Origin of the sequence: Sphingobacterium phlebotomi (assembly GCF_008180195.1) — a bacterium.
Taxonomy (GTDB): domain Bacteria; phylum Bacteroidota; class Bacteroidia; order Sphingobacteriales; family Sphingobacteriaceae; genus Sphingobacterium; species Sphingobacterium phlebotomi.
Window position 1 is genome coordinate 576,715 of the sequence record NZ_VTAV01000001.1, and the last position, 57,671, is coordinate 634,385.

General features: G+C 41.7%; 52 protein-coding genes and 1 pseudogene (2 of these 53 only partly in view). 26 read left to right on the plus strand and 27 right to left on the minus strand.

Features of this window, described 5'->3' with window-relative positions; translation table 11 throughout:
* A protein-coding gene (locus tag FXV77_RS02000) for a PD-(D/E)XK nuclease family protein (protein ID WP_148917542.1) crosses the window boundary here: on the minus strand, window positions 1-495 show its start. Its footprint begins 2,382 nt before the window's first position; the window shows 495 of its 2,877 coding nt (coding positions 1-495); the start codon lies at window positions 493-495; its stop codon lies beyond the left edge, outside the window.
* Window positions 492-3,875: a UvrD-helicase domain-containing protein gene (locus tag FXV77_RS02005; protein ID WP_148917543.1), complete on the minus strand. Its 3,384-nt coding sequence runs from the start codon at window positions 3,873-3,875 to the stop codon at window positions 492-494. Before FXV77_RS02005 ends, FXV77_RS02000 begins: the two co-directional genes overlap by 4 nt.
* 178 nt (window positions 3,876-4,053) lie before the next feature.
* On the opposite strand from FXV77_RS02005, the gene FXV77_RS02010 reads away from it, so the two are divergent.
* Window positions 4,054-5,061: a hypothetical protein gene (locus FXV77_RS02010; protein ID WP_148917544.1), complete on the plus strand. Its 1,008-nt coding sequence runs from the start codon at window positions 4,054-4,056 to the stop codon at window positions 5,059-5,061.
* A gap of 117 nt (window positions 5,062-5,178) precedes the next feature.
* Window positions 5,179-5,751 carry a 30S ribosomal protein S16 gene (locus tag FXV77_RS02015; RefSeq protein WP_148917545.1) on the plus strand — a complete coding sequence of 191 codons (573 nt, stop codon included), beginning with the start codon at window positions 5,179-5,181 and terminating at the stop codon, window positions 5,749-5,751.
* A gap of 210 nt (window positions 5,752-5,961) precedes the next feature.
* Here the strand turns inward: FXV77_RS02015 and FXV77_RS02020 are convergent, their stop codons facing one another.
* Window positions 5,962-6,144 carry a hypothetical protein gene (locus FXV77_RS02020; protein WP_148917546.1) on the minus strand — a complete coding sequence of 61 codons (183 nt, stop codon included), beginning with the start codon at window positions 6,142-6,144 and terminating at the stop codon, window positions 5,962-5,964.
* Between the two features lie 26 nt (window positions 6,145-6,170).
* On the opposite strand from FXV77_RS02020, the gene rimM reads away from it, so the two are divergent.
* Window positions 6,171-6,698, plus strand: a complete 528-nt coding sequence (gene rimM / locus FXV77_RS02025; protein ID WP_148917547.1) for a ribosome maturation factor RimM — start codon at window positions 6,171-6,173, stop codon at window positions 6,696-6,698.
* Between the two features lie 69 nt (window positions 6,699-6,767).
* Window positions 6,768-7,724 (plus strand): methylenetetrahydrofolate reductase [NAD(P)H], encoded by a 957-nt coding sequence (metF, locus tag FXV77_RS02030; protein ID WP_148917548.1) that lies wholly within the window; start codon window positions 6,768-6,770, stop codon window positions 7,722-7,724.
* Window positions 7,725-7,898: 174 nt separating this feature from the next.
* Here the strand turns inward: metF and FXV77_RS02035 are convergent, their stop codons facing one another.
* The gene (locus FXV77_RS02035) at window positions 7,899-9,569 is read right to left on the minus strand and encodes a glutamine--tRNA ligase/YqeY domain fusion protein (RefSeq protein WP_148917549.1); all 1,671 of its coding nucleotides are present in this window, start codon (window positions 9,567-9,569) and stop codon (window positions 7,899-7,901) included.
* Between the two features lie 396 nt (window positions 9,570-9,965).
* Between FXV77_RS02035 and FXV77_RS02040 the strand changes: the two genes are divergently transcribed.
* Window positions 9,966-11,243: an FAD-dependent oxidoreductase gene (locus tag FXV77_RS02040; protein WP_148917550.1), complete on the plus strand. Its 1,278-nt coding sequence runs from the start codon at window positions 9,966-9,968 to the stop codon at window positions 11,241-11,243.
* A gap of 433 nt (window positions 11,244-11,676) precedes the next feature.
* Here the strand turns inward: FXV77_RS02040 and FXV77_RS02045 are convergent, their stop codons facing one another.
* The 16 genes from FXV77_RS02045 to FXV77_RS02120 all read right to left on the minus strand — a co-directional run bounded on the left by FXV77_RS02045 (window position 11,677) and on the right by FXV77_RS02120 (window position 26,338).
* Window positions 11,677-12,723: a TerC family protein gene (locus tag FXV77_RS02045; RefSeq protein WP_148917551.1), complete on the minus strand. Its 1,047-nt coding sequence runs from the start codon at window positions 12,721-12,723 to the stop codon at window positions 11,677-11,679.
* Between the two features lie 12 nt (window positions 12,724-12,735).
* Window positions 12,736-13,707, minus strand: a complete 972-nt coding sequence (locus FXV77_RS02050) for a polyprenyl synthetase family protein (protein WP_148917552.1) — start codon at window positions 13,705-13,707, stop codon at window positions 12,736-12,738.
* Between the two features lie 64 nt (window positions 13,708-13,771).
* Window positions 13,772-14,335, minus strand: a complete 564-nt coding sequence (locus FXV77_RS02055; RefSeq protein ID WP_148917553.1) for a DUF3109 family protein — start codon at window positions 14,333-14,335, stop codon at window positions 13,772-13,774.
* 5 nt (window positions 14,336-14,340) lie between these two features.
* Window positions 14,341-15,129 (minus strand): DUF3108 domain-containing protein, encoded by a 789-nt coding sequence (locus FXV77_RS02060; RefSeq protein ID WP_148917554.1) that lies wholly within the window; start codon window positions 15,127-15,129, stop codon window positions 14,341-14,343.
* Between the two features lie 30 nt (window positions 15,130-15,159).
* On the minus strand, window positions 15,160-15,675 hold the full coding sequence (locus tag FXV77_RS02065) for a DUF2480 family protein (RefSeq protein WP_148917555.1): 516 nt from the start codon (window positions 15,673-15,675) through the stop codon (window positions 15,160-15,162).
* Window positions 15,676-15,736: 61 nt separating this feature from the next.
* Complete coding sequence (locus tag FXV77_RS02070; RefSeq protein WP_148917556.1) at window positions 15,737-17,845, minus strand: peptidylprolyl isomerase; 2,109 nt, start codon at window positions 17,843-17,845, stop codon at window positions 15,737-15,739.
* 104 nt (window positions 17,846-17,949) lie between these two features.
* Window positions 17,950-18,552, minus strand: coding sequence for an LPS export ABC transporter periplasmic protein LptC (gene lptC, locus FXV77_RS02075; RefSeq protein WP_148917557.1), 603 nt, complete (start codon window positions 18,550-18,552; stop codon window positions 17,950-17,952).
* Between the two features lie 2 nt (window positions 18,553-18,554).
* Window positions 18,555-19,877 carry a porin family protein gene (locus FXV77_RS02080; RefSeq protein ID WP_148917558.1) on the minus strand — a complete coding sequence of 441 codons (1,323 nt, stop codon included), beginning with the start codon at window positions 19,875-19,877 and terminating at the stop codon, window positions 18,555-18,557.
* Window positions 19,878-19,969: 92 nt separating this feature from the next.
* Window positions 19,970-20,953: a DUF6427 family protein gene (locus FXV77_RS02085; RefSeq protein ID WP_148917559.1), complete on the minus strand. Its 984-nt coding sequence runs from the start codon at window positions 20,951-20,953 to the stop codon at window positions 19,970-19,972.
* Between the two features lie 6 nt (window positions 20,954-20,959).
* Window positions 20,960-21,157, minus strand: a complete 198-nt coding sequence (locus tag FXV77_RS02090) for a CcmD family protein (protein WP_187443976.1) — start codon at window positions 21,155-21,157, stop codon at window positions 20,960-20,962.
* Window positions 21,158-21,174: 17 nt separating this feature from the next.
* A complete protein-coding gene (ccsA, locus tag FXV77_RS02095; protein ID WP_148917560.1) occupies window positions 21,175-21,840 on the minus strand; it encodes a cytochrome c biogenesis protein in 666 nt (221 codons plus the stop codon).
* 55 nt (window positions 21,841-21,895) lie between these two features.
* Window positions 21,896-22,555 carry a heme exporter protein CcmB gene (locus FXV77_RS02100; RefSeq protein ID WP_148917561.1) on the minus strand — a complete coding sequence of 220 codons (660 nt, stop codon included), beginning with the start codon at window positions 22,553-22,555 and terminating at the stop codon, window positions 21,896-21,898.
* A 58-nt stretch (window positions 22,556-22,613) separates the two neighbouring features.
* On the minus strand, window positions 22,614-22,988 hold the full coding sequence (locus FXV77_RS02105; protein WP_148917562.1) for a hypothetical protein: 375 nt from the start codon (window positions 22,986-22,988) through the stop codon (window positions 22,614-22,616).
* A gap of 118 nt (window positions 22,989-23,106) precedes the next feature.
* Window positions 23,107-24,948, minus strand: coding sequence for an ABC transporter ATP-binding protein (locus tag FXV77_RS02110; protein ID WP_148917563.1), 1,842 nt, complete (start codon window positions 24,946-24,948; stop codon window positions 23,107-23,109).
* 54 nt (window positions 24,949-25,002) lie between these two features.
* Complete coding sequence (locus FXV77_RS02115) at window positions 25,003-25,503, minus strand: hypothetical protein (RefSeq protein WP_148917564.1); 501 nt, start codon at window positions 25,501-25,503, stop codon at window positions 25,003-25,005.
* Window positions 25,504-25,552: 49 nt separating this feature from the next.
* Window positions 25,553-26,338, minus strand: coding sequence for an SAM hydrolase/SAM-dependent halogenase family protein (locus tag FXV77_RS02120; protein WP_148917565.1), 786 nt, complete (start codon window positions 26,336-26,338; stop codon window positions 25,553-25,555).
* Between the two features lie 272 nt (window positions 26,339-26,610).
* On the opposite strand from FXV77_RS02120, the gene FXV77_RS02125 reads away from it, so the two are divergent.
* The 11 genes from FXV77_RS02125 to FXV77_RS02175 all read left to right on the plus strand — a co-directional run bounded on the left by FXV77_RS02125 (window position 26,611) and on the right by FXV77_RS02175 (window position 35,889).
* Window positions 26,611-27,573, plus strand: a complete 963-nt coding sequence (locus FXV77_RS02125) for a PhoH family protein (protein ID WP_148917566.1) — start codon at window positions 26,611-26,613, stop codon at window positions 27,571-27,573.
* Window positions 27,574-27,584: 11 nt separating this feature from the next.
* On the plus strand, window positions 27,585-28,532 hold the full coding sequence (locus FXV77_RS02130; protein WP_148917567.1) for a phosphoribosylaminoimidazolesuccinocarboxamide synthase: 948 nt from the start codon (window positions 27,585-27,587) through the stop codon (window positions 28,530-28,532).
* A 9-nt stretch (window positions 28,533-28,541) separates the two neighbouring features.
* The gene (locus tag FXV77_RS02135) at window positions 28,542-28,928 is read left to right on the plus strand and encodes an STAS domain-containing protein (protein WP_148917568.1); all 387 of its coding nucleotides are present in this window, start codon (window positions 28,542-28,544) and stop codon (window positions 28,926-28,928) included.
* Window positions 28,915-29,829 (plus strand): ribonuclease Z, encoded by a 915-nt coding sequence (locus FXV77_RS02140; RefSeq protein WP_148917569.1) that lies wholly within the window; start codon window positions 28,915-28,917, stop codon window positions 29,827-29,829. Before FXV77_RS02135 ends, FXV77_RS02140 begins: the two co-directional genes overlap by 14 nt.
* Window positions 29,830-29,965: 136 nt before the next feature.
* Window positions 29,966-31,030 (plus strand): histidinol-phosphate transaminase, encoded by a 1,065-nt coding sequence (gene hisC / locus FXV77_RS02145; RefSeq protein ID WP_148917570.1) that lies wholly within the window; start codon window positions 29,966-29,968, stop codon window positions 31,028-31,030.
* Between the two features lie 14 nt (window positions 31,031-31,044).
* Entirely contained in the window at window positions 31,045-32,172 is a 1,128-nt protein-coding gene (gene hisB / locus FXV77_RS02150) for a bifunctional histidinol-phosphatase/imidazoleglycerol-phosphate dehydratase HisB (protein WP_187443977.1), read from the plus strand.
* Between the two features lie 9 nt (window positions 32,173-32,181).
* Window positions 32,182-32,772, plus strand: a complete 591-nt coding sequence (gene hisH, locus FXV77_RS02155; RefSeq protein WP_148917571.1) for an imidazole glycerol phosphate synthase subunit HisH — start codon at window positions 32,182-32,184, stop codon at window positions 32,770-32,772.
* Window positions 32,773-32,849: 77 nt separating this feature from the next.
* Window positions 32,850-33,602, plus strand: a complete 753-nt coding sequence (locus FXV77_RS02160; protein WP_148917572.1) for a 1-(5-phosphoribosyl)-5-[(5-phosphoribosylamino)methylideneamino]imidazole-4-carboxamide isomerase — start codon at window positions 32,850-32,852, stop codon at window positions 33,600-33,602.
* A 1-nt stretch (window position 33,603) separates the two neighbouring features.
* A complete protein-coding gene (gene hisF, locus FXV77_RS02165; protein ID WP_148917573.1) occupies window positions 33,604-34,356 on the plus strand; it encodes an imidazole glycerol phosphate synthase subunit HisF in 753 nt (250 codons plus the stop codon).
* Window positions 34,357-34,374: 18 nt separating this feature from the next.
* Window positions 34,375-34,959 carry a bifunctional phosphoribosyl-AMP cyclohydrolase/phosphoribosyl-ATP diphosphatase HisIE gene (gene hisIE / locus FXV77_RS02170; RefSeq protein ID WP_148917574.1) on the plus strand — a complete coding sequence of 195 codons (585 nt, stop codon included), beginning with the start codon at window positions 34,375-34,377 and terminating at the stop codon, window positions 34,957-34,959.
* Window positions 34,960-34,971: 12 nt separating this feature from the next.
* A complete protein-coding gene (locus tag FXV77_RS02175; protein ID WP_148917575.1) occupies window positions 34,972-35,889 on the plus strand; it encodes a WD40 repeat domain-containing protein in 918 nt (305 codons plus the stop codon).
* 5 nt (window positions 35,890-35,894) lie between these two features.
* On the opposite strand, the gene ruvA is transcribed toward FXV77_RS02175, so the two are convergent.
* The 3 genes from ruvA to dacB all read right to left on the minus strand — a co-directional run bounded on the left by ruvA (window position 35,895) and on the right by dacB (window position 40,269).
* On the minus strand, window positions 35,895-36,479 hold the full coding sequence (gene ruvA, locus FXV77_RS02180) for a Holliday junction branch migration protein RuvA (protein ID WP_148917576.1): 585 nt from the start codon (window positions 36,477-36,479) through the stop codon (window positions 35,895-35,897).
* 2 nt (window positions 36,480-36,481) lie between these two features.
* Window positions 36,482-38,758, minus strand: coding sequence for an NADP-dependent malic enzyme (locus FXV77_RS02185; RefSeq protein ID WP_148917577.1), 2,277 nt, complete (start codon window positions 38,756-38,758; stop codon window positions 36,482-36,484).
* A gap of 86 nt (window positions 38,759-38,844) precedes the next feature.
* A complete protein-coding gene (dacB, locus tag FXV77_RS02190) occupies window positions 38,845-40,269 on the minus strand; it encodes a D-alanyl-D-alanine carboxypeptidase/D-alanyl-D-alanine endopeptidase (RefSeq protein ID WP_148917578.1) in 1,425 nt (474 codons plus the stop codon).
* 77 nt (window positions 40,270-40,346) lie between these two features.
* Between dacB and FXV77_RS02195 the strand changes: the two genes are divergently transcribed.
* The 6 genes from FXV77_RS02195 (at window position 40,347) to FXV77_RS21990 (ending at window position 45,807) form a co-directional block, all read left to right on the plus strand.
* Window positions 40,347-42,122, plus strand: a complete 1,776-nt coding sequence (locus FXV77_RS02195) for an aminopeptidase P family protein (protein ID WP_148917579.1) — start codon at window positions 40,347-40,349, stop codon at window positions 42,120-42,122.
* A gap of 1,121 nt (window positions 42,123-43,243) precedes the next feature.
* Window positions 43,244-43,909, plus strand: a complete 666-nt coding sequence (locus FXV77_RS02200; RefSeq protein WP_148917580.1) for a hypothetical protein — start codon at window positions 43,244-43,246, stop codon at window positions 43,907-43,909.
* Entirely contained in the window at window positions 43,875-44,594 is a 720-nt protein-coding gene (locus tag FXV77_RS02205) for a hypothetical protein (RefSeq protein WP_148917581.1), read from the plus strand. The genes FXV77_RS02200 and FXV77_RS02205 overlap by 35 nt, the downstream gene beginning before the upstream one ends.
* An 84-nt stretch (window positions 44,595-44,678) precedes the next feature.
* Entirely contained in the window at window positions 44,679-44,879 is a 201-nt protein-coding gene (locus tag FXV77_RS02210) for a hypothetical protein (RefSeq protein WP_148917582.1), read from the plus strand.
* A 27-nt stretch (window positions 44,880-44,906) separates the two neighbouring features.
* Window positions 44,907-45,326, plus strand: a complete 420-nt coding sequence (locus tag FXV77_RS02215) for a hypothetical protein (RefSeq protein WP_148917583.1) — start codon at window positions 44,907-44,909, stop codon at window positions 45,324-45,326.
* Between the two features lie 304 nt (window positions 45,327-45,630).
* Window positions 45,631-45,807 (plus strand): hypothetical protein, encoded by a 177-nt coding sequence (locus tag FXV77_RS21990; RefSeq protein ID WP_187443978.1) that lies wholly within the window; start codon window positions 45,631-45,633, stop codon window positions 45,805-45,807.
* A 61-nt stretch (window positions 45,808-45,868) separates the two neighbouring features.
* On the opposite strand, the gene bla is transcribed toward FXV77_RS21990, so the two are convergent.
* Together bla and FXV77_RS22650 are read right to left on the minus strand one after the other, a co-directional pair.
* Window positions 45,869-46,579, minus strand: coding sequence for a BlaB/IND/MUS family subclass B1 metallo-beta-lactamase (gene bla / locus FXV77_RS22645; RefSeq protein WP_187443999.1), 711 nt, complete (start codon window positions 46,577-46,579; stop codon window positions 45,869-45,871).
* A gap of 723 nt (window positions 46,580-47,302) precedes the next feature.
* Window positions 47,303-48,403 (minus strand): annotated as a pseudogene (locus FXV77_RS22650) (alpha-L-fucosidase); the annotation flags it as partial.
* A 182-nt stretch (window positions 48,404-48,585) separates the two neighbouring features.
* Between FXV77_RS22650 and FXV77_RS02225 the strand changes: the two are divergent.
* From FXV77_RS02225 to FXV77_RS02240, 4 genes are all read left to right on the plus strand, one after another.
* Entirely contained in the window at window positions 48,586-50,871 is a 2,286-nt protein-coding gene (locus FXV77_RS02225) for a GH92 family glycosyl hydrolase (protein WP_148917584.1), read from the plus strand.
* A gap of 26 nt (window positions 50,872-50,897) precedes the next feature.
* Window positions 50,898-53,267, plus strand: coding sequence for a glycoside hydrolase family 3 N-terminal domain-containing protein (locus FXV77_RS02230; protein WP_148917585.1), 2,370 nt, complete (start codon window positions 50,898-50,900; stop codon window positions 53,265-53,267).
* 86 nt (window positions 53,268-53,353) lie between these two features.
* On the plus strand, window positions 53,354-54,361 hold the full coding sequence (locus tag FXV77_RS02235; RefSeq protein WP_187443979.1) for a carbohydrate-binding family 9-like protein: 1,008 nt from the start codon (window positions 53,354-53,356) through the stop codon (window positions 54,359-54,361).
* Window positions 54,354-55,427 carry a family 10 glycosylhydrolase gene (locus FXV77_RS02240; RefSeq protein ID WP_148917587.1) on the plus strand — a complete coding sequence of 358 codons (1,074 nt, stop codon included), beginning with the start codon at window positions 54,354-54,356 and terminating at the stop codon, window positions 55,425-55,427. The genes FXV77_RS02235 and FXV77_RS02240 overlap by 8 nt, the downstream gene beginning before the upstream one ends.
* A gap of 70 nt (window positions 55,428-55,497) precedes the next feature.
* Here the strand turns inward: FXV77_RS02240 and FXV77_RS02245 are convergent, their stop codons facing one another.
* Together FXV77_RS02245 and FXV77_RS02250 are read right to left on the minus strand one after the other, a co-directional pair.
* Complete coding sequence (locus FXV77_RS02245) at window positions 55,498-57,387, minus strand: SusD/RagB family nutrient-binding outer membrane lipoprotein (RefSeq protein WP_148917588.1); 1,890 nt, start codon at window positions 57,385-57,387, stop codon at window positions 55,498-55,500.
* Between the two features lie 10 nt (window positions 57,388-57,397).
* Window positions 57,398-57,671: the final stretch of a SusC/RagA family TonB-linked outer membrane protein gene (locus tag FXV77_RS02250; RefSeq protein ID WP_148917589.1), read on the minus strand. It continues 2,825 nt past the right edge of the window; 274 of the gene's 3,099 nt are visible here — the last part of the coding sequence; its start codon lies beyond the right edge, outside the window — the gene reads right to left on this strand; the stop codon is at window positions 57,398-57,400.

Here is a 57,671-nt window from a genome sequence, read left to right on the forward strand (position 1 = left end):
TTGTAGGCCGTTGTGACCAGCCATACTAAAAGATTGCCAGAACTGACGGATGAAATGCTGTTGCTCAGCTGTGAAATGCTGAAAGGTTAGGTCAATTTTAGTCGTATCGTAGAGCTCCATGTATATGTGGTCGATATCCACGAGCTCGTAATCCAATTGCCCAAAATCGCTTAAGATAATTTCAGCTATCGGATAAAATTCTTCCAGTGTTTCCGGTTCGGAACCTTCTGCTATCAACAATTCGTTATGCAGTTGGAAAAGGTAGAAAAATTGGGTGAGTTGTGACGCTTCCGTTGCATCGGTAGCTTGTTTAAGAAATTCCTGTATGGTAAAAAATTGTGGAGACCATATCGCTTTACCATATACGTCTGCCAAGTGTTTTTTTAAATAGGTAATCGGACGCTTATTGTTGAATATGATGGCGATATCCGCCAATTCATTTCCAAAACGATGGTGAATATCTTCTGCAACAGTATGTAAGAAAGGTTTGTTCATTTCACTTCAACTAATTCATTTATCTTGGCGTAATAAAGATACCCTTTCACGTTTGTATATCCGAGATTACGCAATGCTTTTTTGTAACTATCAACCTGCCACTGATGGTCGGCGTAGTCGCCTTTTGTAAATTTGAAGTCGAGCACTATAGTTTCTTCATCATTGGTAAAAACCTTATCCGGCCGGATGGTTTCCCCATTTTCTAGAATGATGCTCGCCTCGTTCCAGACTTTGTAATTGCCGGTTAGCCATTGATGGATATCGGGGTGATGCCATATCTCTCGGATCTCTTGTAAAATAAAAGGGCGATCTTCTGTAGTAAGAATACCGTTTTCGATATAATCATCGACCAGTTTGTCTATCTCCTGTTCTTGGGTAATCTCCGACATGATTTCGTGTGCAAGAATGCCATATTGGGCAGCTTTTTCCAACATCAAAATGTTGTTAATGCTTCGTTTGTTGGATTTGTCGAAGGCGTTTTGCAATTCGGATGAAATGGGATAAGACGACAAGCTAATATGGCGGTGTAGAATTTTTGTGTCGACTGCTGTTGGTTCTTCTTGTTTTTGTTTTGAAGATTCGAAAATAGGGTAATCGGCTAGCAGACGGTTTTCGTGAAACGGAAATGGTGAATTTTTGTCAGATAAAGCCTGATAGAGCAAGTCGCTGATGTATTCATTTTTGATGTCGAGCCCAAGTATTTCACCTGTTTTCTTATCTATATTTTCCTTGAATGAGGGAGCCGACACATACAGATGCTGCACGGCTCTGGTGGTAGCGACATAAAATGTGTTCAGTGCATCCATATAATTGAATAACATTTCTTCAAAATATTGCTTGTAGAAAATAGACTTCCCAATAGTGCTACTGTATTTTATAGGTATTTTACCTAAGGTTTGAAAAGGCGAGTCTGTCGTGTCAATCCAAAAATCGCCATTGGTCATACCGTCTAAATCCCAAGAGCAAAAAGGAAGCATAACAACGTCATATGCAAGTCCTTTTGATTTATGTATCGTAGTCACTTCGACGGCATCGACTTTTCCGTTTGCCGGTAAAGCAACGTTGCAACCGTCTTCTTCCCAGTATTGTAGAAATTGAGTAATACCGCGTTCACCAGTGGCGGAGAAATTGGAGACCATGTCCTTGAATGCCAATATATAAGGGATGTGGATGTTATGTGTTTCATGGAGCCCATATATTTCGATCAACTGTTCAACAAGGTGTATAAGCGGTGATTGCTGTAATTTCGGCCATTGCACTGGTAACTCGGCAGGCAGAATAGCGTTGATATCGTGGAGATTATTGTCTTTGAACCGCAACCAATAGTCGGTATCGAAGGTTTGCTGCCTACTTATCATCTGATAAAGATAAGCCATTTTTGCCCGGTGGATGACATGTTTATCTGTTGTATACACCAATGCTTTAAGCGTTTCAATGAGCAATAGGATAGCATCATTGGCAGACAAATATAAGGCATCGCCAGAGATGACATCGAAGGTTAGCCCACTACTGTTTTTGTAAAGCATCAGTGTTTCAATAACTTGACGTGCTTGGGCATTGCTTCTGACCAGTATACCGATTTGCTTAGGCTTGTATCGACCCGTGGAAATCCAGGAATGGATTTTATCGCAGAGGAGTTCTAAAGCATCCTCCATAACCTGGTTTCGCCGATAGCGTCCGTCCTGCACAGATAGATATTGGATTTCTATCGAACCAATTTTGTTGGGATCATTTTGCCGATGAAGTGGAATCTGCTGTGTACTATTTTGATAAGCTTTAACCAACATGCCAGCGTTTCCAGAAGCCGTCCACCAATGTTGCCCTTCCTCATCCAGGCTCGCTATCACTTTCTCGTTGAGGACTTCCTGTAGTTTTTCGGGAATAGTACCAAATAGGTAATTGTTTAATTCAATGATATTTGGATAGCTTCGGAAATTAGTTTCTAAAGAACCATTCGCTATAAAATCGGGTCGTTGCTGGTCAGACAAATGAAAAACCTGTGCTATTTGATCCTCTACCTGTTGCAGCAGGATTCGCCAATCACCATTACGCCAACGGTAGATACTCTGTTTTACGTCGCCGACGATGAGGTGTTCGTTGACTTTTCGTTTGGCGTTTCCAAGAGCATTGATTAATAGCGGGCTATAATTTTTCCATTGAATGCGCGAAGTATCTTGAAATTCATCAAACAGGAAATAGTTGTACCGGTTGCCAATTTTTTCCCAGATGAAGGTTGGGTCATTATGTTCATCTAAACCCAACCTATTCAACAATATCTGTGCATCCGAAATAAGCTGTGCGCCGTTTTCCTTTCGCCATTGGCTCAGCAAATCGCTCATTTCCTTCAACAACCGGAGATAATACAGATTGTTGTGTACGGCTTGGTAGCCGATATAAGTCGGAAAAAGACGATAAAGTTCTGCAAATTGCTGAAGAAGAGGTTGCAATGCCTGTTTGATATCGTAACGTACGCTTTTATCAGTAGCGGTATAGGCATCTTCATCGTCTAGCAAGATTAGAAAACGATCAAAGGTCTTTTGTAGGTCAGTCGCTGATTCCTTATGAATTTTGTCGCTAACTTTGCTGGCAGCGATCAGCTTATTACGGGATTTCCCTTTGAGTTCATCGGCTGTGACACCCAATGAGCGAAAAGTTGTAGTAAACGTTTGGATGGTCTGTGCCAAGGTATCGAGGAAAAATGTTGTTTTCTCCTGAACGTCCTTATTCAACAGGGTAAATATAGCATCGGTATTGGCTGCCGCCAAATAAGCATTGAATTCTTGAAAATTCTCAGTGAAAATTAAGCCAGCAAGACTGAGGAGCTGCTGCCGATAGTTCCAGTTTTCGTTATTGGCTATTTTCTGTTCAGCATATTCGATAATCCACTCCAGCAAATCCGGACGTTCGTCCAATAACTGGTTAAGCATAACGGATAAATCCTGTTTTACTTTCGCCGTATTCATTTCTATTTTATAAGCTGCATCGAGATTGAGCTCATAAGTGAAACTACGGATTACCTTTTGCGAAAAGCCGTCGATGGTACTAACGGTGAAACGACTGTAATCATGTAAGATTTTGCGGTATACACGATGTGCTTTTTGTTGCAATTGCGAATCATCCCATTCTGGAAATCGTTCAAGCAAAAGGTGTCCGAAATCGACTATTTTTTGACTTGTATCAGCTGTCGCTAACCCTTGCAGAACGGTGAGTATCCGTTCCTTCATTTCTGCTGTGGCTTTGTTGGTAAATGTCACTGCAAGAATCTCCCGGTAGCTATTTTCATTGGATAGCAATAACGTAAGATAATGCAGGGTTAGGCTAAAGGTCTTCCCAGATCCGGCGGAAGCTTTCAATATTTTTAAAGGGGCGACAGGGTTCATGTTACAAAGTAAGGAGTAAAAATGAAAAAGGCAAATGAATTTATATCGGATCTGGAAGCAATTATTAAGAGAGAAGCGTCTATGGAAATTTTTTATGTAAGAATAAAATGAAGATTTATAACTATTTATAAGTTCGTTTCTTATATTTGTGAGTATCAACTACTAGTTAATTGAAATTGTGAAAAAAATATGCTACATATTGTTGGTCTGCGGATTATTTGCATCCTGCAAATCGGATGAGCTAGAACAACTTTTGTTTGATAGGGTTTCGAGTATCCAGGTAGCTATACAGCGGGGAAGTATGGGGTCTTTGGCGCCCGGTTTGCCAGCTGAAGTGGCAATCGGAACCTATCCATTTGAATACGATGCATTGGGTCGTGTAGTAAAGGTAGGTTACAAAACTTTTTATTACGGTCCGGATGGCAAAGTAGCTTATTCCAAAGAGGGAGAGATAAATCCGAACGACAATTATTATTTTGAACGATTGAGTTATCATTGGGATGGACAGGGTAGATTGAAAGAGGTGTATGTAGATAGTTTGTTCCAGAGATACCTGAACTATGACCATCAACCCATTTCTGACGAACTTGCTTATCAAGAAAGTGATTTAGAGGGTGTCTTGTTGGCGACGTTTAGTTATGAGGGGGATAATCGTAGACCATCCACCATTAAATATCGTAAAATGAATCGAACGCTGCCGTCCCTAACTGTTGCGTTGGGAGAAGAAGAGGAAGTCAGCTATATATATGAGGGCGAAAATGTTGTGTCCGTTCAGCTTGACGGATATTTGAAACAGAATCGGATCGGATTAGATGTTCCCGTAGGTCTACTTCCTTACAAAATGGAAGCAGTTTATACCTATTTAAGTAATCCACACCATTTATCGAAAATATATACACAATTGGGTTTTCATCCCTATAATCTGACCGAAGTAGTAAGCGCCAATTGTATTGCCAGAAGTCAGGTAAATATTGAAATAGAGGGAGGAGAAGATATAGAAGATAGATGGACGCCACCGAAAGGAGGGGATATCCATTGGACGGATTTAGATACTGACTGGGAAGCACCTTTGTTTTCTTTCGGAAAAACGAATTATAGTTACCGCTTCAATGTATTAGATCTGCCTACAGAAATTGTTGAGGAAGGTGACGGCACGATGCAACGCACGGTAATTACCTACGAATAATCTTTAAGAAGCTGATCTTTAGATAAATTTTAATTTCTCCTTTTTAGTTTTTATCTTTGCGTCCCCTCTTGCGCGAAGCACGGGGGATATGTTGAATACATAAACAATTAAAAGAGAATGGCAACTAAAATCAGATTGCAAAGACACGGTAAAAAAGGAAAGCCTTTTTACCACGTAGTAGTAGCAGATTCACGTGCTCCACGTGATGGTAAATTCATTGAGCGTTTAGGTTCTTACAACCCGAACACAAACCCGGCATCTATCGTTTTGGATTTCGACAGAGCATTGTACTGGATGAACGTGGGTGCACAACCTACAGACACAGCTCGTGCTATCCTTTCTTACAAAGGTGTTCTTTACAAAAAACACTTAGAAGGTGGTGTGAAAAAAGGTGCTTTTGATGAAGCCCAGTTAGAGGAGAAGTTCGCTAAGTGGTTAGAAGAAAAAGACGCGAAAATTGAAGGTAAGAAAACAGGTTTAGTTCAATCGAAAGAAGATGCTAAAAAGGCTGCTCTTGCTGCTGAAGCAAAGAAAAATGCAGAAAAAGCTGCCGCTCTTGCTGCGAAAAATGCACCAGTTGCAGAAGAAACTGAAGCTGTAGAAGGCGAAGAAGCAGAGGCAGAGGCACCTGCTGAGACTCCAGAAGCTACAGCGGAAGATGCTGCAAAAACAGAAGAAACTGAAGGATAGATCTTATTCATACAGATTCAAGAAAGCCGAGTTTATAAAAATTCGGCTTTTCTTATGTTCTTTTTTATCTTAAAAAAGAACCAAAAAAGTCGTCGCTTCGGATGTTTGAGAGGGATGGATAGTACTAAGGGTGAATTTGTACATACCTTAAACATCCGGATGCGACATTGGTGGTTAAGGGGGGAAGGTGCATTGCGTAAATGAATACCATCATTGACTGATTTTGGTTGCGCGGGCTAAGACGGCCTTATATTGTTTTGCAGCCATTTTTGTGAAGGCTATTCCGTTAAAAACAGAATGCTGTCTGAGCGAAGCGAGTTCCATTCTGTTTAGGAATAGATAAGGAAAAATAGCAAAACCATATTCAGCCTTGATTTTTTGTTTCTTTTTCATCAAGGAAAAAGAAAAAGATTAATATTATGAACATCGACGAGACATTTTATATCGGTTATATTACTAAAACCCGCGGATTAAAGGGGGAAATGCAATTGTTTTTTGAATTTGAAGATTATATTGAACTGGATTTCGATGTACTCTTCTTGGAGATAGACAAAAAACTGGTGCCTTATTTTATAGATAGTATGAAGTTGCAGAAGAATAGTACCGCATACCTAAACCTGGAAGATATTGACCATGTAGATAAAGCACAGGTGCTTTTAAAAAAGAAAGTTTACCTTCCCAAAGATAAAATGCCCGAAAGAGATCCGGACGATTTTCGCTATACAGATCTAGTGGGTTTTCTTGTTGTTGATGAACTTGAAGGCGAAATTGGTGAGATAATCGATGTGCAGGAATTTCCACAACAATTTATTGCTACCGTTGATTTTGCAGGGAAGGAATTGATGTTCCCTTTGAGTGAAGACCTTATTTTGGGAATTGATGAGGAAGAACAGGTGATAGAAGTGGAATTACCCGAAGGCTTAATTGATGTATATCGGGAGTCGTAAATCTCGATTTAAAAAAGGACTTTCATAACTCCTATAACTTCCATATCTTTCGTAACTTTTAGATAAAAAATGAAGATTGTAGACCATATAAAAAACGCGAACGGAAAAACGTTGTTTTCATTCGAGCTATTACCTCCCGCAAAAGGACAGGGTATCCAGAGTATTTTTAAGACCATGGATGAACTGATGGAATTTAAACCACCATTTATTGACGTGACTTATCACCGGGAAGATTATTTGTATAAACAACACGTTAGCGGGTTGTTGGAGCGTGTAGCGTATCGAAAAAGACCGGGTACCGTCGCTATCTGTGCGGCTATTATGAACAAATATAAAGTGGATGCCGTCCCTCATTTGATTTGTGGTGGATTTACTAAAGAAGAGACGGAAAATGCACTTATCGATTTAAATTTTCTGGGTATTGATAATGTGCTCGTGCTTCGCGGTGACGCGAGAAAAGGTGACCCTGATTTTGTCCCTACACCCGGCGGACATGCTTATGCAACGGACTTGCTACAGCAAGTTGTTGATATGAACAAGGGGAAATATTTGCATGAAGATATCGAAAGTTCTGCAAAAACCGATTTCTGTATAGGTGTAGCGGGTTATCCGGAGAAGCATTTTGAGTCTCCTAATTTCAATACGGACTTCAAGTGGTTAAAGAAGAAAGTGGAAATGGGAGCGGAGTTTATTGTGACGCAAATGTTTTTCAATGTTGAGAAGTATAAGGAATTTGTCACGAAATGTAGAGACAACGGGATTCATGTACCTATTATTCCGGGACTCAAGCCGTTGACTACCAAAAGGCAATTGATTACATTGCCTAAGATTTTCCATTTGGATATTCCGGAGGAACTAAGCGATGCAGTAGAAGATTGTAAGACAAATGCGGATGTACGTCAAGTAGGAGAGGAATGGCTCGTGGAGCAATGTAAAGAACTGATCAAATTTGGTGCTCCTGTCTTGCATTTCTACACCATGAGTAACCCAGGACCGACCAAGAAAATTGTGGAGCGGTTGGTGTAGTAACAGGCCTTTGGTTTGTTAAAATTGTTAATATACACGTCTTGACAGCCTTTATACGTAGTTTTAATAGACTAACAAAGTGTGTTTATGAAAAGCTACGATAAAATAAACAATCTATCTGGATAGATATATAAAGTAAAAAAAGGATAAAAAAAGAGGCATTTGCCTCTTTTTTTATCCTTTTTTTACTTCTTTAGCCCAGCTATCCTTTAAAGTAACTGTGCGGTTAAACACCAGACGTTCTTCGGTAGACTTCGTATCCAGCGTGAAATAACCCAGTCTGATAAACTGATAGCCTTTGCCAGCTTCCACTGTTGCTAAATCGGGTTCGATATAGGTTTTGTTGATAATTTGTAAGCTATCTGGGTTAATAGATGCTTTGAAATCTTCTGCAGCGGCAGGATTCTCCTCATTAAATAAACGGTCGTAAAGCCGAACTTCTGCCTCTTTGGCATGCGCCACCGATACCCAATGAATCGTTCCCTTTACCTTTAAGCCTGATGTGTCTTCACCCGATTTTGAATTGGGGACATACGTACAGTGTACTTCTGTTACATGACCATTCTCATCTTTAACAAAATCATGGCATTGCACGATGTAGGCATGTTTTAAGCGTACAGAAAGACCGGGGCCTAATCGGAAAAACTTCTTCGGTGGTTCTTCCATAAAGTCATCTCTTTCAATCCAAAGCTCTTTGGAAAATGGGATGATACGGGAACCTTCTCCCCCCTCTACTTCCGGATTGTTTTCTCCAATTAATTCCTCTGTTTGTCCATCTGGGTAATTGGTGATAACAAGCTTGATTGGATTCAGTACCGCCATTCGTCGCCAAGCGGAAGCATTAAGATCTTCCCGGATACAGAACTCCAATAAACCAACGTCAATCATATTTTCCCGCTTTTGCACACCGATTCGCTCGCAGAAATTACGGATAGATGCGGATGTATAACCACGACGTCTTAAACCTGAAATAGTTGGCATACGAGGATCGTCCCAGCTTTCTACAAATTTCTCGTTTACCAATTGCAATAATTTACGTTTGCTCATCACCGTATAGGTCATATTCAAACGCGCAAATTCGTATTGTTTGGATGGGAATATCTCCAGTTTCTCAATAAGCCAATCATACAACGGGCGATGTGGAATAAACTCTAACGTACAAATAGAATGTGTGATTTTTTCAATAGAATCTGATTGACCGTGTGCAAAATCATACATCGGGTAAATACACCATTTGTCACCCGTGCGGTGATGATGAGCATGTTTTATGCGATATAATAAGGGGTCACGTAGGTGCATGTTTGGACTTGCCAAATCGATCTTTGCACGGAGCACCTTTTCACCGTCTTTATATTTACCCTCTCGCATTTCTTGAAAAAGCTTTAGATTCTCCTCGATACTACGATCGCGATAAGGTGTAGGCACACCGGGTTCCGTAGGCGTACCTTTCGAAGCGGCAATTTGCTCGGAAGTACTGTCGTCTACGTAAGCTAGTCCTTTCTTTATTAAATCAACGGCGTATGTATACAAGGTCTCAAAATAGTCGGAAGTATATAATTCTTCCGCCCATTGAAAACCTAGCCACTGGATATCCTTTTTGATGCTGTCCACATACTCCGTATCTTCGGTCACGGGGTTGGTGTCATCAAAACGTAGGTTGGTTTTTCCATTGTACTTTTCTGCAAGAGCAAAATTGAGGCAAATGGATTTTGCATGACCGATATGGAGATAACCATTTGGTTCTGGCGGAAAACGTGTCAAAATACGCCCGTCATGTGTGCCTTTGCGGAGATTCTCTTCGATAATTTCCTCAATGAAATTCAGTGGTTTTTCTTCGTTTAACATAACTACAAAGTTACTTTTTTTTGTCTTCTTTTTCCCGTAAAAAGAAGCAAAACCTCGTCGCTTCGAATGTTTTATATTAAGGGTAGTACTAAGGATGAGTTTGTACAGTTGTAAAACATCCGGATGCGACATTAGAAGGCTAAGGAGAGGGTGGTGCAATGCGTAAATAAAAGCGGTCAATAATAAACAGCGGTTACGTGGACTAAGTCGGCCTCGCATTGTTCCGCGGCCAGCTTTGCGCAGCATATTCCGTTAAAAACAGAATGCTGTTTGACCGAAGGGAGTTCCATTCTGTTTAGGAATAGACAAGTAAAGATAGCGGAACCTTGCAAGCCTAGATCTTTTGCTTCTTTTCCATCAATGGGAAAAGAAGAAGAAAATTCTGTATTTTCGAATATGAAATATATAATAAGCAATATTTTTCTTTTTCTATTCATTATTGTACAGCCTTGTTTAGGCCAAAAAGCAAAGAAACCCCAGGTTATCGTATATGGATCTGATCTCTTGGCGTTTTCGGCCGCGGTACAGAGCGCTAAATCGAGTGTTCCGACAATATGGGTGGTGGAGGGCGAGCAGCTAATTCCCGAATTTTCCAGTGGACAGGTGCATATCGAGAGCATGCCACACATGGACGGAGGGGTTTGGATGGAAATCTTGATGGAAATGGCGCTTGCAAAATCTCGGGATGATTCACTAGCGACAGTTGTCAAACAGGAAATGAATCCTCGGCTATTTCAGAATGCAGTAGAGAAAGTATTGCGGAAGCTACCGCAATTAACGATCATGAAAGGAGAAGATGTGCTGTCTATCAAACAAAGAAAGCGAGATTGGGAGGTGCAAGTATCCAGTAAGAACAAGTATGTCGTCAGGTGTGTGGTGGATGCATCCCAGAAACAAAAACTAGCTGGTTTAGTGAATATATCGTGGGATAACAATATTGAACCGATGCAACCACTTCGTGCATTGTCCCCGGCGCAAGTGCGTACGTTGGTGGCGGTAGGACAAATCGGTAACAACCTGTATGGTACACAATTGAAGAATATTTTAGTAGGAGAAAAACAGGGTTTTTTCAATTTTAGCGGTGTAGCAGAATTATGGAATGAAGATATGACATTAAGCCCTTTCCGTGCAGCAGTAGGACAAGCCGTCGGGGCAACAGCGGCTTATTTAGCGTTTTTCAAAACTTCTGCTGATCAGGTGGATATCCGAAAATTGCAAACGGAATTAATGACATACAACGCCCGTATTTTGCCCTATCAAGATATTGCGATTAACGACGTACACTTTTATGCTTTGCAACGCTTTGGATTAGCAAGTGTATTGCCAAATCTTCATAAAGAGGAAGGTTTTCATTTCCAAAAAGATGAACGCGTCAGTTTCGAAGAAGTAGAACCCATTTTTGACCGATTATACTCTCGAAGCCAGTTGTGGTTTTTAGACAACAAGGGTGACTTTTTTCAATGGAAAGATTTTCTGTCACTGATTAAATTTGTAGGACTTCGCGGCGATGATATAAACCAGCAGATAGAGAAAGAATGGTCTGGAAAACTTGGATTCAAAGGAAATTTTGACAAAGAGGCGTTCGTTAACCGTTATCAATTTGCCGCAATTTTGGATAGATTTGCAAACCCATATGTAAAAGCGGTCAATCAACAAGGAGATTTTATTAATTAAATTTCATTGTTCTTTTTTTAGAAAAAGAACTAAAAAATCGTCGCTTCAAATCTTTGAGGAAGGGGATAGTACTAAGGATGGGTTTCTACAACCTCAAAAATTTGGATGCGACCTTTTGATGTTAATGTGGGACATTACACTACCTGTATACTGTATCAAAAACCAGTATAGCAGCTTCTAAGTAGAATTTGAGATTAGCGAAGACGAACCATCCGTAAGTAAAGCGGTCAATCATTGATTGGCGCTGATGCGGGTTATAACGGCATAGCATTGTTCCGCGGCAAGCTTTACGCAGGATATTCCGTTAAAAACAGAATGCTGTTTGACCGAAGGGAGTTTCATTCTGTTTAGGAATAGACAAGTAAAGATAGTGGAACCTTGCAAGCCTTGACTTTTTGTTTCTTTTTCGTCAAGGAAAAAGAAATTAAAGAAACTAAACCTTTTCTTTTTTCGGAAACATCAAGGAAGCCACGATACTAATCGCCAAAATAGATATAATGATAATCAAGGAGTGAACTGTTTGGAACCCTAATTCTTCCAGCCAGCTATGCAGCAGCATTTTTGCTCCGATGAAAATCAATAGAAATGCCAAACCGACTTTTAGGTAATGGAATTTGTCAATGATGTTCACTAAAAGAAAAAACATAGAGCGTAATCCCAGAACAGCAAAGATATTGGAGAAAAACACAATATAAGGATCTTTTGTTACAGAAAAGATAGCGGGGATAGAATCCACAGCAAAAATCAAATCGGTAAATTCGATGACCAATAATACTAAAAACAAAGGCGTCATGTACCTTACCCCGTTTTCTATGTGGAAAAAACGGCCGCCATCCATACGGGAAGTTACTTTAAAGTACTTGGACATGAATTTTACGACAGGATGATTTTGAGGGTCAACTTCCTCTTCCTTATTTCGGTTGAGGTACATCATAATTCCTGTATACACCAAAAAGGCACCGAAAACGTAGAGTATCCAGCCAAACTTAGCAATTAGGGCGGCCCCTACGAAAATGAAGATACAACGCAGTATAATCGCACCGATAATTCCCCATACCAGTACCTTATGATAGTACTTCTCCGGGATACCAAAAGACGAAAATAGAAGGACCATTACAAAGATGTTATCTACCGATAAAGCATATTCTACAACATAGCCAGTAAGATATTCTAAACTTAAAGTTTTGTTGTATAGCTGAATACTGGCTGCCAAATCGTTTTCATTGACACGAATATTATGATAGTGCTTCGCGATGATCTCTTGCAGCCGGGCAAAATCATGGACATTGTGTAGTTCATTCCCCCAGATGTACAGTATTAAACCGAATGCCAGGGCAAAGAAAACCCAGACAGCACTCATGATGGCGGCCGCTTTGAATGATACCGGCTTGTCGCTCTTGGAAAATAATCCCAAGTCAATGGCGAGCATGAGGACAATGAATACGATAAACCCTCCAAAAAATAACAGTTCGTGGCTCATATGATGTAAATTCTATTTATTTCTTTCTGTTGTAAACCGGACTAATTGTTCCAATGCAACTTTATAAGTATTATCGGGGAATGCTGTTAATATATCAAAGGCTTCCTGTTGGTACTGCAACATCTTTTCTCTTGCATAGTCCATACCTCCGCTACTCCGTACAAAAGTAATAACTTCGGCGACCTTATCTTTGTTTTCACTATGATTTTTTACCAAGTTGATAATACGCCTCTTCTCCGCACGCTTTGTATTTTTAAGGGCATAGATGAGGGGTAAGGTCATCTTTTTTTCTTTGATATCATTCCCTACAGGTTTTCCGACATCGTCTAATCCGAAGTCAAAAAGGTCATCTTTTATTTGAAAGGCGATTCCAACTTTCTCACCAAATAGGTGTAGACGCTCGATGGTGTCTTGTGGAGCCTTTGCAGAAGAAGCACCACAGGCACAACAAGCGGCAATGAGAGACGCTGTTTTCTTGCGGATAACTTCAAAATATACTTCCTCCTTAATATCAAGTTTGCGGGCTTTTTCGATTTGGAGCAACTCGCCCTCACTCATCTCTTCTACTGCATCGGACATAACCTTTAATAGGTTAAGTTCATTGTGCTCAACAGAAAGTGACATACCTTTCGAAAGTAGAAAGTCGCCCAGTAATACCGCTATTTTGTTCTTCCACAAAGCATTCACCGAGAAGAATCCGCGACGCTCATTCGCATTGTCCACCACGTCGTCATGTATTAAGGATGCCGTATGCAATAATTCTACCAATGAAGCTGCCCTATAGCTGGAATCGTTGATGTTCCCGCACAATCCAGCCGAAAGAAAAACAAACATAGGGCGCATCTGTTTTCCTTTTTGTTTCAAGATATATTGTGTAATGCGGTTTAACAAAGGTACAGAGCTATGCATCGATTCTTTAAACCGGCTTTCAAATTCTTTTAGCTCTTGTGCTATCGGGTTTTGTATATCTTTTAATTTCAGCATGAAAAATGGCTAAATAACCATGGGTTTTAAAGCAGTTAAAATTGCAATAAATATAGTAAATAGATTATAAAGCGTCGATAGCTAATTCTAATTCTTTATACCATTCTTCACCATATTCGCGAATAAGGGGTTCCTTGACAAATTTGTATACCGGAATCCCCAGTTCTTTGCCAAATGTGCAAGCATCACTACAAATATGCCAACGATCGTAATGTAAAACGTCAAACGCTGGATAACGTGTTGTGCGGATTGGGTAGAGGTGGCAGGAAATAGGTTTCTTCCAATCTACTTCACCTTGTTCATATGCTTTTTCAATCGCACACTTCGTGATACCGTTGTCCCAAGTTACATAAGCACATTCTTTATTGCCATCTACACAAGTTGTTGTTAAATCACCATCCATATCAATGACGTGTGTGCCTTGCTCTTCGATAGCTTGAATGCCCTTTTCAGTCATATAGGGTTTAACTTTCGGGTAGATTTCCCGAAGAATCTCCGTTTCTTTTTCATTTAAAGGTGCTCCAGCGTCGCCTTCCACGCAGCAGATACCCTTGCATTTGTTTAGATTACAAACAAAGTCATTCTTGATGATATCCTCATGCACCAATACGTTGCCTACTTCAATCATGTCGTTTATTTTGAATAACTAACGCGCTTTCCAAGCGTGTGTTTTAAGCCCTTTGCACTGATCAATTCCATGGTCACGGTGCCCACCAAAATCTCTACTTGCGCTTTTACGGGAATACGATTACCGTCATTGGTGACCCATAGGAAAAGTTGACTATCTTTTCTGAATATCCTACCTGGAGTAATCTCTGGACTGAATTTAATACATTCGAGCTCTCCCAACGATGTTTTGATCTTTTCGATACCGATGTATTTGATGCCCAATTGAGCGACTTCATCGTTTAAGAAATAGGTTAGCTTAAACGAATCTCCTTTTTTGAGAGAAGACAGATCCAGGTTACGCGAAAAATAATAGGCGGATAGTAAATCGAAAAATTGCGATGTAGGGCTGGTGAATGTACCTTTCTTTCCCGAAACCTTTTTATTCCGATGATCGAAAGTAGCATATTCCTCACGGGTATAGCTTCCCTCATGTATATCTTCGATATAGAGATACGGAAGATATGTATCGCCATCAATATAGGAATCGTACTTATTCCTTACTTTATAAACCGCGAATATTCCAGAGGTCTGACCAAAAGCCGACAGATGGAAAGCATTAGGATTGCTAAAACGCAACTTCGAATTTTCTACTTTTAAGGTACCCGTTGCAACAGATAAGATACCATACTTTAACTTATATGTCAAGTTCTCACCTGCTTGGTATGTAGGCTGTGGTAAATAGGGTAAAGTCTGTCCGATAGCCAAACCCATGCTGCAAATGAATAACGCGATAACCGTATAAATCTTCTTCATATAGAGTGGACAAAAATAGTCGCTAATAGTTTAACTTTTGCGCTTATATACGGGCACTGTGGAGCAGGGTTCGCCATACATGATACTCTTGACGACTTTGCTTAAACCGAGTGTGAATTTAATAAACGCGGATTCTGGAACATAAACGTCTCCACATCCTTTCACGACCACACGTTCATCCTGATAGGTGCTAAAATCAATCTGATCTAATGCCTGATTAAATAAATTGTCCAATACTGTTTCTTTATCCCCAAAATGTACAGATAGTGCATAGGGTTCAAGTTTATTGGTGAGGAGCATATATGCCCAAGTAGGAACGATGGCATCTGTTGAGCAGATAATACCAATATGCTTATTCTGGTATTGGCTCCAATCATGTTCCTTGATAAATGCTCGAAAATCTTTTTCCTTTAGTATAAGGCCGTGAAATAAATTATCCTTGATGTCATACACGACAATTTCTTCATTTGGAGCATAATGCGCTAAATCAATGGTAATTAGACCACTTTGGGCAACTTTATTAACGATATTTTCTTGAATGTCCATACGATATCAAAACAAAAAGCCGGACATATTATTGTCCGGCTATAAAGTTACTTATTATATCCTAATAGAATCTAATGCGATTGTCATGAATATCGGCTTTGTGTTGGAGGGCCTGATAAATGGCTCCCCAAGAACGTTGCGCTTTGGCCGTTTGCATTTGTTGCTTTTGATTGTTTATATCGCTGGCTACAAGTTCAGCGGGATTAACAAAACCCGTCACTTGTACGGCATAAACACCTTGTTCGCCCTTTACTGCTTTAGACAGCTTGTTTGGTTGCAAACCAAACGCTGCCCCCACAACCGCTGGTTCCATCGCAATGCCTGGAAGCACTGGGTTTGCCATAACGATATTTTCGATATCGACCGCTGTTTTTTCTAATTTTTGTGCCACTTGGTCTATCGAAGAAGCACCATTCAATGCATTGTTTAGCTTTTCTGTCAGCATTCTTGCTTTAACTTCATTGCGTACGCGCGCTTCAATTTGCGGTTTCACTGCCTCCAATGAAAGTGTGCCTTTAGGCTGTACCGCGACTACACGTGCTACAACAAAATGATCTTCGGTATCAAATACCCGTTCTGAAACTTCTCCTTTTTTAGCTTCAAAGGCCCAACGAATAAGGTCTCTAGGAACCTCAACACCATTGAAAGTATTGTCCATTGGTACCACGCGCTCCGCTTTATGTACGGTAGTACTATGTTTATTCGCTACTTCTGCAAAGTTTTTGTTATTCATATCACCAAAGAAGCTATTTGCCTTAGCATAGGCGGCATCTGTGGTGGCTTTACCACTGTTGATAACCTTGTCTACAATAGCCGCTTTAACAATTTTCGAATTGCCAATTTGCTTTTCGATTCGGATAATGTGTGTACCAAAACGGCTATTAACGATAACGACATCGCCAACCTTACCAGAAAATACAGCTTCGTCAAATTCTGGAACCATTTGCCCACGAGGGAAAGTACCTAAATCACCCCCATTTATTTTGCTGCCTTCGTCCATACTGAATTGTACAGCGAGTGCAGAGAAGCTATCTCCTTGTTGAACCAATCTTTTGATAGAATCTGCTTTCGCCTGTGCTTTATCTACCCCACCTTCTGCTGTTGTATTTAATAAAATATGCGAAGCTTTTACGGAATCCGGACTGAATTTAGCATCTATAACCTTTGCAACCTCAAATCTGTCTTGAGACAAGAACGGTCCCACTGTCGTGCCGACAGGCGCATTAAAAATTACAGAATCTAACGCTGGACTTACTTGTCCTTTACGGAGATAAGTAAAGGGATATTTTGTATCGGAATTAACTGTAGCAAATAACGAATCTGTCGTAGAATTTACGAGCTCTGATTTCAATTGCTCAATAACGGACTTTGTGGCTGCGGTATCGTTAGCAGTAGGTCTGGCATCAAACAACACGTACTCTATTGTCCGTGTTTCCTCTTGATTATCGAATGCGTTTTTATGTGCATCATAGTATGCTTTGTAATCCGCATCAGTTAATTTGATTTCAGCATCTTTCACCGAAGAATAATCAAGCATCAAATATTTAAAGTTGGCCAGTTTATTACGTTGGTTATACTCTTCTTGAGCTTCTAATGACGTAACATATACACTATTGGTCAATAGATTTGAATATTTTTCGTTCAACCGTTCGTTACGGATGTTTTCTAAAAGCATTTCCCATTGTTGACGCATTTCTGGTGTCCCCTGACTGTTGATTTGCGAAAGGAATGTATTCAACTGTGTTTTATCGAATATACCTGTTTCCGGGTTGGTGAATGCCTGAACAATTTGAGGAGAAGGATTGGAGCCGGATACCAAGCTATTGAGCTCATCCCTTCCAACAGAAAGACCTATTTTTTCAATCTCCTGTTTCAAAAGCTCTTGTGAGATAAATTGATTCCAAACTTGCTGTACCGCATAATTACGCATTTGAGGAGATGATGTTCCACCCATTTGCTGTTGATACATTGCTGTGGTTTGATCAACCTGTGCGTTAAATACTTGATAGTCGAGGGATTCCCCATTAACACTACCCACTTGATTTTGATTTTTCATCCAAAAAGGAGTTCCATAGCTGATGATATCTCCTAATAAAAATGCAATAATTGCTAAACCAATGACGGTTACTACCAGCCCTGCTCGGTTCCGCAAATAGCTCATTAATCCCATATCTATATACTCTGTTTATTCAGTTACTTAATTGACCTATATTAAAAACAAGGCGCAAGATACAACTTTTATGAAAAAAAAGATAAAAAAATGTGCGAGACATCTTAATTACCGAAAGAAGGGAATTGTTGGGTGTCTGACGGAATATAGAAACCAGTCATATTTTGCCCATCAATTTTTTTGAAATCTGTGTCTGAAATGAAAGAAGTAGCTTGAAAACTGCCGCGACCATCTTTCATGTCAAACGTGATAGGGACGGTATTATAATATATCTGCTTTTTTTCATCGTAAAACAATTCTTCTGTTTTGATGATGGAGCCGTTTGCCATGGTAATCACTACATTTTTACGAAACTCCGTTAATCCTTCCTCTATTTTTTGTACGGCATATTCCGATCGTATGCGTTGTGATTCTTGGCTTTCTTCATCAAAGAAACGAATCAATACACCCTTTTGAAACTCATACATAGCGATGCTATCTGGATATTCCCGCAGTTCGGGAGCTGTCAGTTCAGCTTTTACTTTCGCAGAATCACTATAGATTACCGTAACGTCTTTAGAAATGTTTACGTTCTCCTCTTGCTGTATATTCGCAATCTTCTCCACATCGCGTAGGTCGTTCTCACAAGCCATAAATAAAATCGTCCCTAACAACACATATAGGGGTAAGGACAGTTTTTTATAACTATGATGGATATGGAAACGCATCGTTAATCTAAACTTCGGCGAATGAACCAAGAGTCGTTAATCGTGAAACCAAAATTGATATTAATGTACCGTTCCCGTACCAGATTGTTGTTGAGCGAACCTTGTTGCCCAAGTTCAGCGGAGATATTGATTTGAGAGAAAGTACGTCCGAAATTTGTCTCCGGTAGAGGTAATCCTATTCCTACACTAATAGCCATGTCGTTAATCCTTTGATTTCGGTACACAACCGGCGTTTGGTTATAACGGAATCCCAAGCGGTAATCCACCTGGTTCCAATAACGTACCGAAGTAGGATCGGGTTTGATTTGGCCGCCGATGGCAAAACCGTAGCTTTTTTCCAATTTATTCTGACCCTCTTGTACTTCAAACTTTGACCAATCCGCATAATTAAAGTCAGCTCCTACCAACCAGTTATATCCTTTTGATAAGGTAAAACCAACGTTGTGTTTTAAAGGAAGCTGGATTTTTCTGGTAGCGAAAGTTCCGGTGCTAATCGTATCTAGTGGCGGTGCAATATAATCTTCGTCAAAATTGTTTTCTGAAATCGTGATGAATCTGCTTGGTTTCGCGTTGATCTTATTATTTAAAGTTCCGGTGTAACCCAATGTTAGATTATATTTCCTGCTGATAGACTTGCTGTATTGAAGACCGTAATCCACCGTTAACCCACGTATGTTGCGTGTCTCCTTTAGTTCCGCCGGATAGGCAGAGAGATCACTTAAAAACTTGACTTGGGTAATGTCGTAAAGATTTCCAAAGAGAAAACCGGCATTTGCACCTATGCTTAACCCTTTAACGGGTGATACACCGTAGCCTATATAGGCCTTGTTTATCCCGCCCTCTCCAAATATCTGCTTTTCGTAAACTAAATCGTCGATAGATTCCACATTTTTTGATGAATATCCGACATCCGAAAAGGGAAGTAATCCAAAGGAAAATCCACCGTATTTTTGTAGCGGTATCCCAATAGCAATGTGTCCGAAAGCAAAATCGGCGGTATGATCACTCAAATTATCTCTTGATAACTGCGTGAAATTACCATACATACCCGCTTCTAGCACCGTACGATTTAGTCCTGAATAGGATGCGGGGTTGGCAATGTTCAACGTAGGAAGCCCCGTGAGGTACCGCACACCAGTGGAGATACCGCCCATAGCACGTGTTTGTGGTAATAAGTCGTTTCGCATTTGTCCCAAGCCAAATTGTGAATAAGGAGAGTGGGAGGTGGATCTTTGTGCGTATCCTTGTTGGATGCCAAATAAACTTAATCCAAACAATAATTGCAGCGCTATTTTGGTAAACCTTCCTGTTGAATGTATGTACATGGTCAAAATTTGCTACAAAACTATCTAATTTTTAACTATTCCGTTAGTTCTATTTGTTAAAAAAGGTTAATCGATTGATGCATAGGTGTTTGTTAAACAAACTGGAAATAGATAATGGCGGCTACAATAGTAAGATACAGTGTCTCGTATACCCATTTTGACTTTGAATTGGTGAAATAGAACGCAAGGTAAATGGCAATCGGCGGTGCGCAGAGTAAAAAATGGTTAATAGTAATATGACTGTTGAGATAAAAGGATCCCAAAGTTAATAATACCATGAAAAACAGCAGCTGAAAAGATTTACGTAAATGGACGACGCTCCTAAAGAAATGCTCCTTCAATACCACCAGAAAAAATAATAAAGTGATTGCCACTGGAATGATAACGAGATAGTCGTACATATTAAGGGATAACTCGGATGGGAAAGCGTAACCAAGTGGTTTAAAAATAGCGAAGAATTCTTCCAACCGTCCTGTCCAATAATAAATGACACCTAATAGGAAATATATGGTTGAAAAGCCTAATAACGGCGTTGCCCATTCTCTCCAGTTAAAAGGGCGAAAGATCAACAGACTTATCCACAAGAGCATCATCATCACCATAAACGGAAAATAAATCAGGCTTCCAATGGCAACAATCATCCCTAAATCAAACATTAAGCCTTTTATATCATGTTGTTTATAGATGTTAAACAGTTTGCCAAGCATCCATATGGCAATAAAATTACAGATCACCGGAGGGGAAAGAACCAAAAATGGCGTGAACAAACTAACCAGCGTCATATACATTAATGCCGTGGTAAAATTGGGCTTGCCAAGGAGGTTAAAATCGTTCACTATCCGGTTTAAGAAAAATGCTTGTAGCAGCGTAAGGATCAACGTAATCATTACGTTCTCTCCGGAAGAAAGACCAGAGCCTATGCGTATTCCTATAAGGTTATTAATCGCAGGCTCAAACAAGATGGGGGTAATGCGATCCGGAAGACCAAGGAAGATACCTAAACATAGAACCAAACCGATAGCCGATACCAAAACAATATTGACTGGCGTAAATTTTCGATGTTGGTTAATGATCATGCCTGATTACTTCTCTAATTTTTTGATACGCCTATCCAGCATAAATAAGAATACGCCCAAAACGATAAAGATGGTTAATAACACAAGTACCACGACGTATATCTTTCCGGAGCTACGAAGGTCTGCGGCCATTTCAATTTGATTTTGGGCAAAGGTATAATTACTTGTTATAAAAAGCAGTAAAATTGCAATTATCTTTTTCATGATGATGATCTGTGAGGTTAATCGATGAGGTTTCTTTTGTTTTCCAGAAGGCGCACACGATAACGCAAAGTGCATATCCAAACGCCTATGAGTATCCACCCGATGATCGCCATATAAAATACAGGTCGCATTTGATTATTCATATCGAGGTCACCGAATGTTCCGTTGCCGCCACTTCCGGGGTGCAACGAATCTGTCATTTTGGGCATAATGTACATGAGTACGATCATGATGGGAAATGCAAAAATATTATAAATAGCAGATATTTTGGCCCTTTTCTGTTCTTCTTCCAATGCGTTTCGCAGAACGAGATAAGCCAGATACATCAGCGTGGCAATCGCCGAACCATTTGTTTTGGCATCGTTAGGCCAAGCCATTCCCCAAGTGATATTAGCCCATTGCATGCCCGTGAGCAAGCCGATAATACAGAAAACAATGCCAGTGTTGACCGCCTCAACGGCAATTAAATCGTCGTTAACACGACCACTATTCAGATAGCGTATGCTGTAAACAACGGAAATAAAATAGAGAGCGAACATGGCAGACCACATGGGTACATGGAAATACACATTGCGGATAGTTTCATGTAAGAGGAATAAAGCGGGAACTGGACCGAGGAGACCTACCACAATACTCGCGGCTACCATCACCAGTCCTAAAATTTTCCACCAAGATTTTTTCATGATTCGAAAAAATTATCAAAATATGATCCGCCAGCTGGTGGATCGGTTAAAAGAATTAATCACGCCAAAGATAAGGAAATAACAATAAAGAAATGGTAATCGTAATTACATTAATTGCCAACAAGACGAGTATTTCATTGGTGCTTTCACCTCTTGGAATCCCGGTTAACGCATTTTGAGATAGCGTGATTAAGACAATGAGTAGAGGAATGATAACCGGGAAGCTCAAGACAGCCATAAGGGTGCTATTGTTGCCCGCTTTGGCGCTGATGCCAGATACCATCGTGAATACCGAAGCAAAGCTAATGCTTCCTAAAAAAACGGCTGTAGTATATAAAAAGGGATCGCCCACAGGATTGCTGAACGTTACACTATAGGCGATGTAAGCAATTACTGACAAGAGAATCATCACGAGTGTGTTATAGATTATCTTGGATAAGATGATAGCTTGCGGGCTTACTAACGTATAATAATAAAGCTGTCGGCTTTGGTTCTCTTGAACGAAGCTCCGGCTGATCGCATTCACACTGGCAAAAAGCATGATAATCCAGAACAAAGCATTCCAAACAAGTGTATCTACAGATTTGAATGCCTGATAGCAAACAAATACTGTAGATACAACATACAATAAGATACCGTTTATTGCGTATTTTGAACGCCATTCAAGAACGATATCTTTATAAACTAAAGTCTTTACCTGTTGGAGTGTATTCATGCGCGAAGCAAAGATACAAATACTTGCGTTCGAAACCGCGCCAACCCCAAATTAAGAATTAAGCTTTGTCCAATTCTGATTTTGCTTTTGCAACTACCTTTTCCGCTTTGTTCTCTGCACTGTGCACAGCTTGGGAAGCTTTGTCAGCTAGTTGATGAGCTTTATCAGCAGCTGCGTCTACCGCACGTACGCCAGCCTCTTTTGCTTTTGCTTTTAAGTTTTCCAGTTCCGCTTTGGTTGACTTCGCTAATTTCGCCGCCCGCTTAGCTTCTTTTTTAGAAATATCTTTGATAGATTTTGTAAGGTCTTGTACACCTTTGTTCGCGCGCTCTAATTGTCGTTTTCCATCGTCTGTACCTAATAAGTAATAAGCAGCCGCTCCAGCAGCCAAACCAAGAAGCGCAAATGCAATTAATCCATTTTTATTTTCCATAATATTTCATTTTTGTCTTTTCTAAATATTTAATAGCCCTTTTCCTAAAATTAACAAAAAAAGCCGACAAATGTTTTGATAAAGATGGTTTTTTCTTTTTTAATAAAAAGCGAATTGTTTAATCCCGTTCCTTGACGTGCTGTACCGATTGTAGGGAGTAGAGATGGTGATAAAGACCACTACCTTTTGTCATCAGCTCCACATGGTTTCCTATATCAGACACTTCGCCGTTTTCAATAACCACAATTTGGTCAGCATCTTTAATCGTACTTAACCTATGTGCGATAATGACAGAAGTACGGTTGCGCATAAGCTCTTCCAAAGCTAGTTGTACCAGTCGTTCGGATTCTGAGTCTAAAGAAGAAGTTGCTTCATCCAGGATGAGAATTGCGGGGTCTTTCAACAACGCACGGGCAATCGCAATCCGCTGACGCTGCCCCCCCGATAATTTTACACCGCGTTCACCGACAAGAGTGTCGTAGCCTTGTGGAAAAGCCATAATAAACGCATGTGCATTTGCACGCTTTGCCGCTTCTATAATGTCTTCCGCGTTTGCATCCAATCGGCCATAGCCAATGTTTTCACGGATAGTGCCGCCGAATAACAATACATCCTGCGGAACGATGGCCACTTGATTACGAATGTCTGTTAGGGAATATGCTGTACTGTCCTTGCCATCGTAGGCAATGGTTCCCGATGTAGGGGCATAAAATTGTAAAATAAGCGAGGCAATAGTTGATTTTCCTGTACCACTTGGCCCAACCAACGCTAATTTTTTCCCCGCATCCACATGGAACGAAATATCTTTGAGGATAGGGATATCCGGACGGGAAGGATAAGTGAATCCTATATGGTTAAAGGTAAGTGCACCTTGCATGGGCGTCTCGATATCATTGTTGCTTGCTGATATTTCTATCGGCTCCGGTTTTTCGTCCAGAATATCGAGCACGCGTTCACTGGCACCGATGGAACGTTGTATATTGGCGTATAGCTCCGGAAAACTTCCCATCGATCCGGCGACAAACATGGAGTAAAGAATGTATGTTGTGAGATCACCTACAGAAATATCTCCCTGTGAAACGAGAGAGGCACCGTACCAGATAACCACGACAATAGCGCCAAGAATACAGGAGATGATAAAGGAGGCAAAGATTCCACGGTAGGTTGCTCCTTTAACAGCCAGTTTCACAACGGCATCCAGTTTGTGGGCATACCGGTTGGTCTCGTAATATTCATTTACAAAGGCCTTTACATTGCTGATGCCTAACAATGTCTCCTGTACAATGGTGTTGGAGTCAGCCAGCTGATCTTGTGCCTGACGAGATAAATTGCGTATAAAGCGACCAAAGATAATGGCGATGACAATAATAACCGGTAGAATGGAAAGGTTCATCAGCGCCATTTTGGGAGAAACGAATACCAGAAGACATACCCCAAAAGCCAGAATGATCGCCTGTCGCAGTATTTCTGCCAATGTCGTTGTTAGCGTATCTTGAATCTGGGCCAAATCGGTAGAGAGACGGCTGTTTAATTCTCCTACGCGCCTATTGGCAAAGAATTCAATCGGTAAGGTAATGAGCTTATGATAACTGTCTTTACGGATACTGGCTAACGCTTTTTCTGCTATTTCGACAAAAAGCCGTATTCTGCCGAAAGATACGATTGATAGAAACAAGAGCAATACCATCGAAATCGCGCCAATACTAAATACACTGGCGGGCAACCAAGGATAGGTCTGTCGACCTTGGGCTGCGTCAACCATAGCACCGAGCAGGGCCGGGAGAGCCAGCATGGTCAAACTAGACAGGATAAGAAAAAACATACCCAATATAAATTTACCCCTGTAAGGTTTTAAATAGGTGAAAATTTTTAATGCTTTCTTAATTAACTCCTTACTAAGCTTGGTTTTAGGTAAGTCTTCCGACTGTGTATTACCACTATTCAAACGCGATCTGGCCATTCTTTAACTAGAATTATTAGAACGCAAAAATACAGTATTATTTATGTGGCCTTATCACTCTTGCGTCAAATTTTGGTGCTTGTTCCGTTTAAAACCCAAGTACAAAGCAAAGCTTAACGCCAAAATGACAATGATAAGGAAAAGAATAGTGGTGTGACGGTTTCGTTGTTTAGTCTCCAGATCATGGATTTGGGTGCGCAATTTCTCGTTTTCCGTTTGGAGCTTCGTAATGGTGTGCATGTATCCTGAGACCTGCTTGTTATATTCCGTGGCCAGATTTTCGTTTCTGTCATTTTCGCCCCCCTTGATATCGAGCAGCTTCTTTGTTTCTAAAAAGATGTTGTTGTCCGTCAGAACAATTTCCCGGAGGATATCGATCGACTTCTGCATGTCTTTTTTTCTTTTAAAAATGCCAAATACCCCGGTCTTTTGTTGTAGACTATGGTCAAATTCTCCGAAACGCTTACTGCGTTCTTGCAGTAAATTGTTTACACGTTCCCGCTGCTGCGCGAAGTTGAGCGAATCGATGTCCATATCCGTTTGAGACCTGCTCATAGGAAACATGCCGACCAAAAAGATAAGAAGTAGGGAAAATTGTTTCATTTTAACTGTCTAAGAATTCCACCATCACAACCTCATCCTGTTGTAGTCCTAATAACCGGCTGGCATGCCCCTTGTTAATGGCTATTTCCAGAAAATTGCTAATTCCGAACAAACAGAGCTTTTCTCCCTCTGGTACCTCATTATAGTGCCAGCTCAGCTTATTTATAGTTTCATTTCTTTTAAAATGCAGCTTGAAGCTTCGGCCTTTTTGCACTTCATTGAAAAGTTCTTTACTGATATTGCTGATGACGTTTCCGAAAGCATCAATATACGAAACATGACCTTTTATACTGTTCGGGCCAACCAATGGTTGCACCAATACTTTTTTAAGCGGTTTATCGATAGGTTGTCCGATTTCGGACAACAGTCCCCCTTTAGCAATATGACAGGCCGCCTTAGATAATATATCTGCGAGTGGAAAGTGTAGGTAACGCAAATCCTGCATAATATCGATTTCGTAAAGCTCTTGTGCTTCGTTTTCTCCAAGAATTATACTGAAAATGCCGTTGTCTGCTCCAACGAAAAAGTGGTCATCAAATTTCATCATGGCATAATGGGAATCCTCTTGAAAAACAGTGTCGATGCCAATAAGATGGACTGTGCCTTTAGGAAAGTAACGAAAAGCATTACGAAGCACAACGGCGGCACGCTGTATATCAAACGAGGGGATTTCATGCGTAATATCCACCAAACGGACATCAGGCAGTTGCGATATGATGCTGCCTTTCAATGCTGCCTGATAAAAATCACGGTGCCCTAAATCTGTTGTAAGCGTTATTACTCCCATACACTATGTATCTCTGTAAAGATACTAAAAACGTTAAAATGCGGTGATGCCCTCTTTGCAAAAGAACTACAAAAGTAATAAAAGAAAGTGCAATATGAATCGTTGCAAAGCTAAATTTCCATTTTTTGTCATGGGTGTACAAATAGATGATTATAGTTTGTATTTTTGAGTTATTAAATGAGTTATACCGAGCGTTTTATAAGAAATATGCCTGCGAAATATAGTGGATTGCTGTAAAAACATCTATCTTTATAAAAATTAAAACAAACAATTTGAACGAAGTACTTATACCATTAGATGACGTTAACTTGGTAACGTTATGGGGTGCTCGGAATGAGCATTTTGAGTTGATAAAAAAGGGCTTTCCGAAGCTTCGGCTCGTGGCTCGAGGCAATGAGTTGAAGGTGTTGGGTGAAGAATCGGAACAGCAACGGTTTAAACAAGTATTTGAGCGCATATTGCATCATATCGAACAATTTCAAAACTTGGATTCCAACGCATTAGAGGATTTGGTAGGAATAAGTGGTAGGGTCGACAGATCGGTGGAGAAGAAAATAGGAGAACCCGCTGTTTTTAAAGGCGAACCGATTGTATATGGGCCTAACGGCCTGATCGTTCGTGCTCGTACGCCGAACCAACTTAAAATGGTAGACAGTATAACCAAAAACGACATTCTGTTTGCCATTGGACCAGCAGGTACGGGGAAAACCTATACCGCAGTGGCGTTGGCAGTCCGGGCATTAAGGAATAAGGAAATAAAGCGTATTATATTGACTCGACCGGCTGTCGAAGCTGGGGAAAATCTGGGTTTCCTGCCGGGCGACCTCAAAGAGAAAGTAGACCCTTATTTACGCCCCCTTTATGATGCGTTGGACGATATGATCCCATCTGATAAATTGAAGGACTATCTGGAACGCCGGGTAATCGAGGTAGCACCATTAGCTTTTATGCGGGGGCGCACATTGGACAATTGTTTTGTCATTTTGGACGAAGCGCAGAACGCTACGGATATGCAATTAAAAATGTTCCTTACTAGAATGGGCCCAACAGCGAAGTTTATCGTTACGGGTGATCTTACGCAAATCGATTTACCGAAGAAAACGCAGTCTGGATTGGCAACAGCGGTAAAGCTTTTGGAAAATATTCAAGGTATCGATATTATCCATTTAAGTGGATCAGATGTAGTTCGACATAAACTGGTGAGACGTATTTTGGAGGCTTACGGCGATATTTAAGATTTAATACAATGAACGCAATAAAAGAAACAAAATTTAATTTTAATAAGCAGACAGCCTTTTATAAAGGCAAGGTACGTGATGTGTATACTATAGCTGATGAATATCTAGTGATGGTGGCCTCGGATAGAATTTCCGCTTTTGACGTCGTTTTGCCGCGCCCTATTCCTTATAAAGGACAAGTGCTAAACCAGATTGCCGAGAAATTTCTCTCGTCCACGAAAGATATTATTCCAAATTGGGTCATTACAGTGCCCGACCCCAACGTTACCATAGGTTATAAATGCGAACCATTTAAGGTGGAGATGGTAATCAGGGGATATGTGGCGGGACATTTATGGCGTACTTACCGCGACGGTGGTAGAACGCTTTGCGGTGTAAGCTTACCAGAAGGTCTAAAAGAAAACGATAAGCTTCCCGAACCCATTATAACGCCGACGACGAAAGCAGATGTAGGACATGACGAAGATATTTCGCGAGAAGATATTATAGCGAAGGGGATTGTGTGTGAAGAAGACTATATAAAGTTAGAAAACTTTGCGCAAGCGTTGTATCAGCGAGGTGTGGAAATGGCACAAGAACGGGGATTGATATTAGTGGATACCAAATATGAATTTGGTAAAAAAGACGGTGAAATTTATTTAATGGATGAAATCCACACGCCGGATTCGTCTCGCTATTTTTATGCCGATGGCTATGAAGAACGGCAGGCAGATGGTGAAGCGCAACGGCAGTTGTCTAAGGAATTTGTACGTGAGTGGTTGATGGATAACGGTTTTCAAGGAAAGGACGGACAGACGGTGCCTGAAATGACGGATGATATTGTACGCTCCATATCCGAACGCTATATTGAACTTTACGAACATATTACAGGGGAGAAATTTCAATATCCGGCAAATGAAGACGCCGTTTTGCGGGTAGAACAGAATGTAATTGAAGCTTTGAATAAATTGTTATAGATTAGAGGTATGAAATTTACGGTTGACAAGCATGAACGCTATGTGGTTATTGAGCCACTTACAGATTTCCTTGATGGAGAGGCGGCAGCGAAATTGAAAGGTGAGTTTATGTTGCGCCATACAGGCGGCCAACGTAATATTGTATTAAATCTTTGTCATGTATCCGATGCGGATGAAGATGGATTGCGTATGGGATTATTGGCGCGCAGATTATGTAAGACCTCGGGCGGACTTTTTATTCTGACCGGATTAAACGACAAGCTATTAGCATTGCTTAAAATGGCCAATATGGAGGGCTATTTTAAAACTGCACCTGAGGTTTCTGATGCCGAAGACATGATTTTTGGCAATGAGCTGCGATTGGATTTAAGAACGGGCCAGCATGACAAGGTTTGAAGTTTTGATATTGGGAAATAGTTCGGCGACGCCAATGTACGGTCGCCATCCAACATCCCAACTTCTAAACTTTAACGAACAGCTTTTCTTGATAGACTGTGGCGAAGGAACTCAAATGCAATTATTCCGCTACGGAATCAAAGGTAGCCGGATAAGCCATATTTTTATCAGCCATTTGCATGGTGACCATTATTTTGGGCTTATTGGGCTACTTTCTTCACAACATTTGGTCGGACGTCAAAACGAATTACATCTCTATGGCCCTCCCGCATTGAAAGAGATATTGGATTTGCAATTTAAACACTCCGACACGCGGTTACGTTATCCGTTGGTTTTTCACTCCACAAATGAGGACCATTCAGAAGTAATATTCGAGAATGCACACCTCAGCGTGCGTAGTTTTCCTTTGCGCCATCGCATCGCTTGCACCGGCTTCCGGTTTGATGAGAAAAAGCGGTCTGCATCGTTAAAAAAAGAAGAGGTGGAACGATTGAATATCCCGATTCCCTACTTACGGTTTTTGAAAAAGGGTATAGACTATGTAGCAAATGATGGTACCGTTTATCTGGCAAAAAATTTAACGAATCCACCGCCACCTCCACGAAGTTATGGCTATTGTTCTGATACGGTGGTGAACGAGGACTATTTTGAAGAGATTCGAGGAGTGGATTTGTTGTACCACGAAGCAACATTTCTTCACGATCGTATAGAACGTGCCAAAGAAACATTCCACACCACTAGTTTAGAGGCAGCGCAAGTTGCACAAATCGTAGGAGCGAGGAAACTTCTGCTCGGACATTTTTCTGCTCGTTATAAAGATTTGCAACCTCTTTTGGACGAATCTCGAACAATTTTTCCCCATACAGAGCTATCTGAAGAAGGTAAGTGGTTTTTAGTATAGGGTTTTTGTAGATTTTTCCCCATCTTTACACCCTCAATTGGAAACCTGCATGAGCTGCCGCTAAGAAAAAGGATCGGAATAACTTAGCTCATGCAAGCTTTATTGCCATAGAGAACAAATTATTCTAATGAAAAATATGAAGACGTCTTTTAGCCTGAACCTGTTGCTGAGGGATAATATAAGAAAATTAGTGCCTTATTCATCGGCAAGAGATGAATTTAAGGGAGAAGCTGCTATTTTGTTAGATGCTAACGAAAATGCATTTGGCTCACCCTATGCTAAAAATTATAATCGCTATCCAGACCCATTGCAGCATCGGGTAAAGGAAAAATTGCATCGTATTAAAGGCGTACCGGCAGAAAATATCTTTTTAGGCAATGGTAGCGATGAAGCCATTGATATTCTTTTTCGTGCATTTTGTGAACCGGGAAGGGACAATGTTATTCTGGTACCGCCAACCTATGGTATGTACGAAGTTTCTGCCAATATCAATAATGTAGCTTATAAAAAGGTAAACTTAACGGCTGATTATCAATTGGATTTAGATGGTATCGCGGAAGCGATCGACGCATATACAAAGCTAATTTTTATATGCTCACCCAATAATCCCACAGGAAACAGTATCCGTCGGCAAGACATAGAGACGATCTTGGTCAACTTTGATGGAATTGTGGTGGTAGATGAAGCCTATATCAATTTTTCGAAACAACCATCCTTTACCAAAGATTTGGCGGAGTTCCCGAATTTGGTGGTGTTACAAACACTGTCGAAAGCGTGGGGTTTGGCGGCGCTGCGGTTAGGGATGGCTTTTGCCAGTAAAGAGATTATTGCGGTATTCAACAAGATCAAGCCACCTTATAATATCAATCAAGCCACCCAAGACATTGTTTTGGAAGCACTGGAGGGTGTGGAAATAGTAAACGAATGGATTAAGGAGGTGGTCGAAGAACGGGAGAAATTGTCCGCATCTTTACAAACGTTGACACAGGTTGCACATGTGACACCATCAGACGCCAATTTTATATTGGTTAAGTTGGGAGAACCCCGAGCCCTTTACAATTTTTTAGTAAGTAAAGGAATTATTGTGCGCGACCGTTCCAAAGTGGAGCTATGTGAAGGATGTTTGCGCTTGACCATCGGCACGCCTCAAGAAAACATCGTGCTATTAGAAAATATTCGAGCGTTTTATGATGGTGTTTAATGATTTTAGATTTTATGAAAAGAGTATTGTTTATAGACCGTGATGGTACATTGATATTAGAGCCGGAAGACGAACAGATAGATTCGTTTGCCAAGCTTAAATTTTATCCTGGAGCACTGCAGTATTTACCACGTATCGCAAACGAACTGGATTTTGAGTTGATTTTGGTCTCTAATCAAGATGGATTAGGTACAGCCTCTCATCCTGAAGAGAACTTCTGGCCGGTACATCATTTTATTGTCGATACATTTGCTGGCGAAGGTGTTCGTTTTGTAAAAGAACATATTGATCGTACATTTCCGCACGAAAATGCACCGACACGTAAGCCCGGTATTGGTATGCTAAACGAATACTTTGATGTGACGCAATATAATTTAGCGGAATCCTTTGTAATTGGCGATCGTATCAATGATGTAAAACTAGCAGAGAATCTAGGTGCTAAGGCTATTTGGTTGCGTAATAACGACGAATTGGGTAAGGCGGAAAATCTGAACATAGAAAGTGAGTCTATCGCGTTGGAGACAACCAATTGGAAATCTATATATGAGTTTTTGAAGTTGGGGACACGTACAGGTGAGCACCGTCGTAAAACGAATGAAACAGATATCTTTATCCAATTAAATCTTGATGGCTCAGGAAAAGCGGATATAGATACCGGATTGCCGTTTTTTGATCACATGCTCGACCAAATCGCTAGACATGGAGCAATCGATCTTACGGTCAAGGCTAAAGGTGATTTGGATATTGATGAACATCATACGATTGAAGATACGGGTATCGCGCTAGGTGAAATCTTTCTGAAGGTATTGGGAGATAAGCGTGGTATCGAACGTTATGCGTATACGTTGCCGATGGATGACTGTCTGGCACAGGTGGCTATTGATTTTGGCGGAAGGAGCTGGATTGTATGGGATGCGACTTTCAAACGGGAGAAAATCGGAGATATGCCGACGGAGATGTTTTTCCATTTCTTTAAATCATTCTCCGACGCATCGAAATCGAACTTGAATATCAAAGCGGAAGGCGATAACGAGCATCATAAAATCGAGGCTATCTTTAAAGCCTTTGCAAAATCAATAAAAAAAGCTGTACGGCGAGATGCAGAGAATATGCGTTTGCCGAGTACGAAGGGCGTCTTGTAGATTATAAACATGATTGGAATAGTAAACTACGGAGCAGGGAATATTTTTTCATTGACAGCAGCACTGGATCGCGTCGGTATAGATTACGGTATGGTTAATAATGTGGATGATTTTGATCAATATGACCGTATTATTATCCCGGGTGTAGGACATGCCGGAGCTGCTATGCGAAAGCTTGAAGAAACAGGCCTAGTGCAGCATATTGTATCCTTAAAGAAGCCTGTATTGGGAATTTGTGTAGGTATGCAATTGTTGACTTCCTTTTCGGAGGAAGGCAATGCGGAGCTTTTGAATATTGTTCCGTTGAAGACGTTACATTTTGACAAGCGGGTCGGTAAAAAAGTTCCACACATGGGGTGGAATAGCATATCACCTAAAAAGGATTGTCCTCTTTTTGAGAATATTACAGATAATAGTTACTTTTATTTTGTGCACTCCTATTTTATTGAGGCAGATGAGCAATATACGAGTGCATTTTGCACGTACGACGTTGTTTTTTCGGCGGCTCTACAAAAGGAGAACTTTTACGGTGTGCAGTTTCATCCCGAGAAATCCGGAAAAGCTGGAGAACAGATATTGCTTAATTTTTCCCGATTATAGGGGATATTGTTTATAATTGTTAATTATTAATTGACATATTTACAGTTTTTGACATTTAACTTATTACTTTAAATAATATGTATATTATTCCTGCGATTGATGTTTTGGACAAAAAGGTTGTCCGTCTGAGAGAAGGTAATTACGATGACGTCACGACGTATGACATATCATTGGAAGAGCAAATAAAAATGTATCATGCCAATGGTACCGAGCTCGTGCACATTATCGATTTAAATGGTGCAAAGGGTGATTTCAGCAATCAGGGCTATCTGTTTGACATTATCCGCAAAACGGATATGAAAGTGCAATATGGAGGTGGAGTAAGAAGTATTGAGAAAGTAAAGGAATTGGTTGATGCGGGTATCTTCCGTGTCATTGTGGGAACACAGGCGATCACCAACCCTACTTTTTTGGAGGAGTTGGCTAAACTGAACGAAGGACGTGTAAAATATGCGAAACATATCGTTATTGCAATTGACGTGCTGGACGAGGTCATCAAATATTCCGGTTGGTTGGAAAGTTCTCCTATTAAGCTGATTTCATACATCGATAAGTGTCTTTCTTTAGGGTTCTTCCGTTTCCTTTGTACCGATATAAGTAAAGATGGGAAATTAGGAGGTGCCGGCGTTGAACTATATCAGAAACTTCTGGATCATTCGCCAATCATTAAGCTGATTGGTTCTGGTGGAATTAGTTCCATGGATGACATCCGTGCCTTAAATGCATTAAGCCGAATGGAATCCTGTGTAGTGGGTAAAGCCATCTACGAGAACAAGATTTCCATTGATGAGATTAAAGATTGGAATCTGAAGACACTCATCAGTATTTAATATGTTGGCGAAGCGTATCATCCCTTGTTTGGATGTAAAGGACGGCCGTACTGTGAAAGGTGTTAATTTTGTCGACCTTCGGGATGCGGGCGACCCTGTCGAGCTCGCTTGGCAATATTCGGAACAAGGCGCGGACGAGTTGGTATTTTTAGACATTACGGCCACACATGAAAAGCGGAAAACGACAATAGAGTTGGTCAAAGCAGTGGCACGTCAGGTCAATATTCCTTTTACCATAGGTGGAGGAATCAATGAATTGAAAGATGCGGAAGTGTTGCTTAATGCAGGTGCGGATAAGATTTCGATTAATTCGGCTGCGGTACGTAATCCGTTGCTGATTGATGACCTTGCACGTTCGTTTGGCCGTCAGTTTGTTGTGGTGGCGGTGGATACGCGTGTCGTTGAAGGAAAGAACTTTGTTTACCTACGTGGTGGACGAGATAAAACGGAGATACAAACGGAAGACTGGATCAGGGAGGCTGAGCAACGCGGAGCAGGAGAGATTTTGTTAACATCAATGGATCATGATGGAACAAAGAATGGCTTCGACAATACGTTTTTAAAGAAGATTAACAATATCATCAATATTCCATTGATCGCATCGGGTGGAGCAGGTCAACAACAGCATTTTGTGGATGTGTTTCAGCAAGCGAATGTGGATGCTGCATTGGCAGCTTCAGTATTTCACTACGGAGAAATATTGATTCCGGAGCTAAAAGAAACGTTGCGCACGAATGGAATTGTGGTGAGGTAAGTACTTAATAATAAAATAATGTTAGATTTCGCAAAAGGAGACGGATTAATTCCCGTTGTTATACAGGATAATCAAACACTGGAGGTGCTGATGTTAGGGTATATGAACGAGGAAGCGTGGACGAAAACCCAACAAGAGGGACGTGTTACCTTTTACTCGCGAAGCAAAAACCGATTGTGGACAAAAGGAGAGGAGAGCGGTAATTTTCTAGAAGTAGTCTCATCCCATATAGATTGTGATCAGGACACCTTATTGATTAAAGTTAAACCAGCAGGTCCTACTTGTCATACAGGTGCGCGCAGTTGTTTCCAAACAGCATATAACCAAAATTTCCTGCTGCAATTGGAACGTATTATACAGCAACGTTACGATATGCCTGCCGAAGAATCGTATGTCAATAAACTGCGGGGGCGCGGGTTGAATAAAATTGCACAAAAGGTAGGAGAAGAGGCTGTGGAGACCGTTATCGCTGCGTTAGCAGAGACAGAGCATGATTTCATTAATGAATCTTCGGATTTGTTTTTTCATCTTTTGGTGCTGCTTCGGGAAAAAGGACTGGATTTACAGACGATTGCCAAGAATCTGGAAAGCAGGCATCAGTAAGAAGGGACGAGTATGCAGACAATCGATATTGCTTTATCTCACACGCTAGCAGGTCATCAAAATCCTATTTTCACCGTATCCCGAGGGGTGGACGCGAAGACTATTTTTACCGGGGGAAACGACAAGGGCGTGGTGGAATGGGATTTGGAAAATGATAAATTCAAGCGTATTTTGTGTGCTGTACCGGCATCGGTGTATGCCTTGCAGCTTCTGGAGGGAGAAGGCGTTTTGGTCATCGGTTTGCGCAATGGCGAAGTGTGGTTTGTAGATATAGAAAAGCAATCGCTTATCAGTAAAACACAAACGGAAAAGGGAGCGGTCTTCGCGATTAAGGTACTCCCCGGCAAGAGGGAAATCATCGCTACAGGAGAAGAAGGTGTGGCTTACGTATGGTCACTGGATACCTATGCCTTGTTGTACAGATTTAAAATAACGGATACCACTGTACGTGTCATCGAACCCTCGGTCAAAGCGAAGCAAGTAGCCTTTGGTGATAAAAACGGTTTTGTACATTTATACGATACGACAGATTTTCGGGAGATAACCAAGCAACAGATACATAGCCTACCTGTAACGGCATTGGCTACGGCGGATACCAGCTTGTTTTCGGGCGGGCGGGACGCGAAGCTTGTTCGGTTGGCAAAAAATGATTTGTCAGTTCTCGAATCCATAACCCCACACATGTTTACCGTGTATGGTATTCTCCCACATCCCACGTGGCCTATTATCGCGACCATTAGTCGGGATAAATCCATCAAAATATGGGATGTACTATCTTTGTCTTTGCTCAAAAACATAAGTATAGAACGTGGCTATGATGCCCACCATTTGTCTATCAATACTGCCACTTGGGTAGGCAACCAGTTGGTTACGGCTGGCGACGACAAATTGGTGAAAGTTTGGGATGTCTTCTTACAAGAGGAGAAGTAAAGTTCTTACAAACGCTTTAACGCAGCTTTGATCAGTTGTTCCACGGTTTGTTCCGGTTCACTTGCTACTAAACTATTTAATACTTTCTCAGCCTGTGGTTTGCCAAAACCCAGCATGACCAATGCGCCAAGTGCCTCTTCCGGTACGGATTGTTTGGCAATAGGCAGTGGAATAAGCGTATCCGGACCTTGCTTTTTTAGTTTATCTTGCAATTCTAAAATAACACGTTGGGCAGATTTCGGCCCAATCCCCTTAATTTTTTGGATAACCTGTACCTGTCCATTGATGATGGCACTTTGGATTTCCTCTGGTGTAATAGAAGAAAGCATCATGCGGCCCGTATTCGGTCCGATGCCCGATACCGAAATCAAATGGTTGAACAATTGCCGTTCGCCCTCTGTTGCAAAACCGTAAAGCGTTTGTGAATCTTCCCGCACTTGAAAAGATATGTATAGCTTACATTGTTCCTGGTCTTTGATCTGGCTATAAGTGGTCAACGAAATATGGATATGATAACCAATCCCACCCACGTCCAAGACAACATGGGTGGGGGCTTTGAATGCTAGTTTTCCGTTAAAATAATCGTACATGCCTACTTATTTTTCTCATGTTCCTGCACATCTACGACAGCAATGGTGACCATGTTCACAATTTCACGGACGGAGCTATCCAGCTGCAATACGTGGACCGGCTTGTTCATACCTAATAGAATAGGCCCTAAAGCCTCAGCATCACCCGCTTCCTGCAAAAGTTTGTAAGCAATATTGCCCGATTCCAGGTTCGGGAAGACCAGGGTATTAGCCGGTTCACCATTTAATGTACTGAACGGAAAGTTATCTTTCAAAAGCGTGTTATTTAAAGCAAAATTTGCTTGTATGTCTCCGTCAGCAATGATGTGTGGCGCTTTTTCACGAAGTCTTTTTGACGCTTCGCGCACTTTTACCGCTGTATGACCATCGTTTGAACCAAAGTTGGAGTAAGACAATAAGGCGATGCGCGGTGTAACATTAAAGCGTCGGATGGCTTCATCCAATAGGATCGCGATATCCGCTAGCTCATCTGGAGTAGGGTCGGCGTTAACGGTCGTATCTCCAAAGAAAAGAGGACCTTTCGAAGTCAGCATGATGTACATACCTGCCACACGACTATTAGGTTTTGCACCAATAACCTGCAACGCTGGCCGTATAGTAGTAGCATAGTTGCGGGTTAAGCCGGAAATCAAGGTATCCGCTTCACCAAACTGTACCATGCTCGCCGCAAAATAGTTACGGTTGGTAGCAATCAATTTACTTGCTTCGTGCTCTGTCATACCGCGACGCTGCCTCTTAGTATAAAGATGCTCTACAAATTTGTTGAAACGTTCGGAACCTTTTTCTTCAACGGGATTAATAATTTCTACGTCCTCCAAATCGAAGCTATATTCTTGAATTAAGCCCTGTATTTTTTCTTTATCGCCCAAAAGGATAGGGAAAGCAATGCCCTCTTCTTTTACGATCTGTGCTGCCCGAAGTGTTTTGTAATTATCGGCTTCTGCAAAAACGACACGTTTTGGATTTTTCTTGGCTCTACTGGTTAAATTACGGATAATCCGATCATCTTTACCCAAACGCTTGCGCAAGTCCTCTTTATATTGTTCCCAATCCTGGATTTCTATTCTGGCTACGCCAGAGGCTATTGCTGCTTTTGCTACCGCTACAGAGACTTCTGTAATGAGGCGAGGATCTGTTGGCTTGGGAATGATATATTCTGGCCCAAACTTTAAGTTATTGGTGTCGTAGGCTTGATTTACTTCTTCCGGAACAGGTTGCTTTGCCAAGGTGGCAATGGCGCGAACCGCTGCGATTTTCATTTCTTCGTTAATGCTCGTCGCACGAACGTCTAAGGCACCTCTAAAAATATAGGGGAATCCTAATACATTATTTACTTGGTTAGGATAGTCCGAACGACCTGTACCCATAATCACATCGGTACGTGTAGCCACCGCTAAATCGTAAGCGATTTCAGGATTAGGATTTGCCATAGCCAATACGATAGGCCTCGGAGCCATTGAAAGCAGCATTTCTGGGGTCAGTACATCGGCTGCAGATAACCCGATGAAAACGTCCGTATCCTTCACAGCGTCTGCTAGCGTATGGAGATTTTTATCTGTTGCAAACTGTGCTTTTGTGGCATCCAAATTTTCACGATCGGTACGGATAACACCTTTACTATCCAACATCACGATGTTTTCTTTTTTTGCACCAACAGCCATGTACATGGACGTACAAGAAATGGCAGCAGCACCAGCGCCGTTAACCACGATTTTGACCTGACTAATGTCTTTCCCTATCAGTTCACATGCATTGATTAATGCGGCACCCGAAATAATAGCTGTACCGTGCTGATCGTCGTGCATGACCGGGATGTTCATTTCTTCCTTTAGACGGCGCTCGATCTCAAAACATTCCGGGGCCTTTATATCTTCTAAGTTGACGCCTCCAAAGGTTGGTTCTAGCGCTTTGACGATATTGACAAATTGGTCTACGTCTTTCGTGTCCAGCTCAATATCAAAAACGTCAATATCCGCAAATATCTTAAACAATAAACCTTTCCCTTCCATAACGGGCTTGCCCGCTTGTGCACCAATATCTCCTAATCCTAATACAGCCGTACCGTTACTGATAACGGCAACTAAGTTTCCTTTGGAAGTGTATTTATATGCGTCTTCACTGTTTTCAGCAATGGCCAAACAAGGTTCAGCTACGCCGGGGGAATAAGCTAATGATAAATCCCGTTGTGAGTTGTGAGGCTTCGTCGGAACGACCGCTATTTTTCCGGGTCTTCCCTTGGAATGGTAGTCTAAAGCGTCTTTTTTTCTGTTGATACTCATTTGTTTAAATAAAAAGTAAAAAGTAAACTTTAAATTGTATGGCTACAAAGCTAAAACTTCAAAAGAAGATTAGCGAATTTTTAATGTTATTTAAGACTATTCAGGAGATTAAACATTTCTTGCCGCATGACGGACGTACTTCCTGTATAATTATTAACCAGAAGCGAAAATGTAACCGGCGCACCTGCTTTACTCGTATGGAAACCCGTATATCCCAAAACCCCACCGATGGTGCCGCTTTTCATGGTTATGCCATTGATCGTGGGTAAGCTTTTTTTGAATGCAGGATACCAAGGGCGGTGTTGTGCATAATGCATAATCTTGGCCATCGCTAGTGTAGTGACCCTGTTCTGCGGTGAAAGACCAGATCCGTCATGGATGTGCAATTCGCTGGCAGGAATTTTTAGCTTCTGTTCCCAGTATTTGCTAAGTAATGTGGCGGCATCTTCACTGTTGGGCTTATTATGGCTGATGATACCAAAACTTTTGAGCATCGCTTCACCATACAGGTTGATACTCTTTTGATTGAACCAATGTACGATGTCTTTCAAAGCAGGGGATTGATGAGTGTCAAGCTCTTTTTTTTGACTATTTAGCATAATCCCTTGATTTAATAACCGTTTTCCTGTGATGGGCAGACTGTCTACGGTAATGTCTGCATCCGATAATGCAGTTGTCAATTGCTGCGCTAACGCCAAAGCTGGATCTGGTACCGCTATTTCGACAATCTTTTTAAGATCCCTTCCGTAGGTTCCGCGTAAATAGACGATGTCGGAGTAGGGAGCAGCATAGGCATAGACGTTGTCACCAGAGCCATTTGATCCGGTTATAACCTCGTTAATTAATGTAATTCCTGTTAATGGGATAGTTGTGGAGGAAATTTTGGCAGGTTGCCCTATAGCACTTGGGGAGAAAGTGACGCCGGTTTTATTTTCACGCCAATTCAACCCCGATATACCCGCACCATAGTAATTGCCTATATCAACCCAGTTCCACGTGGGTGGAACATCATTGCCATTTAGATAAAGGTCGTCGCCTACCACACGTCCGTCGATATGGCGGATGCCGGCATGATGAACTTTATATACCCACTTGTTTAGTATGGTTTCGGCTTTGGTAGTAGTATAGCGGTCACTGCCTAACGTAGGATCGCCAGAACCAATGACGATGATATCACCATGTAATACACCTAAGCTGTCAATTTCGCCAGTATAAGCCAATTTAGTTTGATAGGTATAATCTGCCCCTAATATATCCAGGGCGGTGATGGAGGTGATAACCTTCATCGTTGAAGCCGTCGGCAATCCGATGGATGCATTACTCGTAAATATAGGCTGTCCGGTTTTGCCGTCTAATACGGTTAAGGAAGCGATGCCATTAGGAAGCTTACCACTTTTTACAAATTGTTGATACGCGTTGTTGATATTGTCTTTTAGTCCTTGTCCATAACTTGGGTGCAAGAAAAGAAAGGTAGCTATGAATAATATCGTATAGAAGGTTTTCCTTAACATATTTTGTTTTTTCTGTTTATGCAAACATAATGAAAATGATTTTTTTTAACTTGCGCGAATACTAGAATTGATTTAATATGACGTATATAGAACGTTTAGATGCAATTAGGCGAGAGATGAAGTCGCAAGAGATTGATGCCTATATCATTCCATCGTCAGACCCACATATCAGTGAGTATTTGCCGGAGCGTTACAAGTGTATTGCTTGGGCTTCCGGTTTTACAGGCTCAGCTGGGACATTAGCCATTACGGCTGATTTTGCAGGCTTGTGGACCGATGCCCGGTATTTTGTGCAGGCGAAAGAACAGCTAGAGGGAACGGGATTCGAACTCGTGAAGTTAAAAACGCAGGGGGCAGCTGAATATGCCACCTGGTTGGCTGAACGGCTTCCCGCGGGCAGTCGCGTTGCATTCGATGGTAATTTGGCATCGGTAGCGGTGGCGCAAATAGTTAAGGATGCGCTTTTGCCACTGGATATTATCGTAGACGGGCATGTGGATATTTTAGAAACTATTTGGAATGACCGCCCCGCGCTACCTACTTCGTCGGCATTTTTATTGGATGAATCCGCTACTGGAGAGACTACAATCAGCAAATTAAACCGTGTCCGCGAAAAGATGGCATCTAAACGCGTTTCTGCCCATATTGTTTCTTCTTTAGATGATCTGGCATGGTTGTTAAATATTAGGGGAAACGATGTGCCGTGTAATCCGGTGGTTTTAGGCTTTCTGTTCTTTGAAGGAAATGAAACCACGTTGTTTATCGAACTTGGTAAATTAACCGACGACGATAAAGCAACCCTGGGACAGGCATCGGTACAAATAAAACCTTATACAAAAGCTTTCCAAGCAGTTTCATCGTTGCAAGCTGATGCAATCTTATTAGATCCTAAACGGACCTGCTTCGCGATGTATGATGCCGTACCAGAAACAACAAAGATAATCGAGGACCTCAATCCATCGACGCTAATGAAGGCGGTAAAGAACGATGTCGAGGCAACACATACCCGAAATGTCATGATCAAGGACGGTGTAGCCATGACGCGTTTTTTCAAATGGATCGAAGAACAGGTACAATACGAAGAGTTGACAGAAATTTCCATTGCAGATAAATTGCAGGAAATACGTGCTGACGGGAAAGATTTTGTTGATATTTCTTTTGACACTATTGCAGGCTATCGGGCGCACGGAGCATTACCGCATTATAAAGCGACCGAGGAAAGTAATGCTACTTTGAAAGCAGAAGGCTTATTGCTGGTCGATTCAGGGGGACAGTATAAAGATGGTACAACTGACATCACACGGGTCGTGTCGCTCGGCAACATTACGGCAGCGGAAAGAGTAGATTATACGCTTGTTTTGAAAGCGATGATTGAAGGCGCTCAGTTGGTGTTCCCGACAGGAACACGAGGTTATCAGATTGATGCGGTTACAAGACGTCCGTTATGGGAAACGTTACGAAATTATGGGCATGGGACAGGGCATGGAGTCGGTTTCTTTCTTAACGTACATGAAGGTCCACACGTATTGAACCCGACGAATGTGGATATTCCGGTAAAAGAGGGGATGATTTCTTCTATTGAACCGGGATTATATCGAGAGGGGGAATATGGTATCCGTATCGAAAACCTGGTGTTGAGCAAAGCTTTCGAAGCTAACCAATTTGGAGATTTTATGCATTTCGAGACGTTGACTATTTGTTATATCGCGACGGATTTGGTGGATAAATCGCTATTGGATAATAAGCATGTGCAGTGGTTGAATAACTATAATGCATGGGTGTTTAATAAGCTTTCGTCTCATTTGGATGTAGAAGAGAGATCGTGGTTGAAGGAAAAAACGAAGGAAATATAATAGATGAAGGGATGGGCAACTCCAAATAGTTGCCCATTATTTTGACCACATTCCCAATCTGGTCTCTCAAATACCCCTTATCAATTATTGCCATAAGCTAAATGTGCCGATTTATATTGCTGAAAAACAATTTTTTGTAAATTTTTGTGAGAATTGAAATGGCGAAGTACTGCGGATTTTGAACTTCGAAATGATCGGTACTTCTCCATTATGAAAATAATAACAGGTTGCTGCGACCCTTCGCTAATGCTATACCTATGGTATACCCATGCTTCGCTACCACCAGTAGCTGTATGCAGGGTATAACCGCCGTGAAAGTAACTTGTCAACGAATAGACTCGGACTCAACATGGAGAGAACATGGACTCATGCCGGACACACCTACTATGAGGGGTAGATGATTATCGGATCATCTGTGAAAGATTGTCGGCCTAACGGAGTGTGTTGTTAGATAAAGTTAACCAACGTATAGAAAAAATATATAAAAAGTTGATTATTTAAATTTTATATGTATTTTTATATAGAAAATCTATATAATTAACTATTTTAATAAATCGAATTATGCTAATAAATAAATACATTATATGCAGATTCATTTCTAGATGTCAAAAAGCTGAGGCGACATCTAATTTTCTTCGAAAAGTTGTTGGATGGTGTGCCGCAATAATTGAAAGGACTTGCAGAGTCAGCGGAAGAAACAGCCTTAGATATGCCACCCATTGCTACTTAATGACGTCTCCTCTAGAAACAGGGGGTGAAATCTAATCAAATCATTACTTAAAAGTCCGCAGGATACTGAAATTAGAAATCTGGCGCGGTACCCCTGTTGGACTTTCTTAAAAAAAACGGATCAACAAAATAGAAAGCTACCTGCGGGGCGGATTCTTTGGAGCTTAGGGCGTCCATGCGGGTATGCTTTATCCAAAAATTAAATAAACGACTTAAAAATCAACAAAAACAAAATACAATGAATCCAAATTTGCATATGAACAGCGGCGGCATAGCCAGGGATAACGATTTTTCTTCAAACAAAAATGCACAAACCACCAACCATATCTATCTTCAGCCTGGTTCGAAGCTGTGGGAAATTAGGTATATAAGTTTAAGATTAGAGCAAGATTATGAATACAGAATTGACGAATAAAGATTCCTATTCGGGTATGATGTATGCCAACGATTTTAAGCAGTGGTATACATATTTGAAAAAGCGATTGGATAACGAATGGAGCGCTGAGGATTTATCCTTTCTTTTAGGAAAGCCACCTTATTATTATGCTGATTTTGAAAGGATGTATAAAGTGGGAGACTTTTTGGCAAAAGAAAGTATATTATTGGATAGGATATACAGGAGTTCCTGTACCGAGAAGATGGTGTTTTATAAGCATCCTTTTGAGGTGCCGGAAGAAAGACTTGTACGTTTAACTGTTAAGGAGGATAAGATCTGTAGATATTATGAGATATCCCTTCCGTGGGAATTTGATCTAAAGAAAGCCTCATTATCTCAACCTTCATTAGTTTTGGAGGAATGGAAAAAAGACGGGAATATCCAGATGGAATCAGATATGTTGTTGCATGTACGTTTGGAGTTAGAAAAGCTGCTCAAGTATAATTTTTTTAAAGTGAGGCAGACTCCCATCGATATTTTTGAACGTATCAAGAAGACAGAATTGTACCATCACCGGATTCGCCCTCAACATGTTAAACAAGGTATTTATCTTTTGATTCAACAAGCTAAAATAGTGGTAAGAAGTAATGGAGATAGGTATTGTTTTTACGAAGATTGCTAACTTTTTTGATGATATTATTATGCCCTTTGCAAACCCTACCCCTTATGACTATTTCCCACGGAGACTACATCCGCAGGAAATTGGGAATCCTTATAATGCAATCAATCTATTTTTTGGTTGGGAGAATTTTCCAGCATGGAGAGCACATCTGAATCAGTGGAAACAAGCTGCTCTGTTGCCGGGATATCAGATGAATAATGAGCAGACTTTGCAAGCATTTATCCGATATGAATTTATAGAGACTCTTATCGAAGGTCTATTTATGATCTGTAGACTGGATAAAAGCTATTGGATGCCAGATACCGAGCTTCGTCATAGTTATGAGACTCATGGTAGTTTCTTTATGCCGGATACAACAGGCTTTAATAAAGCGGTTGGTTATTTTAATAACTGCCATATGCCACAGGAATTTGAACTAGAAGCGTATAAGTTAGTTTATCTCGACGATGAAGAACGAAGGAACCCGATGAAGGTGATTTTTCAGCTGTGGGAAACATACAACTTGCCGCATGTGCGAGATGCGCTCTATTGGTGGCTTGTAGTGAGTATGGATTATACGTCTGCTGATGATAGTCGGGGCGATGATTACTTAATAGCGTTTCATATGCATTTACAGCGGGCTATTGAAGCTGCACACCTCATCTATATCTGGAATATGGATAAGTGGCCGAGATTGTACCCCTAAGGGAGTTTGTCTTAATATTTTGTCGAAATTAAATAAACCAATCGTGCGGCAAATGGTCTATCTTCTGTAAAGAACCCTACTGGTATGAAAAGAGTCATTGTTATGCTATCCTTGGTGTTGTCGTTTTCTGTTCTGTTTGCACAGCGAGGTGCTATAGAAACGGATATTTTTGGAGCACTCCAGTATACATCCGCCGATGGAGGTTATAGGGCCAGTCTCGAAAAAAATATCTTCGATGACTTGATATTTAAAGATAGTCGCAATAATAAACTTCAGTACGAATAGAAATATCTAGATAAGGCTGAGCCTGGTTTGAGGGGGAATAAGGATGCTCAAGTCAGACTGCTACGGAGGTTGGTAAGGGAAAATAGCAGACGCACCGACTATAGCGCTACTTTTAAGGTAGATATCTTTGATAAGACAATAATTGAGGATAATAAAGGCTATAAACTGGAGAAAGGGAAGGATATCTTTGGGAACATCAATGTAAAAGAACGGGTGAATGGCTCTCAAGCACAACTCAAGAGAAATCTGAGAGGAGGTCTAGAATATACTCGGGATAAGCATAAGGCTTCTTTTGATAAAGATATATTCGATAAGTGGATTTATAAAGATAGTTTTGGGAATGAGATTCAGTTTGGTAAAGAAACCTGGCAACGTATCCTGGACCGGTACGGCACGGAAGAAGAGTTTTTCTGGGAGCTTCTGGATCGATATTTTTACGAGGTATAACCTAGTTCTACCACTTATGATGCTGGTCAGCGCAGTCGTGACCATTGTTACGCTACTAAACACGTTAGGGGAGCTAAAACGGACGGATAAGGTGGTGCAATCTTCATAATTCAAGAATTAAAATACGGCCGTATTTAGGGCTTATTTTGTTCTGTTTTGCCTAAGGAGGGCCCGATGAGATACCCGTAGATTAAAAACCACCGATGGTAGCAGAAAACTATATAAACGTAAATTCCTCTACTGTGGTTAGATAAAACTTGTATCTTTATACGTATAATCTGTTTAATAAGCTGGTAGGTATATCATGCATATCAAGAAAGAACATAATCCACAACATTTTAGCAATGCTGAAATTGCGTTATTGAAAGAAGGGTTGAAGCGTTCGTATAAAGAGCGGTTTGAGATGGCCACGCGACTCTATAAAATACAAGAAACGCTTAAGAAAGCGAAGATCGTTCATAAACCTTTTGTCCAAAAGTAAAGGATGGATATCTTTGATGAAGAAATATCGTAATTTCTTTTATAGATATTGAAAAACCATTTTAATGCACTCCTTCCAAAAGCTTAAAAGTATTCTCAATATGCTGTTCGGAAGCTTTCCAATCGTCGTGACCAGGTATCACTAAGTTGATCTCGGGATAGTGGGCGAGTAGTCTCGCCATAGAAGGTTTCCATTCTTTGACATCGCCGTCGCTGGTATTACCGAGGTTTTTGGCATCCGAACTCTTGATAAAACAGCCACCATCCAAGATCTTGTATTCGGGAAACCAGACGACTACATTATCCATGGAGTGTCCCGGGCCGAAGAAATCGAACACAAAAGATTCGCCGCCTACGGAATATGTCTTTCCTTCTTCGATCTTACGGGTGGCCAGCGGCTTACCATTTGCACGCAATAATTCATTGGTACGCGCTGTGGCATATGTTGGGATGCCTATGTTGTTGTAATAGCCGAAACCTCCGGCGCGGTCTTCATGCCAGTGGGTGGCATACACACCGATGACGGGCATATCGTGTTTTTCTTGTATACTATCCAAAAGCGGCTGGTACTGTGTGGGATCCCAAGGGGTATCAAAAAGGAGTACACCTTCTTTGGTAAGGAGGTATAGTGCATTGGCTGAGACCTTGGTGCCCTCATATTCGTGATAAGTGGTGAAGAGATAGAGTTTAGGGTTGATCTGCTCAATGACCAATGGTTTATCTTGCGTAGACACGCTGGCTTGCTTGGCATCTTCCCTTTTTTCTATCCAAATTCGGTTTAGCCATAGCTCCTGGTTTCCTTCCACTTGAAACTCTACGCTGTATTGACTTGCTTGATCGATGGTAATTTTTCCGATGTGCGTGTCCTCAAATTCATCGGTGTAGTTGTTTTCGTTGGGTTCGGCGACTATCTTTCCATTAGGAGCGATAGAGGCGTGCAACGTATGATCACCTACGCGTAACACGATGGGAATATTTTTTTTCGTGGCATTATGAGCTGACAAAGCTAAATTATACGTGCCAGCTTCTGGAAGATACAGCTTCCAGGTTATTTTCTCACCTGCTGCTTGTACATAAGCCGGACGTGTGTTATCCTCTTTTATAAATTTAAGGTTTTCCCTCTTTGTCGTATTTTTCGCTGTTAATGCAAAACCTCCGAAGGTAGATTCTGCTACGATAGCAGGAGCGGTTATAATATCGTTATACGTAAGTCGAATAACGGATACAAACGGATCGCTCTGCTGTTGCGGTAGCTGTAAGTGTAGCAGGGGACCATGCTGTTCAAACGATAGGGGTTTGCTTCCGTTCGTTAACAACAATTCTGCTTTTAGGGGTTTGCTGTTTATTCCCGATACGCGCAGCTTTCCATCTAACGGCCAGTTGAATACATGGAGATAGACGATGTTGCTCTTTCTGGTTTTTGTGATTTTACCCCAATCGTGTTGATTGATTTGCAGGTCGAGCCCAGTATTGTCGTAAAGAGCTTCGCCGTATTGCTCCAGCCAATTGCCTATATCGTTAAGGCGGTTGATGCTTTCATCGGGTACGGCGCCATCAGCTCTAGGACCGATGTTCAGCGTAAAACCACCGTTCAGCGCTACATTGCTAATCAATGACTCAAAAAGTTGGCCGGTCGATTTCCAATTTTTTTCTTGCCCATTATAACCCCACGAATGGGCAATAGTGCCGGGTGTTTCCCAGGGATGGTCAACGTAGCTCGTTCCAAATTGATTGTCTCCCAATGTCTCAAAGTCTACATATTTGGCATCAGTTGGTAATCCGAGACGGGAATTGATTAAACAGTTGGGTTGCAGCTCGCGGATGAGAGCTACGGCTTGTTCCAGTTGTTCCCGTTTAAATATTGTCTTCTCATAGGGAATCCACATATCGAACCACATGATGGCGATGTCACCGTAATTGGTCAGTAGCTCACGCATTTGTGGTATAGCTTTTTCCTGCCAATATTGGTTAAACTGTTCGTCCGTGATATGCCCGGTTAATTCCTGATTATGATCCCATGCATAAGGATGTTCCCAGTCGAGCCAATGGGAATAATAAAAGCCGAGCTTCATATCATGCTTGCGGCAAGCGTCGGCAATCTCCTTGATAACATCACGATTTGTTCCTGATAATTTTGGCAAGGAATAATCACCTACTTTCGTATCCCATAGCGCTACGCCATCGTGATGTTTCGAGGTAATGATGATATATTTCATACCCGATTTCTTAGCCAGCAAGACCCATTCTTCCGGATCAATTTTATTCCAAACAAAGCGCTTTGCCAGTTCGCCATATTCTTCTTTAGAAATGCGATTGCGGTATCGGATCCACTCGGCGTAGTTGTTAGCATAGCGGAGTTTCTCTCCCTTCCATAGTCCCTCAGCAGCACTATACAATCCCCAATGGATAAACATGCCGTAGCGAGCTTCCTCGAACCATTCCGTGCGGGAAGATTGGCCGGAAACAATCGAAAAACTGAAGGAATACAAAATGATGATAATGAGGTAATTTTTAAGATTGCTTTGTTGGAACATGTTTAGAAGTTTTACAACCTCTAAAATAGGGTTTCCAAGACTAAAATGAAAGGCTACTTTCATATTTTCGTTGTGGGATATTTAAAAACGGATCAAGCTTAACATAACAAATGGACTTTGGGGAATTCGGAAATGTAAAAAAATGACTATAGTTGCTTTTTTTAGATACCAAAACACTATTTTAGAGATCCAAAACAGGAGGTGTAATATGTACACTACCTCTGGCTTTAATAATATAAAACAGTATGAACTTTACGCGTGTTTTAAAAAATTTTATCTTCCTTTCGGTTCTGACGGGCCTCGGTGCGTGCACTGTGGGTTCGGCACAAAAGACGGATCAATCCCTCACGAAATATGTAGATCCTTACATCGGGACAGGGGGACATGGGCATGTCTTTCTTGGGGCGAATGTTCCTTATGGAGCCGTTCAGCTTGGACCGTCTAATCTTTCAACTGGTTGGGACTGGGTATCGGGTTACCATATATCCGATTCGACGATTATAGGATTTGCGCATCAGCATTTAAGCGGGACCGGTATCGGGGATTTGGGGGACATTGTTTTCTTGCCTTATACGGGCGATATACAATTTAGACGTGGTGAACACGGAAATGAGCAAAGTGGTGCTTATTCGTTATTTCGCAGAGATACGGAACGTGTCAAACCAGGTTATTATGCGGTGCATTTGGATCGGTTCGGCGTTGATGTTGAACTAACAGCAACCTCACGTGTAGGCTTTCACAAATACAGTTTCAATCCAGATGAGACGCCAAAAATCTTGATTAATCTAGACGCGGGTATTGGATGGGAAGGAGAGAAAGAGGGACATATTACCGTTGAGAATGACACGGTAGTTTCAGGATATCGCTATTCTCAGGGTTGGGCTAAAAACCAAAAGATTTATTTTACGGCTACCTTTTCGCAACCGGTTGCCAGCTTCCAGTTAGCAGACAGTACGGCTCTACAAAAGGGTGATACCATAACGGCTCCCCGTGCTTATGCGGCTTTACATTTTGCAGGCACAGACGAGGCATCTAAACATATTTTAGTGAAAGTTGCTGTCTCGCCGGTAAGTATTGTCAATGCCAAACTAAACATGCAAACCGAGCTTCCGGGATGGGATTTTGAAACTGTCCGTGAAGAGGCAAATGCTATCTGGAATAAAGAACTCGCCAAGGTGAAAATAGAGACGGCGGATACCGTGGCACGTAAAGTATTCTATACGGCACTTTACCATACGTTGATTGCACCATCTGTATTCAGCGATGTGAATGGCGACTATATGGGGAGTGATTTCAAACCTCATACTTTACCATCAGGGGAAAATTATACGACCTTTTCATTATGGGATACCTATCGCGCTGCTCATCCGTTGATGAGTATTATTCATCGAGAGCGTGTTCCAGATATGGTCAATAGTATGTTGCGGATCTATCAGGAGCAAGGAAAATTGCCTGTGTGGCATCTTGTCGGGAATGAGACGGATTGTATGGTAGGGAATCCCGGTATTATCGTTGTAGCAGATGCTTATCTGAAAGGTATAACGGGATTTGATAGAGACCTCGCCTATGAGGCGATGAAGGTTTCGGCCATGAAGGACGATCGTGGTCTGAACTGGCATAAGCAATACGGCTATGTGCCTTTTGATAAAGAAGAGGTAGAGTCGGTAGCTAAAGGCCTGGAGTTTGCTATCGCCGATTGGAGTTTGGCACAAGTGGCGAAATTGCGGGGCGAGCAGGAAGATTACGATTATTTTATCAAGCGTAGCGATGCTTTCCAATATTACTTTGATAAGGATTTACAATTCTTGCGGGGTATAGATTCCAAGGGGAGTTTTAGACCAGGTAAATTTGATCCTTTCCATTCCGCGCATCTTGCCAACGACTATACGGAAGGTAATGCTTGGCAATATACCTGGTTGGTACCGCATAATGTCAATGGATTTATCGATCTTTTTGGAGGAGAGGATGAATTTATTACAAAGTTGGACTCCTTGTTCGTGGTAGAAGGTGATTTGGGTGAGCATGCCTCGCCGGATATCAGCGGATTGATCGGTCAATATGCCCATGGCAATGAGCCAAGCCACCATGTTATTTATATGTATCCGTATGCAGGCCAACCCTGGAAAGCTGCGGATCGTGTGCGGCAAACACTCGAGACGATGTATACAGATCAAGTAGATGGTCTATCAGGCAATGAAGACGTCGGTCAGATGTCAGCTTGGTACGTGATGTCTGCCTTGGGATTTTATCAGGTATCGCCGGCAGGAGGTCCCGTTATCTTTGGTAGCCCGTTGTTCGATAAAGCTACGATAGGTTTGGGAGAGGGAAAAACTTTGGAACTGGTTGCGCATGGAAACAGTAAGGAAAATAGATATATTCAGCAGGTTCGTCTGAACGGGGAGCCGTATACAAAATCCTATATAGCTTACGAAGATCTCGTCAAGGGGGGAAAGTTGGAATTTGATATGGGAGGAACTCCTTCAGAAACGTTTGGTGTTGCAGAAGAAAGCAGACCGAAGTCCGTACGTTAGGTAAAATTGTAGATAGAAAGATACAGATGAAGTTAAAATATATATTGTTAAGCGGATTAATTTGTTTGGGAGCGGGTCTTCGCGCGCAAGTTTTACCTTATAAGAATAGCCAATTGCCTATAGAAGACCGCGTTCGTGATTTAATAGGACGTATGACGGTGGAGGAGAAAGTGGGACAGCTTTCGAAGCTGCTGGGCTGGGAGATGTATGAGAAAGATGCGGCGGGTGTCCGCGTGAGTAAAAAATTTAAGGAGGCTGTCAAGACACAGCATATCGGGTTACTTTGGGCGACGTTAAGGGCAGATCCTTGGACGCAAAAGACATTGGATAATGGTTTGCAACCGCGGGAAGCTGCGAAAGCGACGAATGCGATACAGCGTTATATGCTGGACAGTACGCGCCTGGGTATTCCTTTGTTGTTATCGGAAGAGGCGCCGCACGGGCATATGGCGATTGGAGCGACGGTATTTCCGACGGCAATCGGACAGGCAAGCACGTGGAACCCTGAGCTGATCGAACGGATGGCTTCGGTGATTGCGCGAGAAACGTACGCTGTGGGGGGAAAGAATGGGTATGGGCCTGTGCTTGATTTGGCTCGGGAACCACGTTGGTCTCGTACGGAAGAGTCTTACGGGGAGGATCCTTATCTGGTAGGACAGATGGGCGAATCTATGGTAAGGGGTTTTCAGGGGCATGTAGGTGATGAGGATAAAATAATAGCTACGCTGAAGCATTTTGTCGCTTATGGTGTTCCTGAAGGAGGTCATAATGGGGGCAGTATCAGTATGGGGGAACGGGCGTTGTTTCAGAGCTTTTTACCGCCTTTTGAACAGGCTGTAAGGTTGGGGGCTGGGTCTGTTATGACGGCTTATAATTCTATTGATGGTATTCCGTGTTCTTCGAATCCTTGGTTATTGGATGAGGTTTTACGGAAACAGTGGGGTTTCAAGGGGTTTGTGGTGTCGGATTTATTGAGTATCTCGGGTTTGAATGGTAGTCATGCGACGGCTTCCAATGGCCGTGAAGCAGCGAAACAGAGTATAGAGGCGGGGCTGGATGTGGATTTGAGTGGCTCGGGTTATGGACAGAACTTACTGGCGGCTGTACAGGCTGGTGAGGTGGCGATGGCCTCTGTGGATAGGGCAGTGTCGCGGCTGTTGTACCAAAAATTTGCATTGGGCCTTTTTGAACGGCCGTTTGTGGATGAGCGTCTCGTTGATCAGAAAGTTGCTACGGACGAACATCTGGCTATAGCAAGACAGGTTGCCCGAGAGTCTATCGTCTTGTTAAAGAATGAATCGAATCTTTTACCATTGAGCAAGTCGTTAAGGCGGGTTGCTGTGATAGGACCCAACGCGGACAATATGTATAACCAACTGGGTGATTACACAGCTCCTCAGTCGGAAGATAAGGTGAAGACGGTATTGCAAGGTGTACGAGCTGCGGTATCTGTAGATACTTACGTGGATTACGTTAAAGGTTGCGCTATCCGTGATACCAGTGCGACGGATATTGCGTCTGCTGTAAAGGCTGTGGAATCGGCTGATGTGGCTATTGTGGTATTGGGTGGTTCGAGTGCCCGGGACTTTAAGACATCCTATCAGGCCACAGGCGCAGCAAGTGTGGAAAGTGGGAAAGCGGCTGTCAGCGATATGGAAAGTGGAGAGGGATTTGACCGCGCAACATTGGATTTATTGGGCGATCAGTTACCACTACTGCAGGCTATCGTGGCGACTGGTAAGCCCGTGGTGCTGGTCACCATCATGGGACGTCCGCTAAACTTGAACTGGGCAGCTGAGCACACTCAGGCTATTGTCAATGCGTGGTATCCCGGGCAAGAAGGTGGTCTGGCTATTGCTGATGTGTTGTTCGGCGATTATAACCCGGCCGGTCGATTGCCTATTTCTATTGCTAAGTCTGTCGGGCAATTGCCTGTTTATTACAATCATTCGAAGCCGAAGCATCATGATTATATTGAATTTGATGCGAAACCGCTATTTGCTTTTGGGTATGGATTAAGCTATACCCAATTTGCTTACGATAACCTGTTCGTGGATGTACAAGAGGGAAGCGATGATTTTGTTTGTAAGGTGCAGTTTGAGGTGAAAAATACTGGTGAAAGAGATGGGGAAGAGGTTGTTCAACTCTATGTGGTGGATGAGGTGAGTAGCGTGGTTACACCGGTAAAGCAATTGAAACGATTTGCACGTGTATTTGTTGGACAGGGGGAGAGCAAGACGGTTTCCTTTGAATTGACGAAAGTGGATTTGAAATTGTGGGGTATAGACTGGACTTGGAAAACGGAGAAGGGAAGTTTTACATTATTGGTGGGAGGTTCATCTGACGATATTCATTTAACGGGGGATATGATGCTAGGAAAGGATTACATACTTTAATGGGGATTAGAATACTATTTGCTTTGGTTCCGATCTTGTTGTTTGGGAATATTCTTCCTGCGCAGACGCTGTCGCAGATAAAAAATATGAAGACAACACCATCCTGTTATGGTGCGGTGAAAATAAGTACGCCTATACAGATTGATGGTCTGGCAGCTGAAACGGCGTGGGATCTGGCGGCCTGGACAGACGAATTTGTGGATATCGAAGGCGCTGTTCAACCTGCTCCTAAATACAGTACCAAGGTAAAAATGCTGTGGGATGAAGCCTATCTCTATGTGTATGCACGGATGGAAGAACCGCATGTTTGGGGGCGCTTGACACAACGTGACACCATTATTTATCATGATAATGATTTTGAAGTTTTTATAAAGCCTTTTGAACAACAGTCCTTTTATTATGAGATAGAAGTCAATCCCTTGAATACGATTTTGGATTTAATGATGCCTAAACCCTACCGATTTGGAGGCGATGCGCTGATGCATTGGGATGTTAAAGGATTGAAGTCTGCCATTCACGTCGAAGGAACATTGAATAATCCAGATGATACAGACCAATACTGGTCGGTCGAAATGGCTATTCCTTTTAGTGCACTTTCTACCTATAGCAGCAAAGCAACGCCGAATATAAATGACTATTGGAGGATTAATTTTTCGCGTGTACAGTGGCAGCATGACGTATCGGAGGGTATATATACCAGAAAGACTGCCAATGGTAAGCTTTTGCCAGAAGATAATTGGGTGTGGTCGGCGATAGGTGTTGTCAATATGCACTATCCGGAGCGCTGGGGCTTCGTCAAGTTTGTGGAGGAGGCAGAAGTGGTTGGCTTACCAAAAGCACATGCTGCTGAAAAGATGGCGTGGAATATTTTTTATTTGCAGCAATTATATAAACAAGAGCATAAGCGCTTCGCAGACAATATAGAAGAATTGGAGGAGGGACGGCATTTATTGACGAAGGACGCCGACGATTTGCGTTGTGAGATTTTTATAAACAGTTATAAAGCAGGGTATGTTTTAGAAGTAAAAGATTTAGAAAATCATTTTACAGTGATACTGGATAATTTTGGACATTATAGGATTAATTATGAATAGTAGGAGGAATTTTATCAAGACGGCAGGTTTGGGAATTGCTGCGTTACAGTTAAAGCCCACGGCATTATGGGCGGCTAATAAAAACCCGCTATTATTTGACTTTTGGCTATGGGTGCGGCCGCAGGATACCGATACGGAGGTCCAACTAAAAAAGCGTTATCAAAGTTATAGAGATGCTGGAATTAGGGGGATATTTTTTGAAGGTTACAGCAAACGACATTTTCAGCTAGCGAAAGAATATGGATTGGAAACCCATCGTTGGATGTGGACGATGAACCGTGGAGAAAAGGAACTTTTGGAAAAACATCCGGAATATTATGCTGTCAACCGCTTAGGGCAATCCTGTGCAGACCAACCGCCCTATGTGGGGTATTACCGTTTCTTATGTCCTTCGCATCCCGATGTTCCGAAGTATCTGGAGGAAAAGGCAAGGGAACAAATGGAAAAAGAGGATGTGGATGGACTGCACCTGGATTATATCCGTTATCCGGATGTAGTATTGCCGGTCAATTTGTGGACGAACTACGATTTGGATCAATCTACCGAATTACCAGCATATGATTTTTGTTATAGTAAATTTAGCAAGAATGCGTTTTTGGAGGAAACGGGCATTAATATCGATAAGGTGGAACGTCCGGAACAAAGTCTTTCTTGGCGATCTTTCCGGTATAGGCAGATTACGAAAATTGTTAATCGTTTGTGTGAGGTAGGAAAAGAGTATAAAAAACCTGTTACGGCAGCTGTATTCCCTACACCAGATCTGGCGCGTCGGATTGTGCGACAGGATTGGACAAACTGGAATTTGTCAGGTGTCTTTCCGATGATTTACCATGGGTTCTACAAGGAGCCTATACATTGGATCGGTACAGCCGTTGCAGAGGGGGTAGAAGGAATACACGGTAAATTTCCTTTGTATGCCGGGTTATATTTGCCGGATTTTAGCAGTCTGGAGGAGTTGCGGCAGGGGATTATCCTGGCGAAGGATAATGGAGCAGCTGGTGTATCTTTGTTTGGCGAATCAGATTTTGATACGGCGACTATTGAATTACTTCGGTCGATGAAGTAGGGACTCTCAAGAAAAGCATCCCCGATACCGGCCGGTATCGGGGATGCTTTCTTTTCAACCATTTACCTTATTAATTTTGTTTAGCCCACCAAAGTGGAGTAAACAAATTGTCCGGCCCACCCAATAGTGATACCGCTTCATTATAATTCGTTTCGTCTGCATTTCTAAAACTTGATGGATACCTTAATCTTTGTGGGAAAAAGTTTACCTGATTTTGTGTGTAATTGGAAGCAGTCAACTGCGGTATTGAAGGAATTGGTTGTTCTACAGCAGGATTCTCAAAGAAGGGCAATCCTAACCGTCTGTGATCGCTCCAAGCTTCCAACGCCAGATAAGGGAATGTAGAAATGTATTTTTGTGTGATGATTTTGGTCAACTTGTCATTTTTCACATTACCATTCTTATAAATTGTGTTGGATGGATAGGCAATTTGGGTGGTTCCTACCTGATTCGTATACGCATCCATGTATGTGGCTGTGAATGTAGCCGGAGGTTCGGTGACGTTATCGTAATTCACGGATGTTCCTGCTCGATTATAATCATTGGAACCGAGGTACTCGTTTAAAAATTCAGATACATTCCAATAGGCGAAGTTTTCAGCAATACCTTTTTCGTAGGCATCCTTATCAGACATTGGCGTTGACCATCCTCTCAAAGCCGCTTCCGCAATCAAGAAATAGCTTTCCCAAGAGGTAAAGAACAAACGTCTTTGTGAATGATTCCTAAATTTATTAATCATTCCGGGTTGTCTGCCGTTTTGACCGCGAAATACCATTGCTGTACCTTTTCCTCCCCATGTTCCCCCACTAAAGGCATTCCAGGTGTTTTTAGTATCCAATTCGTCTGTTCTTGAATCAGATACTGTAATGGTCGCTAGCTGATTGGACGCATCTGACCAATATTCTGGATCGGTCGTGTTTCCAGGAATAAAGAATGCTTTATAAGCACGTGGATCCATTTTTTTAGGTAATCCATCTAAGTAATAACCTTGGCTAGGATCGTTGGATCTTGTCGAGAAATTGTTTAGATAGCGGATGCCCATATCATTTTCGTTCTTGATGGCACCAAGAATCTCCGGGGTTGTAAATTGATCCGCTGTTTCAATCCCTCCTAAACCAATAAAAAGATTGTTTAGTGTAGCAGAGATGATTTGCGTATTCCATCCCCGAGACATCACTCCTGCCAATGGATCCCAACCATCTCGTTCTTGAACACCGAAATTCTGTGATTCATTTTCAATGTATTGTCCGGTTGCAACAGCTTCCTCAAACTCAGCGCGTGCTTTGGCTTCGTCAACTTCTGATAGGCGCATGGCCAGCCGCATACGCATCGAATTGGCGTAGCGTATCCATTTATCCCAATCGAAACCGTATGCGGCATCCCAATCACTTATATCAGCAGCACTAATAGACTGGTCTATTTGTGCAGGTGCGTCTTTCAATTCCTCCAACATGTGGTAGTAGACATCTTTTACAGAATCGAATTTGGGGTTGATACCTTGAAAAGCTTCAATGGGTGCTGGACCGAAATTGTCGGTTAATTCACTCATTAAATATACACGCCAAATCCTTGCGACCTGTTTGATGTTTTGGTTGTACACTTCGGCAGTTCCATTTTCTTCTTTGACGTCAGCGATTTCCATCGCTGTATTGGCATTATTCAGCCATTCAGACAAGTATCTCCAGTAGTCTACATTATAACCGTCGTCATCCGCACCTATATTCAATACATTCATATAATGGTGACGGGCTGCGGTTTTCCAATAGTAAATGAAGACACGTTCGCCGATATGTGGATCTTGTTGTGCACCGATAATGGCATTATTCAGAAAATATTCAGGTCTGACCTGTTGCTCATCTGCCAGTGTTGGATCGATGTTCATCTCCTCAAATTTATTGCAAGAAGTTGCCAGAACGCCGACCGTGATGGCTATCGCTATTTTAGAAATTATTCTTTTCATTTTTGTCAATTTAAAAACCTACTGATATATTAAAGAAATAGGACCTGGATGTAGGGAAAGCAAGGTATTCAAATCCCACTGCATTTGAACTTAGTGCAAATGTTGATTCTGGATCTATACCATTGGCGTTATTTTTCAGCATAGCAAGATTGTTGACCGATAATCCGAATCTGGCATTTTTTACAACGGAAGATTTCAATAGGTGAGCTGGAATGGTATAATTTAATTGTAAATTCCGTATACGGATATTGGTTGCATCGTATAGATTGGCTTCAGTAATCCCC

Coding starts and splice junctions, on each gene's coding strand:
- FXV77_RS02200 (WP_148917580.1), top strand. CDS start 43,244: ATGAATACAGAATTGACGAATAAAGATTCCTATTCGGGTATGATGTAT.
- FXV77_RS02120 (WP_148917565.1), bottom strand. CDS start 26,338: ATGGGAGTAATAACGCTTACAACAGATTTAGGGCACCGTGATTTTTAT.
- FXV77_RS02050 (WP_148917552.1), bottom strand. CDS start 13,707: ATGCTGAAATTAAAAGATATACAAAACCCGATAGCACAAGAGCTAAAA.
- FXV77_RS02005 (WP_148917543.1), bottom strand. CDS start 3,875: ATGAACCCTGTCGCCCCTTTAAAAATATTGAAAGCTTCCGCCGGATCT.
- metF (WP_148917548.1), top strand. CDS start 6,768: ATGAAGATTGTAGACCATATAAAAAACGCGAACGGAAAAACGTTGTTT.
- FXV77_RS02160 (WP_148917572.1), top strand. CDS start 32,850: ATGTATATTATTCCTGCGATTGATGTTTTGGACAAAAAGGTTGTCCGT.
- FXV77_RS02070 (WP_148917556.1), bottom strand. CDS start 17,845: ATGGGATTAATGAGCTATTTGCGGAACCGAGCAGGGCTGGTAGTAACC.
- FXV77_RS02185 (WP_148917577.1), bottom strand. CDS start 38,758: ATGAGTATCAACAGAAAAAAAGACGCTTTAGACTACCATTCCAAGGGA.
- FXV77_RS02065 (WP_148917555.1), bottom strand. CDS start 15,675: ATGGACATTCAAGAAAATATCGTTAATAAAGTTGCCCAAAGTGGTCTA.
- FXV77_RS02015 (WP_148917545.1), top strand. CDS start 5,179: ATGGCAACTAAAATCAGATTGCAAAGACACGGTAAAAAAGGAAAGCCT.
- hisIE (WP_148917574.1), top strand. CDS start 34,375: ATGTTAGATTTCGCAAAAGGAGACGGATTAATTCCCGTTGTTATACAG.
- FXV77_RS02115 (WP_148917564.1), bottom strand. CDS start 25,503: ATGAGCAGGTCTCAAACGGATATGGACATCGATTCGCTCAACTTCGCG.
- FXV77_RS02210 (WP_148917582.1), top strand. CDS start 44,679: ATGAAAAGAGTCATTGTTATGCTATCCTTGGTGTTGTCGTTTTCTGTT.
- FXV77_RS02035 (WP_148917549.1), bottom strand. CDS start 9,569: ATGTTAAACGAAGAAAAACCACTGAATTTCATTGAGGAAATTATCGAA.
- FXV77_RS02055 (WP_148917553.1), bottom strand. CDS start 14,335: ATGATTGAAGTAGGCAACGTATTGGTGCATGAGGATATCATCAAGAAT.
- FXV77_RS02175 (WP_148917575.1), top strand. CDS start 34,972: ATGCAGACAATCGATATTGCTTTATCTCACACGCTAGCAGGTCATCAA.
- FXV77_RS02045 (WP_148917551.1), bottom strand. CDS start 12,723: ATGAGCCACGAACTGTTATTTTTTGGAGGGTTTATCGTATTCATTGTC.
- rimM (WP_148917547.1), top strand. CDS start 6,171: ATGAACATCGACGAGACATTTTATATCGGTTATATTACTAAAACCCGC.
- FXV77_RS02140 (WP_148917569.1), top strand. CDS start 28,915: ATGACAAGGTTTGAAGTTTTGATATTGGGAAATAGTTCGGCGACGCCA.
- FXV77_RS21990 (WP_187443978.1), top strand. CDS start 45,631: ATGCATATCAAGAAAGAACATAATCCACAACATTTTAGCAATGCTGAA.
- FXV77_RS02235 (WP_187443979.1), top strand. CDS start 53,354: ATGAAGACAACACCATCCTGTTATGGTGCGGTGAAAATAAGTACGCCT.
- ruvA (WP_148917576.1), bottom strand. CDS start 36,479: ATGTACGATTATTTTAACGGAAAACTAGCATTCAAAGCCCCCACCCAT.
- FXV77_RS02100 (WP_148917561.1), bottom strand. CDS start 22,555: ATGAATACACTCCAACAGGTAAAGACTTTAGTTTATAAAGATATCGTT.
- FXV77_RS02060 (WP_148917554.1), bottom strand. CDS start 15,129: ATGAAGAAGATTTATACGGTTATCGCGTTATTCATTTGCAGCATGGGT.
- FXV77_RS02105 (WP_148917562.1), bottom strand. CDS start 22,988: ATGGAAAATAAAAATGGATTAATTGCATTTGCGCTTCTTGGTTTGGCT.
- FXV77_RS02135 (WP_148917568.1), top strand. CDS start 28,542: ATGAAATTTACGGTTGACAAGCATGAACGCTATGTGGTTATTGAGCCA.
- FXV77_RS02020 (WP_148917546.1), bottom strand. CDS start 6,144: ATGAAAAAGAAACAAAAAATCAAGGCTGAATATGGTTTTGCTATTTTT.
- FXV77_RS02090 (WP_187443976.1), bottom strand. CDS start 21,157: ATGAAAAAGATAATTGCAATTTTACTGCTTTTTATAACAAGTAATTAT.
- FXV77_RS02205 (WP_148917581.1), top strand. CDS start 43,875: ATGGAGATAGGTATTGTTTTTACGAAGATTGCTAACTTTTTTGATGAT.
- FXV77_RS02110 (WP_148917563.1), bottom strand. CDS start 24,948: ATGGCCAGATCGCGTTTGAATAGTGGTAATACACAGTCGGAAGACTTA.
- lptC (WP_148917557.1), bottom strand. CDS start 18,552: ATGCGTTTCCATATCCATCATAGTTATAAAAAACTGTCCTTACCCCTA.
- hisF (WP_148917573.1), top strand. CDS start 33,604: ATGTTGGCGAAGCGTATCATCCCTTGTTTGGATGTAAAGGACGGCCGT.
- FXV77_RS02195 (WP_148917579.1), top strand. CDS start 40,347: ATGACGTATATAGAACGTTTAGATGCAATTAGGCGAGAGATGAAGTCG.
- hisB (WP_187443977.1), top strand. CDS start 31,045: ATGAAAAGAGTATTGTTTATAGACCGTGATGGTACATTGATATTAGAG.
- FXV77_RS02130 (WP_148917567.1), top strand. CDS start 27,585: ATGAACGCAATAAAAGAAACAAAATTTAATTTTAATAAGCAGACAGCC.
- FXV77_RS02240 (WP_148917587.1), top strand. CDS start 54,354: ATGAATAGTAGGAGGAATTTTATCAAGACGGCAGGTTTGGGAATTGCT.
- dacB (WP_148917578.1), bottom strand. CDS start 40,269: ATGTTAAGGAAAACCTTCTATACGATATTATTCATAGCTACCTTTCTT.
- ccsA (WP_148917560.1), bottom strand. CDS start 21,840: ATGAAAAAATCTTGGTGGAAAATTTTAGGACTGGTGATGGTAGCCGCG.
- hisC (WP_148917570.1), top strand. CDS start 29,966: ATGAAGACGTCTTTTAGCCTGAACCTGTTGCTGAGGGATAATATAAGA.
- hisH (WP_148917571.1), top strand. CDS start 32,182: ATGATTGGAATAGTAAACTACGGAGCAGGGAATATTTTTTCATTGACA.
- FXV77_RS02040 (WP_148917550.1), top strand. CDS start 9,966: ATGAAATATATAATAAGCAATATTTTTCTTTTTCTATTCATTATTGTA.
- FXV77_RS02080 (WP_148917558.1), bottom strand. CDS start 19,877: ATGTACATACATTCAACAGGAAGGTTTACCAAAATAGCGCTGCAATTA.
- FXV77_RS02225 (WP_148917584.1), top strand. CDS start 48,586: ATGAACTTTACGCGTGTTTTAAAAAATTTTATCTTCCTTTCGGTTCTG.
- FXV77_RS02245 (WP_148917588.1), bottom strand. CDS start 57,387: ATGAAAAGAATAATTTCTAAAATAGCGATAGCCATCACGGTCGGCGTT.
- FXV77_RS02085 (WP_148917559.1), bottom strand. CDS start 20,953: ATGATCATTAACCAACATCGAAAATTTACGCCAGTCAATATTGTTTTG.
- FXV77_RS02230 (WP_148917585.1), top strand. CDS start 50,898: ATGAAGTTAAAATATATATTGTTAAGCGGATTAATTTGTTTGGGAGCG.